This is a genomic window from Fulvimarina uroteuthidis (assembly GCF_034321785.1).
Lineage (GTDB): Bacteria > Pseudomonadota > Alphaproteobacteria > Rhizobiales > Rhizobiaceae > Fulvimarina > Fulvimarina uroteuthidis.
This window is the reverse complement of record NZ_JAXLPB010000003.1, coordinates 1-55,529: the sequence shown is the minus strand read 5'-3', so window position 1 is coordinate 55,529 and position 55,529 is coordinate 1. Positions and strand designations below refer to the sequence as shown.

Genomic DNA, 55,529 nt, shown 5'->3' with positions numbered 1-55,529 from the left:
CCGATGGCCGTCACGGCCGTGTCGCTGCTCGGCCTGCTCGTCGTCTGGTGGGTCGCGGCGGCGGTCGCCGACAGCCGCGTCCTGCCGACACCGGTCGCCGTCTTCGACGCGTTCTGGCGCGACGCCGCGACGGGCGAATTGTTCTTCCATCTCGGCATGACGCTGATGCGGGTGTTCTTCGCCTTCGCCGCCGCCATGCTGATCGGATCGGCGATCGGCATCGGGCTCGGCGTCAGCGCGAGCGCGAACCGCTTCTTCGATCCCTGGCTGATCCTCTTCCTCAACATTCCGGCGCTCGTCGTCATCGTCCTCGCCTATATCTGGTTCGGCCTCAACGAGGTCGCGGCGATCGGCGCGATCGCGGTGAACAAGATCCCCAACGTCGTCGTCACCATGCGCGAGGGCGCCCGCTCGCTCGACCGGCAGCTCACCGAAATGGCCGCCGTGTATCGCTTCGGGCCCGTCAAGCACCTGCGCCACATCATCCTGCCCCAGCTCCAGCCCTATTTCGCCGCATCCTCGCGCTCCGGCCTCGCGCTGATCTGGAAGATCGCCCTCGTCGTCGAGCTTCTCGGTCGCTCGAACGGCGTCGGTTTCCAGATCAATCTGTATTTCCAACTGTTCGACGTGGCCGGCATTCTCGCCTACACGCTCGCCTTCGTCGCCGTCATGCTGGTGATCGAACTGGTCGTCGTCCAGCCGCTCGAAGGGCGCGCGACGCGCTGGCGGACCTCCGCATGACGGCTGCATCGACGGGCACCGGGCCGCTCGAGGTGGACATCACCCGAAAGGTCTTTCGCGGCGCCGACGGCTCCCACACGCATGCGATCGAACGCATCGCCTTCGAGGCGCCGGCGGGCTCCTTCACCACGCTGATCGGGCCATCGGGCTGCGGCAAGACGACGACCCTCAGGATCGTTCTCGGCCTCGACGCGGCCTATGCGGGCTCCGTCTCCCGCCCCGATCCGGACGGGCGCATCGCCGTCGTGTTCCAGGAACCACGGCTCCTGCCGTGGCGGACGGTGGATCAGAACGTTCGCCTCGCCTTGCCCGCCGGCATGGAAAACGAGAACCTCGATGACCTTTTCGAGATCGTCGGCCTGTCGCAGATGCGCCAGCGGTTCCCGACCGAGCTGTCGCTGGGCCTTGCGCGCCGGGTCGCGCTGGCCCGCGCCTTCGCGATCCGGCCGAGCCTCCTGCTTCTCGACGAACCCTTCGTGTCGCTCGACGAGATGACGGCGACACGCCTGCGCCAGCTCCTGATCACGGTCTGGTCGGCAAGGCGCACGACGGCGCTGATGGTCACCCACAATCTGCGCGAGGCGGTGCAACTGTCCGATCGGATCGTCTTTCTCACCGAGCGTCCCGCGACGGTGCGCGGCATCATCGAGATCGAGACACCGCGAAAGGACCGCAGCGCGGACTGGCGCGAAGCTCAGGTGAAGGCGATCGATACGCGGTTCCCCGGCGTTCTGTAGCCGTTCGTTCCCCATGCCGAACCGGTGGACCGAACGCGATTTGGCGCCGGAACCGATTGCCTTTCGCTTTCGCTTTCGCCAAATTCGAAAGCGGAGGAGAACCATTACATGCTGTCGGAGCGCCAGACCGAAATATTGGAAAGCGCCAAGCGCGCAGGCCGCGTGACGGTCGAGGAACTAGCGGCGCGCTACGAGGTTTCCGTCCAGACGATCCGGAAAGATCTGAACGAGCTCTGCACCCAGCGGCTGCTGGCCCGGGTCCACGGCGGCGCGGTGCTGTCCTCCTCGATCGAGAATGTCGGCTACGACGCCAGACGGCTGATCGCCTCCGACGAAAAGGCCGCGATCGGACGGGCCATCGCCGATCTCATTCCCGACCATGCATCGCTTTTCGTCAATATCGGCACGACCACCGAGGCGGTCGCACAGGCTCTCCTGCATCGAAACGACCTGATGGTGATCACCAACAACATCAATGTCGCAAGCCTGATGCGCCCCTATCCCGAGATCGAGGTGGTGATTGCCGGCGGCGTCGTACGGCGCTCCGACGGCGGTGTGGTCGGCGAGACCGCGGTGGACTTCATCCGCCAGTTCAAGGTGGATTATGCGGTGATCGGCGCGTCCGCGATCGACCCGGACGGCTCGCTTCTCGACTACGACTATCGCGAGGTCCGGGTGACGCAGGCGATCATGGAAAATTCCCGCAACGTCATTCTGGGCGCAGACGCGTCGAAGTTCGATCGATCGGCGCCGGTGCGAATCGGCCACCTGTCGCAGGTCGACGTCTTCGTGACCGATTCTGCGACCGATCCGGTGAGGCGCGCCTGCGAAATCGGCGAGACGCGCCTGATCGAGACCGGCGCGGTGCCGCACCTCATGCCTTTGGTGGCGGAATAGGAAATTTCGCTTGACCTTCGTTTTGCTTTCGCTTTAACCTTCGGATTACCGCACCAGGCAGGGATCGATGGCGCTTCAAGCGTCAGGGTGCTTCGGTGCCCCGCCTTACCGGGGGTGCGTGTGCGGAATGCCGGCGGGACGAGGTCTTCGCTTTCGCGTCCGGTTTCGATGTGGTTGGGAGGCCCTCTTGGATTACGACGTCTTCATCGTCGGTGGCGGCATCAATGGCTGCGGAATTGCGCGCGATGCCGCAGGCCGCGGCTATTCGGTCGGCCTTGCCGAAATGAACGACCTCGCATCCGGCACCTCTTCCTGGTCGACCAAGCTGATCCATGGCGGCCTGCGCTATCTGGAACATTACGAGTTCAACCTGGTGCGGCATGCCCTGAAGGAGCGCGAGACGCTTTGGGCCATCGCGCCGCACATCATCCGCCCGCTCCGCTTCATCCTGCCCCATCACAAGGGCCTGCGCCCCGCCTTCATCCTGCGGATCGGACTGTTCCTCTACGACCATATCGGCGGGCGCAAGAAGCTCAAGAAGACGGTCAGTCTCGACCTGTCGTCGGGCCCGCTCGGGGCGCCGCTGAAGGACGATTTCTCCAAGGGCTTCGAATATTCCGACGCGCGGGTCGACGATGCACGGCTTGTCGTGCTGAACGCCCGCGACGCCAGCGGCCGCGGCGCCGACATCATGGTGCGCACCAAGGTGACCGAGGCGCGCCGCGAGAACGGCGTCTGGCACGTGACCCTCGAAGATCGCGACGCCGGGACCCGCAGGACGGTGACGGCCCGCAGCCTCGTCAACATGGGCGGTCCCTGGGTCGACGAGATCATTCGCGGCACGATGGGCCGCAACGAGGCGAACCACATCCGTCTCGTGCAGGGCTCGCATCTCGTCACGCGCAAACTCTACGACCACGACCGGGCCTACATCTTCCAGAACGCCGACGGGCGGATCATCTTCACGATCCCCTACGAGGACGATTTCACCCTGGTCGGCACCACGGACCAGGACTATGACGGCGATCCGGCCGATGTGAAGATCACCGAGAGCGAGACCGACTATCTCCTGGCCGCCGCCAGCGAATATCTGAAGACGACGCTGACCAGGGACGATATCGTCTGGACCTATTCCGGCGTTCGCCCCCTGTTCGACGACGGCGCCTCGAAGGCGCAGGAGACGACCCGCGACTACGTTCTGACGCTCGAGGGCAATCCGGACGAGGCTCCTCTCGTCAACGGCTTCGGCGGCAAGATCACGACGTACAGGGTCTTGTCCGAGGAGGTCGTCGAGATGATCGAGGCCAGAATCGGCGCGAAGGGACAGGCCTGGACGGACGAAAAGCCGCTGCCCGGCGGCGATTTCCCGGTGGACGGGGTGGCGGCGCTCGAGGCCGAGCTGCGCGCGTCGGCCCCCGAACTCGACGAGAAGACAGTTCGCCGGCTCGTCCGCTCCTACGGCACGGATGCCAAGCATTTCGCGAAAGCCGGAAAGATGGGTGAAAATTTCGGGCATGGCTTGTTCGCCGCCGAAATCGACTGGATGATCGACCGCGAATGGGCGCGCTCCGCAGAAGACGTGTTATGGCGGCGCTCCAAGCTTGGCCTGCGCTTCTCGGAGGAGGAGACGCGCGCGGTCGAGGACCATGTCAGCCACAAAACCGAAAGCATGACGGCGGCGGCCTGAGACACGCGCTCTGGGAGGAGAAACATTGCTGGAACTGAAGAACGTCAGCAAGGCTGTTGGCGGCGACAAGCACATTATCGACGTGTCGATCGCGATGACCCGTGGCAGCCTGAACGTGCTGCTCGGCCCGACCCTTGCCGGCAAGACCAGCCTGATGCGCCTGATGGCCGGGCTCGACGAACCGACCTCGGGCAAGATCATCATGGACGGCAAGGACGTGACCGGGGTGCCGGTGCGCCGGCGCAACGTCGCGATGGTGTACCAGCAATTCATCAACTATCCCGCCCTCACCGTCTACGAGAACATCGCCTCGCCGCTGCGCATCCAGAAGCAGCCGAAGGATGTGATCGACGCCAAGGTGAGGAAGGCCGCCAAGCTGATGAAGCTTTCGGACTTTCTCGACCGCACGCCGCTCAACCTGTCCGGCGGCCAGCAGCAGCGCACGGCGCTCGCCCGCGCCATCGTCAAGGACGCGGAACTCGTTCTTCTCGACGAGCCTCTGGCCAATCTCGACTACAAGCTGCGCGAGGAACTGCGCGAGGAACTGCCGCGGATCTTCGCCGAGACCGGCGCCATCTTCGTCTATGCGACGACCGAGCCGCACGAGGCGCTGCTTCTGGGCGGCAAGACGGCGACCGTCTCCAACGGCCGCATCACACAGTTCGACGACACCACCGAAATCTACCGCCGCCCGCACGATCTCATCACAGCTCGAACCTTTTCCGACCCGCCGCTCAACGTCCTGCCGGTGGAAAAGCGCGGTGACGGTTTCAAGGGCCGGGATGGCCTCGCCTTCGCGGCCGCCGGTTCCCAGCGTTCGCTCGCCGACGGCGCCTACCAGATCGGCATCCGGCCCCATCACCTGTCCCTGAAGCCGGCCGAGGGCGGCATGGCCAGCCTCGACGCCCGCATCGCGCTGTCGGAAGTGACCGGCTCCCAAAGCTTCATCCACGCCGATCGCGGTGAGAACCGCATCGTCGCACTCGTGCACGGCATTCACCGGGTCGAACCCGGCGAGATGATCCGTCTTTCGTTCGATCCGGCGAAGATCCTCGTCTTTTCGCAAGATGGCCGCGCAACCGCGCCGGCTCGATCCGACATGGCGGCATAGGAACATTCATGGCACGCATTCGCCTCGACCATATCCGCCACGCCTACAGCGCCGAGCTTGCGAAGGCCGGCACCTACGCGCTGCGCGAGATCGACCATGTCTTCGAGGACGGCGGCGCCTACGCGCTGCTCGGCCCGTCCGGCTGCGGAAAGACGACGCTTCTCAACATCATTTCCGGGCTTCTGACGCCGTCGGAGGGCCACCTCTACTTCGATCGGACCGACGTGACGATGCTGACGCCGGAGCAGCGCAACATCGCGCAGGTGTTCCAGTTCCCGGTGATCTACGACACGATGACGGTGGCCGAGAATCTCGCCTTCCCGCTCAAGAACCGGAAGGTTCCCGCCGGGGAGGTCAAGCGCCGGGTCGCCGACATGCTCGCCCGGATCGGGCTCGAGGAGAAGGCCAACCGGAAGGCGCGTGGCCTTACGGCGGACGAGAAGCAGAAGATCTCGCTCGGGCGCGGCCTCGTGCGCTCGGACGTCAACGCGATCCTCTTTGACGAGCCGCTGACGGTCATCGATCCGCATATGAAATGGCAGCTTCGCTCCGAGCTGAAGCAGCTTCACCGCGAGTTCGCGATGACCATGGTGTACGTGACCCACGACCAGACCGAAGCGCTGACCTTCGCCGACAAGGTGGTCGTCATGTATGATGGCGAGGTCGTCCAGATCGGAACGCCGGAGGAGCTGTTCGAGCGGCCCCAGCACACCTTCGTGGGCTATTTCATCGGCTCGCCGGGCATGAACGTCCTGCCCTGCACCGTCGACGGATCGGATGCGATCGTCTCGGGCGAGCGGATCGCCCTGCCGAACGGCGCCGGCTTCAAGCGCACCGGCAAGACCGAACTCGGCATTCGTCCCGAATTCGTCACGCTCGTCGAGCGCGGCGGCCCGAACGCCATGCCGGTGACGATCGACAAGGTGGAAGACATCGGCTCGGAGCGCATCGTGCGCGCCCGGCTCGGAGACCACCCGTTGAGCGCGATCATCGAGGAAGGGGCCTCGGTTCCGTCCCAGGCGGCCGTTACCTTCGCGCCACACGCCCTCAATCTCTACGCCGATTCGCGGCTCGTCGACCGCTCGGGAGGGACTGCCTGATGGAAAAGACCTGGAACAACAAGGCCTGGTTCTTCGTCCTGCCAGTGCTGATCCTCGTTGCGATCTCGGCGGTGATTCCGCTGATGACCGTCGTCAACTATTCGGTGCAGGACTCATTCGGCAACAACCAGTTCTTCTGGTACGGCGCCGACTGGTTCCGCGAGGTGCTGACGTCGGAGCGCTTCCACGACGCCCTGATGCGCAATCTCGCCTTTTCCGCGATGATCCTCGCCATCGAGATCCCGCTCGGCATTCTCGTGGCGCTCGCCATGCCGAAGAAGGGCATCTGGGTGCCGGTCTGCCTCGTCCTGATGGCCCTGCCGCTGCTCATTCCGTGGAACGTCGTCGGCACGATCTGGCAGGTGTTCGCGCGGACCGATATCGGGCTCCTCGGCGCGACGGTCGCCGGCCTCGGCTTCGATTACAATTATGTGCAGGATCCGTTCGACGCCTGGGTGACGGTGATCGTCATGGATGTCTGGCACTGGACGAGCCTCGTCGTCCTCCTGTGCTATGCCGGCCTCGTCTCGATCCCGGACGCCTACTATCAGGCCGCCAAGATCGACGGCGCGTCGCGCTGGGCCGTGTTCCGCTACATCCAGTTGCCGAAGATGGGGCGCGTTCTGCTGATCGCCGTCCTCCTGCGCTTCATGGACAGCTTCATGATCTACACCGAACCCTTCGTCGTCACCGGCGGTGGACCGGGCAATTCGACGACGTTCCTGTCGATCGATCTGGTGAAGCTCGCCATCGGTCAGTTCAATCTCGGCGAAGCGGCGGCGATGAGCCTGATCTACTTCCTGATCATCCTGCTGATGTCCTACATCTTCTACACCATCATGACGAATGTCGGCGTCGACAAGCCGTACAAGGGGGCCGACGAATGACCACCGCAGATGCCACCCGTGCCGATCATTCCTCGGCGAACCGGGACAAGGTGCGCTCCGAGGACGCGATCAAGGCGCGGACGCGCCGCGCAGGCGGCAGGTTCAAGCCCAAGGCGCTGATCCCGATCCTCTACATCGTCTTCCTGCTCCTGCCGATCTACTGGCTCGTCAATATGAGCTTCAAGACCAACCAGGAGATCCTGTCAGGCTTCACGCTCTTGCCGAACGATCCGACCCTGCGCAACTATGCGGTGATCTTCAACGATCCCTCCTGGTACATGGGCTACGTGAATTCGCTGATCTACGTTCTGCTCAACACGGCGATCGCGGTGTCTGTGGCATTGCCTGCGGCCTACGCCTTCTCGCGCTACAAGTTCCTCGGCGACAAGCATCTGTTCTTCTGGCTGCTGACGAACCGCATGGCGCCGCCCGCCGTGTTCGCCCTGCCCTTCTTCCAGCTCTATTCGGCGTTCGGGCTCATCGACACGCATATCGCGGTCGCGCTCGCCCACTGCCTGTTCAACGTGCCGCTGGCGGTCTGGATCCTGGAAGGCTTCATGTCGGGCGTGCCGAAGGAAATCGACGAGACGGCCTATATCGACGGCTATTCGTTTCCGAAGTTCTTCTTCAAGATCTTCATGCCGCTGATCGCGTCCGGCATCGGCGTCGCCGCCTTCTTCTGCTTCATGTTCTCATGGGTGGAACTGCTTCTCGCCCGCACGCTGACGGTGACGGACGCCAAGCCCATCTCCGCGATCATGACGCGGACGGTCTCGGCCTCCGGCATGGACTGGGGCGTCCTCGCCGCCGCCGGCGCGCTCACCATCATACCCGGCGCGATCGTCATCTGGTTCGTGCGCAACTACATCGCCAAGGGCTTTGCCCTGGGGAGAGTGTGATGAGCCTGTTCGGTCTCGCCCGCACTGCTGCGCCGTCCGTCGCGGTGTCGGCTTCGTTCTCGATTCTGTCCAGAGCTTCCGATATCGGTGAAGCACGACGGGCTCCTCGACTTCTATGGGTGAGCCGGAACCGCACCCATGGGCGGGCTTGGTCAGATCCTCGGGACAGGTCCGACGATGACGGCGCGTGGACGCATGAACATGCGCGCGGGAACAGGAGCGTTGCTCGTTCAGTCCGTAATATCCTCGATGCCGAGCTTCAACGCGCCAGCCAAAGCCTTCAGCGTCGACAGGCGCGGATCGATCTTGCGGGCCTCGATATCGGACACGCTGGCGGCGCGAATGCCGGCCTTCGCCGCAAGCTCCGCCTGCGTCCAGCCGACCGACTTGCGCCACGCGGCGAGCGGATGGAGCGTGCCGTTCCAGACCTCGCGCGCATACTCCGCATTCATGCCCGGCGCACGTTCGTCGGATTGCGACCTCGCATAGCTTGCGATCGCGCTATCTCCGATATCCTCGATCATCGCGTCATATTCGGCGCGGGTCATGACGACCATGGCGTCACCGTTCAAAGTCACAGCTTCGTTCATCGCTCAACCTCTTCGATAGACAACGCTTCGATGTGCAATGCGCAACACCAGCATGTCGTCTTCAATCACGAAAATCGCTCGCCAATGTCGATGGCGAAGACGGTATTCAGGTGTACCAACCATGCGGGTCACGTCGCCGGTCCCGGTCAAAGCATAACGCTCCAATTTAGCGTCGATCGCATCACGGTCCTTTGCAGGCATCTTCATAAGCGCCTTGAAAGCATCCGGCTCGTAGATAATCCGCATGGTATTGTCCGCTTTAGCGTACTAACAACATACGCCATACCGCAATATCGTTTGACGTGCAAATTACCCTCGGGAGATCTTTGATGATCGATCTGTCCTGGATGGCCTGGACCTGGCCGACCGCCATTTTCTTCATCGTGATCTTCGGCCTGATCGCGGCCATGGGCGTGTGGGAATACGCCTCGCCCGGCGGCGCGCCGAGGATCGGCATTCTCCGCTTCGAGACGACGCGGGGCGATCGCTTGTTCGTCTCGCTGCTCGGCTCGGCCTTCATCTGCCTCGGATGGCTCTACGTCACCGAGCTCTCGCTCTGGTACGCGCTGCTTGTATGCGCGGCCTTCTTCGTTCTCGTGTTCAAGACCGTCTGACGGCGCTTCTCACGCGAAAGACCGCCCCGTTCCGCCGCCGGTCGGAACGGGGCCACAGACGGACGAACCGGCTGACAGAAACCTCGGGAGGACTACCAATATGAAACATCTCTTCATGGGATCGGCCGCCGCCATGGCGATCGCCCTCGCCTCCGGACCCGCCTTTGCGGACATGGAAGCGGCCAAGACGTTCCTCGACAATGAGATCGGCGATCTGTCCGCGCTGTCGCGCGCCGAACAGGAAGCCGAACTGCAATGGTTCATCGATGCCGCCAAGCCCTTCGCCGGCATGGATATCAAGGTCGTTTCGGAAACGATCGCCACGCATGAGTACGAATCCAAGGTGCTGGCGAAAGCCTTTTCCGACATCACCGGCATCAATCTCACCCACGACCTCATCGGCGAAGGCGACGTCGTCGAGAAGCTGCAGACGCAGATGCAGTCGGGCGAGAACATCTACGACGCCTATGTCAACGATTCCGACCTCATCGGCACCCATTGGCGCTACCAGCAGGTCCGCAACCTGACCGACTGGATGGAGAACGAGGGCAAGGACGTCACCTCGCCGACGCTCGACATCGAGGACTATATCGGCACGTCCTTCACCACGGCGCCGGACGGCAAGCTCTACCAGCTGCCCGACCAGCAGTTCGCGAACCTCTACTGGTTCCGGTACGACTGGTTCAACGACGAGAAGAACAAGGCCGATTTCCAGAACGAGTATGGCTACGAGCTCGGCGTGCCGGTCAACTGGTCGGCATACGAGGACATCGCCGAATTCTTCACCGGCCGCGATCTGTCCCATATGGGCGTCGAAGGCCAGGTCTATGGCCATATGGACTACGGGAAGAAGGATCCCTCGCTCGGCTGGCGCTTCACCGATGCCTGGCTTTCCATGGCCGGCAACGGCGACAAGGGCCTGCCGAACGGCGTGCCGGTCGACGAATGGGGCATTCGCGTCAACGAACAGTCCCAGCCGACCGGATCGTGCGTGGCGCGCGGCGGCGACACCAACGGACCGGCATCGGTCTACGCGATCCAGAAATATCTCGACTGGCTGAAGGCCTACGCTCCGCCGGAAGCCCAGGGCATGACCTTCTCCGAATCCGGCCCAGTGCCGGCGCAGGGGCAGATCGCCCAGCAGATCTTCTGGTACACCGCCTTCACCGCCGATGCGGTCAAGGAAGGCCTGCCGGTCGTCAACGAGGACGGCACGCCGAAATGGCGCATGGCCCCCTCGCCGCACGGCGTCTACTGGGTCGACGGCATGAAGCTCGGCTATCAGGACGTCGGATCCTGGACGCTGATGAAGTCGACGCCGGAAGACCGCGCGAAGGCGGCCTGGCTCTACGCCCAGTTCGTCACGTCGAAGACCGTCGACGTGAAGAAGGCTCACGAAGGTCTGACCTTCATCCGCGAATCGACGATCCGCGACGAGTCCTTCACCGAGCGCGCGCCGGAACTGGGCGGTCTCGTCGAGTTCTATCGTTCGCCGGCCCGCGTCCAGTGGTCGCCGACGGGCACGAACGTGCCGGACTATCCCAAGCTCGCCCAGCTCTGGTGGCAGGCGGTCGGCGATGCGTCCTCGGGCGCGAAGACGGCCCAGGAGGCCATGGACGCCCTCTGCGCCGATCAGGAGCAGGTGATGGAGCGTCTCGAACGCGCCGGCATCCAGGGCGACATCGGACCCAAGCTCAACGAAGAGCAGGACATGGAGTACTGGGTCGAGCAGGCCAAGGCCAACGGCACCATCGCGCCGCAGCCGAAGAAGGAAAACGAAAAGGAAGAGCCGCAGACCGTCTCCTATGACGAGCTGGTCAAGAGCTGGGCCGATTCGAGCGCCTCGATGCCCGCCGACGGCGGCCAGACGCCCGTGACGGCGGAGCCGGCATCGGCCGACGCACCGGAGGGCGAAACGGCCAACTGAGGCCGCGCCGTCTTCGAACCATCCGCAAAGAGCCGGGCCAGCCCGGCTCTTTGCACGTGACGGACGGGCCGCCGATCGAGCGGCCCGTCCGAGGCGGATGAACCGGAACGTCCGGTCCGCCCGGAAGCGACCATATGCGAGGAACAACAATGTCCGGCTACGTACTTGCGATCGACCAGGGAACGACATCGTCGAGAGCCATCGTCTTCGACGATCATTTCCGCATCGTCGGCGTCGGCCAGAAGGAATTCGCCCAGCACTTCCCCCGCTCCGGCTGGGTCGAGCACGACCCCGAGGACATCTGGAATTCCGTCGTCGCGACGATCCGCAGCGCACTGGCGGATGCGTCGCTGTCGGCCACGGACATCGCCGCGATCGGCATCACCAACCAGCGCGAGACCGTTCTCGTCTGGGACCGGGCCACCGGCACGCCCATCCACAACGCCATCGTCTGGCAGGACAGGCGCACGACCGACATCTGCCGCGCCCTGCAGGCCGACGGCGCGGAGACGCTGATCACCGACAAGACCGGCCTTCTGATCGATCCCTATTTCTCCGGCACCAAGATCGCCTGGACTCTCGACCATGTGAGCGGGGCGCGCGAGAGGGCCGAGGCCGGCCACCTCGCCTTCGGCACCGTCGACAGCTTTCTCCTGTGGCGCCTCACCGGAGGCCGCGTCCACGCCACCGACACCACGAATGCATGCCGCACCCAGCTGTTCGACATCTCGGCGAACGCCTGGGACGACGAACTGCTGCGGCTCCTGCGGGTGCCCCGCGCGATCCTGCCCGAGGTCAGGGATTGCGATGCCGATTTCGGCGTCACCGATGGAGCGCTGTTCGGCGCCGCCATTCCCATTCGCGGGATCGCGGGCGACCAGCATGCCGCGACCCTCGGACAGGCCTGCTTCAAGCCCGGAATGGTCAAGAGCACCTATGGCACGGGCTGCTTCGCGGTTCTGAACACCGGCACCGAGCGCGTCCCCTCCACCAGCCGGCTCCTGACGACGGTCGCCTATCGCCTGTCGGGCGAGACGACGTTCGCGCTCGAAGGCTCGATCTTCGTCGCAGGCGCCGCCGTGCAGTGGCTGCGCGACGGGCTGGGTCTCGTCGCGAAGGCCGCGGAGACCGGCTCGATGGCGAGCGAGGCCGACGACGAGCAGGACGTCGTCATGGTGCCCGCCTTTACCGGGCTCGGCGCCCCCTGGTGGGATGCGGAGGCGCGCGGCGCGATCTACGGCCTCACCCGCAAGACCGGCCCCAACGAGTTCGCGCGCGCGGCCCTCGAAGCCACCTGCTTCCAGACCGCCGATCTCCTGAAGGCCATGCGCAAGGACTTCACGGGCGCCCGCGACACGGTCCTTCGCGTCGATGGCGGCATGGTGGCGAGCGATTGGACCATGCAGCGCCTCGCCGATCTTCTCGACGCGCCCGTCGATCGGCCCGTGGTGCTCGAAACGACCGCGCTCGGAGCGGCCTGGATCGCGGGGCACGCCGCCGGGGTCTGGCCCGACAAGGATGGTTTTGCAGCCAAATGGCGGCTGGAGCGTCAGTTCGAACCCCGGATGGGTGCGGTCGAGCGCGGCCGCAGGCTGACGCTTTGGGACAATGCCGTCAGACGGACGCTCGCTGCCTGAAACGGAAGGGGGTTCGCACCCGTCGGATCGCCCGCCGGACCAATCGCGGTGGATCGATTGCGAAGGGAGCGTTCGGCGGTGTCATGCGGATTACCCCCTTCGCGCGGCCCCTCTTGCAGGGTCCGACAGGGTCGTTTCATCATGTCCTTTTAATATCATTCCAATATATGATCGGGTTTGTTACGGAGCAGATCCTTCGGATCGATCGGACCGGACACGCGCGTTCCCGATTGCGTCCATCCGCGCGCCCTCGGCTATCGCGTCCCGGCTCGATCGAACAAATTTGGGTGTTTCAGCGTGCGCGACGAGAGCAACACGGCAGACCGGCCTTCGACATCCAGCCTTTCACCGGCGGCGGCCGCCCTTGCGCGGGCGATCGAATCGGCCCGCGCCGAGCGTGAGGATTATCGAGCGGGCCGTGTGGCGTTCCAATCGGGCCTCAGCGAAGCGGCGTGCACCCATCCGGGATCGTCGACCCGAAGCGAGATCTGGCGCCAGGGTTTCGACGACGCCCGCACCGCCGAGGAAACCAAGCGGGACCGGTTCCGCTGAGGATCGGCCGAGGCGTGGCGAAAGGCGTCGGCGCGATGGATAGAAGGGTGAGGCCAGCGTCGTGACCGGTTCTCGCTCCTCCCGGTCGGCGCAACCGAAGTCCGGCACGGATCGCCTCTCATCGCAACGCCGCGTGGCCATGAGCCGGTTGGCGGTCAGAGCGAGAATGTCGCCGTGACGGGCACGTGATCGGACGGGCGGTCCCAGCCGCGCACGGGCGTGTGCACGGTGACCGCGGTGAGCGCTTCGGCGATGCTCGACGATCCCCAGACATGATCCAGCCGGCGACCGCGGTTGGAGGCTTCCCAATCCTTCGCGCGGTAGCTCCACCAGGTGAAGATTTTCTCGTCCAGCGGGATGTGCCGCCGCATGAGATCGGTCCAGCGCCCTTCGGTCATCGCCGTCAGCAGGCCTTGGGTCTCGACGGGCGTGTGCGAGACGATCTTCAGGAGCTGCTTGTGGGACCAGACATCGTTTTCGTAAGGCGCGATGTTGAGATCGCCGCACAGGAGCGCCGACACGCCGGGCTCGCCATCGGCATCGGTCCGGCGCAGTTCATCGACGAATTGCAGCTTGTGCTTGAACTTCGGGTTGGTCTGCGGGTCCGGCTCATCGCCGCCGGCGGGGACATAGAGATTATGGACGCGGATCTTCCTGTCGCCCACGGCGAGGCGGACCGACAGGTGACGGGCATCGCCGACCGCGCAGAAATCCTGCCGGACGACGTCGTCGAACGGGATCCGCGAAAGCGTCGCCACGCCGTGATAGGCCTTCTGGCCGTTGAGCGCGACGTGATCGTAGCCCAGCCCCTCGAACGCGGCCAGGGGGAACTGTTCGTCCGTGCACTTGGTCTCCTGCAGGCACAGGACGTCGGGGCGCTCCTCGCGCAGAAAGCGGATCACCGCATCGGCGCGCAGCCGAACCGAATTGATGTTCCAGGTGGTCAGCGAAAAGGTCATGAAGGATCGCTTCTGTTGGGCAGTTCATCGACGGAGCGTGACGCCCCTCGCATACCAGCCCGACGAGCCATGACAAGCGGCAAGGCGCGCCGGCCGCCCGAAAGTCCGAAGCGGCAACCGCGCGTCGCCGCCTTGTCGCGCAGAAGGCGGCAGGCACGCGCGGAAGGAAGGAGCGGGCGGAACGAAGCCGATGCCTCCGGGCATTGGAAACGGCGGTCTTTGGTGATCGCCGGCGAATCGGATAGCGTCGCGGCCCAACAAGGAGATCCACCATGTCGACGATACAGTGCCCGATCTGCGAGGCGAACGCCCACGAGACCTTGCCGCGATCCGGCGACTTCCACGAGATCACTTGCCTCACCTGCGGCCATTTCCGCATCACGGAAGCGGCGGTCGCGCAATATGAGGACAGTCCGGTCGACGAGCGCAAGCGCCTTCTTTCCAAGGCGAAGGCGAATGCCAGCGGCGATGCCTTGCCGATCGTCGGGGCTCACTGAGCAGGGCTCGACACGACGGCGCGGCGCGACACGTCCGCGCCGCCTTCGATGACTGAAAGTCCCGGTGCACGCGCCGCCCGTTCGGGCTGTTCGATCACCCCTCGCCCGATATCGGATCCTCCCGTGCCTTGCGCGATCCCAGGCGATCGAGGGCGGCCGCGTTCTTCCGCGCCCAGTCGTAGAGCATCTCGACCGGCTCGACGAACCGGGACCCGAGCGGCGTCAGCCGATATTCGACCGCCGGGGGAACAGTGCCCTCCACATGGCGGGTGACGAGGCCGCTCGCCTCCATCTGCCGCAACGTCTGGGTCAGCATCTTCTTGGAAATGCCCGGCAGGCTGCGATGCAGAACCCCGTTGCGGGCCCGGCCGTCGTGGCGGGCGTGCAGGGTGTGAAGCACCATGCTGGTCCACTTGGTGGAAAACAGCTCCAGAATGCGCCGCGGTGCGCAGTCTTCACGCCATTCGGCCTCGTCCGTGCCCCGATCCATGCTGGTTACCCTTTGGTGCCTAAGTCCCATTTCGGTTCCGTCTAGCCAAGCTGGGCGGCGGTGCATAGGTCCGGTCTCGAACAAGGAGAAAGTTTGACATGACCAGAACCGCACTCGTCGTCGGCGCCACCGGCATCCAGGGGAGCGCTGCGGCAGACCGGCTCCTGGCCAGGGGCTACGATGTTTACGGCCTTGCCCGCAATCCGAAGGAGCAGCCGGGGGTGAAGCCGGTCGCAGCCGACCTGCTGGAGCCCGGATCGCTCGCCGAGGCGCTCGACGCTATCGCGCCGGATGTCGTCTTCGTCACCACCTGGCTGCGCCAGGACACGGAGAAGGAGAACATTCGCGTCAATGCGACCATGGTGAGAAATCTGCTCGACGCGCTGCGCCCGAAGTCATCCGTACGCCATGTCGGGCTCGTCACGGGTCTCAAGCATTATCTCGGCCCCTTCGAGGCCTATGGGAAGGGCGAACTGCCGAAGACGCCGTTCCGCGAGAATCAGGGCCGTCTCGATGTCGAGAACTTCTACTATGCACAGGAGGACGAGGTCTTCGCGGCGGCCGCCAGGGATGGCTTCACCTACAGCGTGCATCGCCCGCACACGATCATCGGCAAGGCCGTCGGCAATGCCATGAATATGGGCCAGACGCTCGCCGTTCATGCCGCGATCTGCAAGGAAACCGGCCGGCCCTTCGTCTTTCCGGGCTCGAAGGTGCAGTGGGAAAGCCTCACCGACATGACCGACGCCCATCAGCTTGCCGAGCAACTGATCTGGGCCGCCGAGACCCCGGCGGCCGCCAACGAGGACTTCAACATCGTCAATGGCGACGTCTTTCGCTGGAACTGGATGTGGCACCGCATCGCCGACTGGTTCGGCATCGAGGCCGTGGACTTCGACGGCACCGAGCGTCCGCTCGAAACGCAGATGAAGGACGACGCGGCGATCTGGAAAAGGCTTGCCACGCGCGAGGGACTGGCCGAGAGCGACATCACGCGCCTCGCCTCGCCCTGGCACACCGATGCCGATCTCGGCCGGCCGATCGAAGTGGTGACCGACATGTCGAAAAGCCGCCGGCTCGGCTTCACCGGCTATGTGGCAACGGACGCGGCCTTCTTCGACCTTTTCGAAAGGCTGCGCGCCGACCGGATCATTCCCGCCGGCTGACGCGCGACCGCTCTCCGCTCGAACGCGCCGCGACCGGCCGGCCGGCCAGCGGCGCATCTCGTGCGCGGCGTGAGATGGAATCGGCCGGGGCCGGCATGCGCCCGATGGACGATCCGCTTTCTGCGGCTATGATAAGGGTCATGGCCCAATGCTTCGCGGGAACGGCCGGCAATGCGCGCCCTCGTCGAAGGGGGCGCGCGCCGGAACGGCTCCGCTCTCATGGGGTGTTTTTAGGCACGTCAGAAAAGACCATGAGCACCCATCTCTACTTCGTGAGCATGAACACCGGTGTCGTCGAACGCATGGCAATGCCGGAGGCGAAGAACGTCGAGCCGGCCGCGCTCGATCTGCGTCAGGCCTTCTGGTCCGGCGCAGCTTCCATCGCCGCCCATCCCGGCTACAGCATCAAGGTCTCGGCATCGGGCCTCGGCCTGATCTCGACGATCCACCAGGACGCGGGCGACCAGCCTCTCGCAACGCTGGGCGTCCTCAACGTCCATGGCGATTCGCTGGAGCTCTGGCAGATTCTGCACGATCATTCGGAGGGCTACGATCTTGCGACGGCGCGCGACGTGCCCCCGCCCGCGCCGTGGTGCGCCGTGCGCATGGAGCCGGCCCTCTTCGAGGCGGACGGCGCCACGCTGGACTGGCTGCCGGCTTACGAACTCTGCCTTGCGACCGCCTGGATCCTCAAGAAGCACAACCCGACCTGACCCGGACGGATCGCGGGATCGACTTGGCACGCACAGGCTGTCGCCCATGGGTCGGTGTCGGACAGAAGAGGAATGGTGATCCCAGAAGGATTCGAACCTTCGACCTACGGCTTAGAAGGCCGTTGCTCTATCCAGCTGAGCTATGGGACCGGACCGTCGATGCGGGCGCATCGGAACGGTGGATACTTGGATGCATGCGGCCGGCACTAGTGGGTCCAGGGCTGGCGGCGATCATATTTGAAATTGTCGGAATAGGCCACGCGCACGCGCTTGGTTTCCTTGGGCTCTTCGACCCGATAGGGAATGTCGTTGCGCTCGGCGTACTCGACCGCCTGCTCGCGCGTCTCGAAGGACAGGCGCAGCTGGCCAAGCATGTCGCCGGACGAGGTGTAGCCCATCAGGGGATCGATCCGCTTGGGTTCCTGAGGCTCGTAGATCAGGAGCCATTCCTGGGTCTTCGCCTTGCCGGACTGCATGGCGGTGCGCGTCGGCTTGTAGATCCTTGCGACCATTGCGACCTCATTCGAGCGAAACGACAGGATCCGCGGAAACGAATGGTCGGAGCGGCAGGATTCGAACCTGCGACCCTCTGGTCCCAAACCAGATGCGCTACCAGGCTGCGCTACGCTCCGAGGCCGGTCGTCTTCAACGGCTGACTACGAGGGCTGATGTGAAGGGCGGACCACCGAAAGTCAAGACAGGCGGCGGCGCAAACTTGATCCGCGCCCGGTTCCGATCGAAAACACCGCTCGATGGCGTCGGTTCGCCTTGCGCCCGTCTTTCGAACGCAGACGAACCGGCCGAAACCGAAAGGACGCAGAGCATGCAGGACGCGACGAGAGACGTCGGACACGAGATCACGGTCGGCCGGGCCGACGAGGCCCGCCGGATCGCCTACCGCACCCTCGACGGCACCGGGCCGACGATCGTCTGGCTGGGCGGTTACCGCTCCGACATGCGCGGCACCAAGGCCGAGCATCTTCTCGCGATGGCCGGCGCGGCGGGCCGCGGCTTTCTGCGCCTCGACTATTCGGGACACGGAGAATCGGGCGGCCGTTTCGAGGACGGCACGATTTCGCGGTGGACGCAGGAAGCCAAGGCGGCGATCGAGGCCGCCGGCGCAGAAAGCGTCGTCCTGGTCGGATCGTCGATGGGCGCCTGGATCGCGCTTCGGCTCGTCGCCCTCGCCCGGCATGAAACCTGCAACTTCTCCGTCGAAGGCCTCATGCTGCTCGCCCCCGCACCCGATTTCACCGAAAGGCTGATGCGGCCGAAGCTGACCGACGCCGATCTCCAGGCGCTGCGGACGCACGGCTACATCACCGAGGCGTCCGATTACAGCGAGCAGCCGAACATCTATACGCGCGCCCTGTTCGAGGATGGCGCGAACAATCTCGTCATGGCGGAGACGATCGAGACCGGTTGCCCGATCGCCATTCTGCAAGGCATGGCCGATCCGGACGTTCCCTACACCCACGCCCTCGACCTGATGGAGCGGCTGCCTTCGGACAATGTCACGATGACCCTCGTGCGCGACGGCGACCACCGGCTGTCGCGCCCCCAGGATCTTGCGCTCATCGAACGACTTCTCACGGATTTGCTCTCGAATATTGACCAATCGCGAATTTCCGCGTCGACGCCGCAGTAATCATCCGCGGACGGACAATATTTCCAGTCTCGCTGCGAAATCGACCGGGCGCCCAAGCGGCGCCTATTAGGCGCGACTGCAAAAAATCCGGGCCGATGACAGGCATTGGGGCAAAAAATCGATTTTTAACGAGCGACTTAATATTATTCCGGACAAAACCGCGCTATGGTGACGCTACGGACACAGGCACTCGTCTTGGAGGATTGCGCGTGAGCATGGAAGACGATCGCGAGCTGATGGAACTGGTTTCGTCTGCGTTGAAGTCGCTCTCCGTGGCGCAGCCGCCGAAGATGCTGGTCGACTTCAAGACCGTAAGGCGGAGCGAAGCGTCGATCGCCCGGATGGTGTCCAGCCTGTCCGCTCACCGATCGGAATCCTCGTCGTCCGACGACAGGGACGGCCCGGGAATGACGTAATGGCCGCCGAGCCAGCGGTTCAGATCCACCGCCTTGCATCGTTCCGAGCAGAACGGAAAATGCTCGCGGGTCGAGTCCCGCCGGCATTCCGGACATTTGCGCTTGGGGCGCAGCGGTGTCACCGTCGACGACATGAGGATCAGCTCGCCGCGCGTGCGGTGTCGCGTTCGATGTCCGGCGAACCATCCGAGCCGGCGTCCTCGACGCCCGCCTCATCATCGCTGTCGAGCATGAGGCCGGTGCGCGAATCGATGTCGTATCCCTCCCCCGCCAGAAGGTTCACCGTCTCGTAGAGCGGCAGGCCGACGACGTTGGTATAGGAGCCGATGAGACGGAGGACGAACGCTCCGGCCCGGCCCTGGATCGCGTAGCCACCCGCCTTGCCCCGCCATTCGCCGGACCGTAGATACCGATCGATGTCCTCGCGCGACAGCCGCTTGAAGCGCACCTTCGTCTCGACGAGGCGCTGGCGCAGCGATCCGCGCGGGGTGATCAGGCTGACGCCGGTATAGACCCGGTGCGCGCGGCCGGAGAGCACCCGCAGATTGGCCAGCGCATCCTCCTGCAGCTCGGCCTTGGGCATGATATCGCGCCCGACACAGACCACCGTGTCCGCCGCCAGCACATAGGCATTGTCGTAATTGAGTTCGGCCACGCGCCGCGCCGTCGCCTCGGCCTTTTCGCGCGACAGGCGCTTGGCCAGCGAACGCGGATGCTCGCCCCTCGCCGGCGTCTCGTCGAGATCGGCGGGCATCAGGATGTCCGGCTCGATTCCCGCCTGCTGTAACAGGCCGAGGCGGCGCGGCGAGGCTGAGGCGAGTATCAGCATGGGACGATCAGGGCTTTCCGTGAACGTGCGAGCGGGACGAGCCGCTTACTTGAAGCGGTAGGTGATGCGGCCCTTGGTCAGATCGTAAGGCGTCATCTCGACCAGCACCTTGTCGCCCGTCAGCACGCGGATGCGGTTCTTGCGCATGCGACCGGCCGTGTGGGCAATGATCTCGTGTTCGTTCTCGAGCTTCACGCGGAACGTCGCATTCGGCAGGAGCTCAACGACTTCGCCTGGAAATTCCAGAACTTCTTCCTTGGCCATTCGGTTTCCTTGTTAGCCGTCCGCCCGGCGATCGGGAGGACATTGGATGCTTCGAAAGAGCTGCGATGGGCAGCTCCCGGCCCTTCGCGCGGTGTTCAGCGACCTCTTCGAAGACGAGTCGGGGAAGGACGGCGGAAGGCAATCGCCCCTAGATCGTAAGAAACGGGACAAAAAGCAAGTTCACGCCATTGCGGCAGGAACGATCCGGTGGATCGACACGCCGAGGCCGGGCATCCCTTTCGAGATGTCCGGCCCCGTTCAAACCGTCTCGGACCAGGCCGTGAGACCGCCCCTCGTCCGTTTCGTTTCGTTCCGGCGTCGGTTGCGCGACGCCCGTCACAGATCAACGCTGGGCGAGGCGCTCCTGCCCCTGCTTGACGATGACCTTGGCGTTGCGCGGCACGCGCTCGTAAACGTCGATCACGTCCTGGTTCATCATGCGGATGCAGCCCGACGAGGCCGCGGTGCCGATGGTCCACCATTCCGGCGTTCCGTGGATGCGGAACAGCGTGTCGCGGCCGCCCTGGAAGAGGTAGAGCGCGCGGGCGCCGAGCGGGTTGGTGAGGCCCGGCTCCATGCCGCCATTGCGATATTTCTCCAGCTCCGGCTTGCGGTCGATCATTTCGCCCGGCGGATGCCATTTGGGCCAGTGCTGCTTGGAATTGACGTAGGCATCGCCCGACCATGAGAAGCCTGCCGCGCCCACGCCGATGCCGTAGCGCATCGCCATGCCGCCCGGCTCGATGATATAGAGGAAGCGGTTCGGCGTATCGACGACGACGGTGCCGGGCTCGTACTGGCTGCCTTCGGGATACGAAACCTGCTGGCGCAGATATTTCGGATCGATCTTGTCGGACGGGATCGCCGGGAGCGCGTAACCATCATCGACGACACTGGCATAATCGGGATTGGACACCGCATTGACGCTGCCGGAGGTGAGGCTCGACGGTCCCGCATAGGCTGCGGCAACCTGCGCGCTCATGGGCGGAATGGCGGAAACCCGCGTCGATGAGCCCGTGGAACAGGCCTGCAGCAAGCCGGCGCCCGCGAGCACGATGCCGGCTTTGATAAGGTGGTCGATGTTCATCTTTTTCGTCCAGTCGAGAGACGTAAGGCCGCGTGTGAAACGGCGCGAGGGGGATCCGGTCATAAACGCTCAACCGGGCCGGACCCGATCTGCTGTCAGTCTTGGATAGGCTTGGGTTTGGTCGTAAGCAACGGCCAGAATGTGGCAGACCATGCTTAAGAATTCCTTGTTGCCAGCCTAACACAGTTGACCCTCCAGGCCCGCGCGACATTTCTTCCGGTGTGGATCGTAACATCCACCCTGACGGGAGAAGATGGAGCGTGTCATGAACATCGGAGAAGCGGCGAAACTGTGCGGCCTGCCGCCGAAAACGGTTCGTTATTACGAAGAGATCGGCCTGTTGAAACCGGCGCGTGCCGCCAACGGATACAGGGACTACCGCGATCGTGACGTGCATGTTCTCCAGTTCATCCAGCGCTCGCGTTCGCTGGGATTTTCCATCGATGATGCAAGGCGGTTACTCTCGCTCTACGACGACGCCGACCGCCATTCCAAGGATGTGAAGCGCCTGGCGAAGAAGCGAGTCGAGGAGATCGACCGCAAGATCGACGAGTTGCAGTCGCTGAAGCAGGTGCTCTCGGCGTTGACCGAGCGGTGCCATGGCGATGCCGACCCCGATTGCGCGATCCTCGACGAACTGGGAACATTGCCCTCGGCGCGTTCGAACGAGCAACCGGCACGCTGACCTTGCGGGAGCGCGTTCATTCCGTCCCCGCGTTCCCGTTTTGTCTTGCCATGCGGCGCGATCCGGGCGAAAGGTGGGCCCATGCCTCTGGTTTCACCCTTCTCCCGTGCCCCGCTCGTCGACGGACGCCAGTCCGAACGTGCCATGATGGTGCGGCGCGGCGTGCAGCGCCTGATGATAGCCCACCGCGTCTCCATCCTGCCGGAAATGCCCCTGAAATCGGGGCGGCGGGCCGATCTCGTCTGCCTGTCGGAAAAGGGTGAGTTCACGATCGTCGAGATCAAGACGTCGATCGAGGATTTCCGTGTCGATCAGAAATGGCCCGACTATCTCCAGCATTGCGACCGCCTGTTCTTCGCGACGCATCCGGGCGTGCCCATCGACATCTTTCCGGCCGATCAGGGGCTCATCGTCTCGGACGGCTATGCCGCGGAAATTCTGAGGGAGGCGCCCGAAACCAAGCTCGGCGCCGCGACGCGGCGGGCGATGACGGTGCGCTTCGCGCGCCTGTCCGCCGATCGTCTTCTGCAAGCAGAATGGGCCGCCAACCCGTTCATGACGGATTGACGGCCCAGGCGACGAACCGAAAAGACCGACGGCTCAGCGCGGCGCGCGCTTCGCCAGGATCCGCTGCAGCGTCCGCCTATGCATCGACAGCCGGCGCGCGGTCTCCGAAACATTGCGATCGCAGAGCTCGTAGATGCGCTGGATATGCTCCCATCGAACGCGATCGGCCGACATCGGATTTTCCGGTGGCTCCGGACGCTCGTCTGCACCGCGGGTCAATGCGGCGGTCACCTCGTCCGCATCCGCCGGCTTGGCCAGATAGTCGATGGCCCCGAGCTTGACGGCGGTGACGGCCGTCGCGATGTTGCCGTAACCCGTCAGCACCACCGCACGCGCATCCTCGCGCGCGCCGCGCAGCGCCTGCACGACGTCGAGGCCGTTGCCGTCTCCAAGCCGCATGTCGACGACGGCAAAGGCCGGAGCGCCGCGCCTGACGGCACTCATGCCCTCGCGGACGCTCTCGGCGGTGGTGACGGCGAACCCGCGCTGCTCGAGCGCGCGTCCGAGCCGCTGGAGAAACGGGCGGTCGTCATCGACGATGAGAAGCGAATTGTCTCCGGCCACTGGTACGAAGGCCTGGGCTTCCGCCTGGATGGAATCAAGCATGGTCATCTCCAAATCCCGGTATGTTCAAAACTTCACAGTCGCGATCATGACGGTCGCTCGATCATCCCGTTTTGCAAGAAGGCCGGGACTCAACGCTTCGACAGGACCGTTATCAAGGTGCCTCAACGATAGGATATAGATGGGGCAACCCATGTGATGGAACAACGAGACGTGCGGTAGCAAAGATGCATCAGACATGAGCGAATCGTTGCGGCCAACGGTCGCAAGACCCGGCTGCGATCGCCGGCGAAGGCGCCTTGCCGAATGGTTTCGAAAGTCAGCTCAGTCGGTCTGCCCCGTGCGCGCCAGCGAACCTCCGGTCTCGAGAACCTCGCGGTCCCACTCGACGGACACGATCGCTCCCGTGACGCCGCGCTCGGGAGAGTTCTCGAAGGAAATCGTCGCACCCGAGCGCTCGAGCAAAGTCTTGGCGATGAACACGCCGAGGCCGAGGCCGCCGCCGGCGCGGCGCTCGCCCTTGAACCGGTCGGCCATGTAGGGGTCGCCGATGCGGGCGAGAACGTCCGGGTTGAAGCCCGGGCCGTCATCGACGACGACGACCGAGACGCGGTTCTGGTCCCAGAAGACTTCGATCCGCACGGATGACGCGGCAAAATCCACCGCGTTCTCGACGATGTTCCCGAGGCCGTAGAGGATGCCGGCATTGCGCCGCGTCACGGGCTCGGCTCCTATGCCTTCGGTCTCCACGGAGACCGCGACGCCGAAATCCCTGTGCGGTTCTGCGACCTCGTCGATGAGCGACAGCAGCGGCAGCTTGGCCATGTGGCTTTCGGACGAGGACGAAAGGCTGGAAAGACGGCGCAGGATCTCGCGGCAGCGCTCGGACTGGTCGAGCAGGAGGTCGATGTCCTCGCGCAGCGGATTGTCGTGGGCGACGGTGCGGCTCATCTCCTTCGTCGCAAGCGCGATGGTCGCAAGCGGGGTGCCGAGTTCGTGGGCGGCGGCGGCGGCCAGTCCGTCGAGGGCCGAGATGTGCTGCTCGCGCTGGAGCACCAGTTCCGTCGCGCTCAGGGCATCGGCAAGTGCGCGCGACTCGGCTGCGACCCGGTAGACATAGATGGCCGAGAAGGCCAGCGTTCCGACGATCGCATACCACAGACCGGCCAGATAGACCGGCGGGAGCTGGAAGACCTCCCCGTCGGGCCAGGGCAGCGGCAGATGGAACAGCGCGAGGAAACTTGCCGCAAGCGCCGCGAGAAGACCGAGGCCGAACGTCGTGGCGGGCGGCTGCGTCGCCGAGGCGATCAGAGTCGGGACGATCAGGAACACCGAGAACGGGTTGTTGAGGCCTCCGGTCAGGAACAGGAGCCCGGTCGGCTGGAGAATGTCGAAGATCAGAACGCCCGCCGCCGCGCCCGGCGACAGTCGGCGGCTCGCGGGATATTGCGCCGAAAGATAGATGTTCAGGGCCACCGACAGGGCGATCAGTCCGAGGCAGGACCAGGCCGGAAACGGCCACCACACGCCCCAGGCCACGAAGACGACGGTGCCGATCTGGCCGGCGACCGACAGCCAGCGCAGCCGCACGAGGGTGGCGAGGCGCAGGCGCTGGCTCTCCCGCATCGTGGTCACGAAGGCCGGAAGGCGGAGAGTGAAACTTTGGCGCGAAATTGTATCCATGACCACCTCTCTAGCGCCGATCGTGCGACGGCTGCCATAGGACGAGATCGCGCAGCTCCTGATTTCTGCAAGGCTGGATGCTTCGGGGCGTGAATCCGGCCCGCATCGCGTTCGATCCTGTGCCCGCCGCGTCCGCTGAAACCCGGCCTTCCCTGCCCCGTCGTTCCGCCTCGGCATGGCGTCCCTGCGACGCTTCGGCGCCGCGGAACGAGGCGCCCGGCTTGGAACCATTCGCCCCGCGCCGCGCTAACCCGGCACGACATCCAACGAAAGGATCATGACAATGGCGATCAACAATCTCAAGGACATCTATATCGATCAGGCGCAGGACATCTACAGTGCCTGCAATCAGTCCGAGAAGGTGACGCGCGAACTCGCGGACGCGGCCCATGACGAGAGCCTGAAGAATGCGCTTCTCGCGGGCGTCGACGGGATCCGGGACGGCAAGGACGCGCTCGCGAAGATCATCAAGGGCCATGACGCGGACCCGACCGGCGAGTTCTGCAAGGGCATGGAAGGTCTCGTGAAGGAAGCCCGCTCGCATGCCCTGGAGGAGGAGATCACCGATCCCAGCGCCCGCGACGCCATGATCATCACCCAGTACCAGCGCATGGCCCATTACGCGATCGCCGGTTATGGTTGCCTCGTCGCCTTCGCCCAGCGTCTCGACCTGAAGGACGATGCGAAGATCCTGCAGGACTGCCTGTCGCACACCGCCGAAGGCGACCGCACCATGACGGATCTTGCGACCGGCGGGATCAACAAGGCCGCGGTCTGAGGTCGGATCGCTCGAAGGCCGAATGTCTGAAACACGGCATTCGGCCGGCGGTATGTGGCACGGTTTGGCCTCCGCCCGCAGATCGGGATCGTTTTTCAAAAAGCCCGCTGCGAAGCGTTGACACGACAGTTGGACCATCGATCCCGGCGAGATCCCGTATCGCGCCGGGATTTTCGTGTCGGCACTCCGGCGTCGGCCTCGCGGTCCAGGATCTGCCTGCGCGACGGTCCGATCAGCGCCAGGAACGCCCACCCCGGGACATGCGATCCTCGCGGATCGCGGCCTGCGCGGCGGCAAGCCGCGCGATCGGCACGCGGAACGGCGAACAGGAGACATAGTCGAGCCCGGCTTCGGCGAAGAAGGCGATCGAGGCCGGATCGCCGCCCTGCTCGCCGCACACGCCGAGCTCGATATGGGGCTTGGTGCGCCGGGCCTTCTCGACGGCGATCTGGATCAGTTCGCCGACTCCCTCGACATCGACCGACTGGAACGGATCGCGCTCGATGATCCCTTCGCGCACATAGGTCGACAGGAACGTTCCCGCATCGTCGCGGGAAATGCCGAACACGGTCTGCGTCAGATCGTTCGTTCCGAAGGAGAAAAAGTCGGCGACTTCCGCGATCGTATCGGCACGCACCGCCGCGCGCGGCAGTTCGATCATCGTCCCGACCCGGTAATCGATCTTGGTTCCGGTCTCCTTCATCACCTCGGTCGCCACCGCATCGATGCGCGCCTTGACGAAGTCCAGTTCGCGCCTGAGGCTGACGAGCGGCACCATGATTTCCGGTGTCACCGCCGCGCCGGTCTTGCGGCCCGCCTCGACGGCCGCTTCGAAGATCGCCCGGGACTGCACCTCGGCGATCTCCGGATAGGAGATGGCGAGGCGGCAGCCGCGATGGCCGAGCATCGGGTTGAACTCCTCGAGCGCCTCCACCCTCTGGCGCACGCTGGCCGCATCGATGCCGAGAAACTGCGCGGTCTCTTCGATGTCGTGGTCGGCCTGGGGCAGGAATTCGTGAAGCGGCGGATCGAGCAACCGGATCGTCACCGGCAGCCCGGCCATGATCTCGAACAGTTCGACGAAATCGGCGCGCTGCATGGGAAGCAGCTTCTCGAGCGCGGCCCTGCGGCCCTTTTCGTCGGATGCCAGGATCATCTCTCGCATGGCGCGAACCCGGTCGCCCTCGAAGAACATGTGTTCGGTTCGGGTAAGGCCGATGCCCTCGGCGCCGAAATCGCGCGCCGCGCGTGCCTCGGCGGGCGTTTCGGCATTGGTGCGGACCTTCATGCGCCGGGCGCGATCGGCGAACTCCATCAGGGTCGCGAAATCTCCGTCGAGCAAGGGCCTCACCAGCGTGACCGGCCCGTCGATGACCTCGCCGGACGCCCCGTCGATGGTGATCGCGTCGCCTTCCTTCAGGACGGTGCGACCGGCGTGCAGTTCACCGGTCTGGGCGTTGAGCCGCAGCATGCCCGCCCCCGTCACGCAAGGTTTGCCGATACCGCGCGCGACGACCGCCGCGTGGCTCGTCGTGCCGCCCCGGATGGTCAGCACGCCTTCGCAGACATGCATGCCGTGAATGTCTTCGGGGTAGGTCTCGTGGCGCACGAGAATGACCTTGCGCCCCTCGGACGCGGCAGCCTGCGCCCGGTCCGAGGTGAAGACGATCTCGCCGGTCGCCGCGCCCGGCGACGCCGGCATGCCCTTGGCGATCACGGTGAAATGTTCGTCGCGCCGGATCGAGGGATGAAGCAGCTGGTCGAGCGATGTCGCATCGATCCGCAGCAAGGCCTCGGCCTCGTCGATCAGGCCATCGCGCACGAATTCCACCGCGAGGCGCACGGCCTCGCCGGCGCTGCGGCGGCCGACGCGCGACTGGAGCAGGAACAGCTGGCCGTCGCCGACCATGAATTCGACCTCCGCCAGATCGCCGAGATAGGATTCGACCGCGCGCACGTGATCGTCGAGCTGCTCGATGTCGGCGGGAAATCCCTCGCCGCCATTCTTCAGCGCCACGGTCAGGTCGATCTTCTCGCGGGCGTCCTCGCGCCCGTCGCGCCCGCCCGAGCCGAGCAGGAATTCGCCGGACAGGAGCGGCCGCCCGGTCTTCATGTCGCGCGACACCGCCCGGCCACGCCCCGACTGGGCGTTGCGTTCGTTGAAGATCATCGAATGCACCATGACGGCGAGACCGGTGTTTTCCGGAATGCCGTGCAGGGCCCGGTGGGCCTGGGCGGGGGCGCTGCGCCAGCTCTTGAACATGGCGCCAACGACCTCGACGAGCTGCTCGAACGGGGTTTGCGGCACAACCGCGCCAAGTTCGTCGGCCAGATAGGCATTGACGCGGGCAACGAGCGCCCGCCAGTCGTCGATGGTCGCGGGTTCGCCGCTCCAGCCCTTCTCTTCGGCCTCCTCGTCGGCGATCTCCTCGAAATCGGTCGGATCGGCGTCGAAGACGAGCTGTGCGTAACTTTCGATCAGGCGACGATAGCTTCGGAAGGCGAACGTCGCATCGTCGAGTTCGCCGGCCAGGATCTCGACGGTCCGACCGTTGAGGCCGATATCGAGAACGCTTTCGGCAAGGCCCGGCATCGCGGTCTTCGCGCTTGCCCGCACGGCCAGAAGCAGCGGCCTGCGATCGCCGTCGAACCGGCGTCCGGTCACGGTCTCGAGTGCGGCGATCTGATCGCGCAGATCCGACCTCAGGCCGACCGGCATGTCTTCCCGCCCGCCCTTGGCCTCGCGCCAGGCATAGGTGGAAATGGTGAAACCGGGAGGCACCGGCAGATTCAGCGAGGCGAGCAGCGAAAGATCGGCGCCCTTGAGCCCCAGCGACTCGACAGGGTCCGCCGGCCGCTCGGCGTGCCCCTTCTGAAATGGAAATATGCGTTGTGGCATCGTACCGCCGGGTTAAGGCCTGCTGTTCACGTCCTCCCAGCGTTTAGCGCGGCACGTGCGCAACACCAAGGGCACCCGTCCGAATATTCCGGACGGGCGCTTCGAGCATTGAACCCGTCCGGGCGGACAGGTCGCAGGGACGTTTCCGCGATCTGAGGATCGCGTCAGTTCGCCGGCGTCGCCGCCTCGATCGCGGCGGCCATGTTCTGCGGGGTCATCGAGCCGGAATATTTCTGGCCGTTGATGAAGAAGGTCGGGGTCGCCTGGACGCCGAACTCGTCCTGACCGGTCTTCTGGACGTCAACGATCTGCTGCTGCAGTTCCTTGTTGTTGAGACAGGCGACGAATTCGTCCTGGCCCATGCCGGCCATCCGCGCGATCTTCAGCAGGGCCTCCGACGGGCTTTCCGCGCTCGCCCAGCTTCGCTGCTGGTCAAACAGGACATCGATCATCGCCGTGCGCTGCGCATCCTCGCCGGCGCAGCGCGCCAGCATGAAGGCGGCCAGCGACACGGGATCGAACGGGAACTCGCGCAGGATCAGTTTGGCCTTGCCGGTATCGAGATAGGCTTTCCTGATGGCCGGATAGCTGTTCTCGTGGAAATCGGCGCAGTGGCCGCAGGTCATCGAGGCATATTCGACGATGGTGACGGGCGCGTCGGGATCGCCCTGGACGATATCGGGCAGGGCCTGCTCGGCCATCAGCGCGGCGACATCGACGCTGCCGGCCGGCTCCGGCGCTTCGTCCGCCGGGACCAGCGTGCTCTGCTGCGCGTCCTCGCCCGGCGCGGCATCCGAAGAGGCGGCCGGTGTCGCCGCGTTGGTCGCGGCCGTGTCGGTCGCGGCGGAGCCTGCGGCCGGCGAAGCCTCGCTCTGGCCGGCGTCGGGCTGCACGATGGCGTTGGCCGAGGAGTCTTCGTCGCTGCATGCGGCAAGCGTCAGAAGGCTCGCACCGGCGAGCGCCAGCGCGCCCATCTTGAGCGAAGCGGAAAAAGAACGGGTCACGGGGTTCAAACTCTCCATCTTGAAGTGCGTGGTCTCGTTCAGCTTCGAACGAAAGGTCGGAGTTGTTTCTATCATGGCGGCATGCATCGTCGTCGTTACAATTCCGTCATGACCGGATCCAGGCCTTTGGACGCCGGGTTTTTTGTCGGTCGAGCGATCAGTCGCGGCTTCGATCGCCCCGACTCAGCATTGCCTCGGCAAGGCCCTTGAGCGAGGCCTTCAACGTCTCGTCCTCGATGTGACCGACCATCTCCTCCACCTTGCGGCGGTCGGCTGCTGTCAGGGCCCGCAAGGGCGGCTTGTTGTTGCGCTGGGGTTCCATGATCGGCATCTGCGTGATCTTGATCTTCGCGATGGCCGGGAAGCCATAGAGGCGGTTGATCCGCGCGATCAGTTCCGACGTCTGGTGCTGGAGCCGGAGCGCGGCCATCGGCTCGGCCCCGACCACGAGGGTGGCGGGCTGGAACGGATCGTCCTCGGAGCGCTTCGGCGGCCATCGGAATTCGAGCGGCCGCGTCTGCCCGGCAAGCCTTGGACCGGCGATCTGGGGCCAGGCGACGGCGAGCTCGGCGGTCATCCCGGCCTTCTTCTGCAGCACCGGATCGACGAGGCGCGCCGCTATGTCCGAGAGGGAGCGGACCGGGGGCCGGCGAACGGGCCTGAGATAAGGGTTCACGGTCGCTCCCTTCCACTGCCGGCCGTCCCGGCCGTTCGTTCGGTATCGGCCATCAGGGTTCCGGCGATCGTCCAGACCGACAGCGCCCAGACCGCATCGAGAATATCATGGAAGAACATGATGTTCGTAAGACCCGGAATGAGAAAGGCCGTGACGAGAACGAGCGAGACGGCAAGCCGCGTCGCGCCCGCCTCCTCATCGCGGCGGCGCCACGCGCAGACCACCGGGGACAGCAGGGCGGCGCAAAGCGCGGCGATGCCGACCAGCCCGGCCTGCACGCCCACCGTCAGGAACCCGTTGTGCAGATGGGTGAAGAAGAACCCGCCGCCGTAGAGCGATCCGAGAAACGGCGAGACCGCGCCCGGCAACCCGTCCTGCCCCCAGCCGAACAGGGGGCGCTGCCAGAAGGCCTGCATGCCGGCCTGATACATCTCGGCACGAAGGCTCACCGTCGTGGCGACGTCGGCGCTCGCGAACAGAACCTCGAAGTCGCGGGCCAGAAGCAGCGAGCGATCGACGATGTAGTCGCCGCCTAGAACAACGCCCAAGGCCGCCAGCGCGGCGAGGCCGAGAACCGCGACCGTCTTCTGCATCCGTGCGATGCCGGACCACACGATTGCGATGTCGGAGCGGCGGTGCCAGAGCGCGATGGCGAGCACCGGCAAGAGCGCGGGCCAGGCGCCGCGCATGCCAGTCATCACCACCGTCAGCCCGGCACCGAAGGCGCCGAGGCAGGCCAGCGCGTTCCAGGCGGTGGATTGCGTCGCCCGCAGGCCGAGAAGCGCCAGGCCCGTCGTCAGCAGACAGACGATGGAGAGCGGTCCGGGGTTGCCGGCAAAGCCCTGCGCACGGATCTCGCCGGTAACGGCGATCACCGCGATCGCGACGAAGGGAACGATGACCCCGCCGATCGCCGCGCCGCGAAACACGGCGTCGAAGACCGCGCTCGGTCGCGTCAGGGCGACGCGGTGGACGGCGAGAACCGGCATGAGGAAAAAGAGCCGGAGAAAGCTGTCCCGCGCCGCGATCAACGGATCGCCATTGATGAAATCGCCTGCCGCCAGCGCCAGGAAGAAGGCGACCTGGCTCCACACGAGCGGAGCGGCGGCCCCGAGCGGGCGCCAAGCGAGCCGCCCGACCACGAGGCTGATGCCGGCCCAGATCCACAGCAGCACGATGCAGAGGCTCGTGAGAGATCCGGCCAGCGGGACCATGGCATAGGTGATCGCGATCGCGGTCCGGTTGCGTTCGCCCATCCCGTCCGACGGAGGATTGCAGAGGCGCGCCAACGCATCGAAACCGGACTTTCGGCCGTCACTGTCTTGCACCATACCGCCTTCAGCCGTTCGAAACTTGACCCCGCGCCCCCATGACGGCACGGACGGGCCGCCGATCGCGTCGCCTGCCGGACGCAGGGACCGCATCGAGGATGGCATTATCAGATCGCACCGCCGGACTCCAACGCACCGCGCCGAAGGCGACATGCGTCCGCATGTCCGGCCGTGCGGATTGAACCGGGCGACGAAACTCGCCACTGGAGAAACGAGCGCCGTAGCGTGGGCGGTTCACCCATGGGCGATGGCGCTGGGTTCCCGCAGGCGCACCGTCCGTTCTGCACCTTCGCCGTTCCATCGCCAGGAAAGCACCGAAATGTCGTTCGAACATCATCAGATCCCCGCCGATCTTCTGGCCTGGTACGATCTGAGTGCCCGTGACCTGCCGTGGCGCATCGGTCCCGCCGCCCGCAAGGCCGGCATCCGTCCGGATGCATACCGTGTCTGGCTGTCGGAAATCATGCTGCAGCAGACGACGGTCGCGGCCGTGAAACCCTATTTCGAGCGGTTCGTCGCGCGATGGCGAAGCGTCGAGGATCTGGCCGATGCCGAAACGGACGATGTCATGGCTGAATGGGCCGGCCTCGGCTATTACAGCCGGGCACGCAACCTCCATGCCTGCGCGAAGATCGTCGCGCACGGGCACGGCGGCCGCTTTCCGCCGACGGCCGCCTTGTTGAAAGCCCTTCCGGGCATCGGCGACTATACGTCCGCGGCCATCGCTTCGATCGCCTTCGACGAACCCGCGCCGGTCGTCGACGGCAATATCGAACGCGTCGTCACCCGTCTCTATCGGATAAAGGCGCCGCTGCCGGCCGCCAAAACCGCGATCAGACGGACCGTCGCCGCCATCACGCCGACGGAACGGCCCGGCGATTTCGCCCAGGCGATGATGGATCTCGGGGCGACGATCTGCGTGCCGCGAACGCCAAGCTGCCTGATCTGCCCGATCGCGGCCCATTGCGCCGCGCGATCTGCGGGCGATCAGGCCCTCTATCCGGTCAAACCGCCCAAGCGCGCCGTCCCGTCCCGTGTCGGCGCGGCCTTCGTCGCCCTGCGCCGTGCGGACGGCGCGGTCTGGCTCCGGCGCCGGCCCGCCCCCAGCATGCTGGGCGGCATGGCGGAAGCCCCGTCGACGGACTGGTCGGCCCGGGCGGACGGCGAAACCCACGCCGCGTCGGCGCCGTTCACGGCCGGTTGGGTCCATGCCGGAACGGTCGAGCACGGCTTCACCCATTTCAAGCTGGCACTCGAGGTCTACCGCGCCGAGGTCGAGACCGTGACGGGCGTCGAAGGCTGGTGGGCGCCGCCGGACCGGATCGCGGAGCAGGGCCTGCCGACGCTGATGCGCAAGGTCGTCGCCCGCGCCATCGCCGCCGAGCCGGCGCTCGCAAAGGAGAAGCGGCCCGCGCGCAAGCAACGGACCGCTTCGATACGGCTGGAGGCCGAACCGGAAGGATCATTCAGTCTGGTGGACGACGCGGCGGCGGGGACAAGGCGCCCGCCCCGCCCCCGGCGGCGCACGAGACGGACGTCCGCGCGCTGGTCGAAAGGGTAGCCGGCGGTCCCGCTCAGGCGGTTGCGGCGACCGTCATGCGTTGACGGGCGAGCGTGCGAAGCTCGTCGATCGGCATCAGGTTCTGGCCGCGGCTGACATGCCAGAACGTCCAGCCATTGCAGGCGTCCAGCCCCTGGACCCGCGCGCCGATCCGGTGGATCGAGGCCGCGTCGTCGCCCACGGCGATGGTGCCGTCGGCGCGCACGCGGGCGCGGTAGCGGCGCTTGGAATCGGTCAGCACGGTGCCCGGGGCAACAAGGCCCGCCTCGACGAGGCTGGCGAAAGGAACGCGTGGCTCGGCGCGCTTGCCGCCCATGATCTTCAGTTCGTCGTCGGCCAGGGGCTCGACATCATCGATCCGGTCCCGTGCGATCCGGACATATTCGTCCTCGCGCTCGATGCCGACGAAATCGCGCCCGAGGCGCTTGGCGACGGCGCCCGTCGTGCCGGTTCCGAAGAACGGATCGAGGATCACGTCGCCGGGCTTGGTCGACGCCATGATGATGCGGGCAAGCAGCGCCTCGGGCTTCTGGGTCGGATGGGCCTTCACGCCGTCCTCGTCCTTCAGGCGCTCTCCGCCCGAGCAGATCGGAAAGAGCCAGTCCGAACGCATCTGCACGTCGTCGTTCGAGGCCTTGAGGGCATCATAGTTGAAGGTGTAGTTCTTGGCGTCCTGGTCGCGGGACGCCCAGATCAGGGTCTCGTGGGCGTTCTGGAACCGCTTGCCGCGGAAGTTGGGCATCGGGTTCGTCTTGCGCCACACCACGTCGTTGAGGATCCAGTAGCCGAGGTCCTGAAGGCTCGCGCCGACCCGGAAGATGTTGTGATAGGATCCGATCACCCAGAGCGTGCCGTTGGGCTTCAGCACCCGGCGGGCGGCCAGAAGCCAGGCGCGGGTGAAGGCGTCGTAGGCCTGGAAGCTCTCGAACTGGTCCCACGCATCGTCCACCGCGTCGACCTTGGAATGGTCGGGCCGCATCAGGTCGCCGCCGAGCTGCAGATTGTAGGGCGGATCGGCGAAGATCGCATCGACCGAACCGGCCGGCAGACGCTCCATCTCGGTGACGCAGTGCCCCTGCAGGATCTGGTTGCGCCAACGCGCATCCGGGGACGCCTGACTGTGGACGAGAACGGGTCCGCTACGCTTCATACTCAACACCGCCGGTTAGCTGGTTTTCAACAGAACTTTCGATGCACAGGGTTACCGAACGGGGTAAACAACCGGTGAAGGACGCTGGAAATTTTCACGGCCAGCATCGTCCGACCGGACGCTTTGCGGTGGCAGGTCCGCCATGATAGGGCAGCGCCAAACGTGAAGCCGCGCCGAGGAACCCGTCCCATGCCCATGCCTCCACTGATGATCTTCGATTGCGACGGCGTGCTCGTCGACAGCGAGATCATCGCCGCCGACGTCGAGGCGAAGCTGATCGCCGAATACGGGATCGAGATGACGGCGGAGGAACTCGCCATCCGCTTCGCGGGCCTGACATTTCCCGTGATTCTGGACAGGATCAGCGAAGAATCCGGGCAGCCTCTGTCGGCCAGCCTCATCGACCGCGCCGATGCCGAGATCGACCGCCGGCTCGGCGAGGAGGTGGAGGAACTGGCCGGGGCGCGCGAAGCGATCGAGACGTTCGCCGAGCGCGGCGTTCCCACCTGCATCTGCTCGAACTCGACCTCAGGCCGCCTCGAAATCGAACTCGAACATGTGGGCCTGTGGGACTATTTCACCGGTCACGTGTTTCCGGCACGCGAGGTCGGCACGAAGAAGGCCAAGCCCGCCCCCGACGTGTTCCTGCACGCCTGCAAGACCTTCGGCGTCGCGCCGGCCGAGGCGTTCGTGATCGAGGATTCGGTGCACGGCGTTGCGGCCGCCAGCGCCGCCGGCTGCCGCGTCATCGGCTTCACCGGCGCAAGTCACAGCTATCCGGGACACGCCGACGCGCTGACCGAAGCCGGCGCGACCACCGTCATCAAGCGGTTGCGCGACCTGCCGGCGACCGTCGAGGCGCTTGCCGAATTCGGCGAGATCTGATCGCCGCGCTCACGCGTCGCGCGAGAGGCCCTTCTCGTCCAGCTCCGTGAGGTAGGCGGCCCATTTCTGGTCCTCGTCCCGGCCAAGCTCGGCGAGATAGGTCCAGGAGAAGAGCCCGGTATCGTGGCCGTCGGAAAAGCTGATCTTGATCGCATAATTGCCGACCGGCTGGATGTCGGTGATCGAAACGTCCCGCTTGCCGAATTGCGTCTTGCGGCCGGCCTCGTTGTGCCCGCGCACCTCGGCCGACGGGGAATGGACGCGCAGATATTCCGCCGAAAGCGCGATGCTCTCCTGCTGCGGCCAGGCGAGCGTGAGCATGCGCCGGTCCTTCGAAACGCGGATTTCGCTCGGGGGTGTCTGGCGCGCGATCATGGGCGTGTCCTTGCAATGAACGGTCGGGCGCTGCGACCATCGCGGTCCGATGCAGCCTGTCCCTCTTCTCGACGAATGGACGCAGCCGGCCACGACGGCAAGCCCGCAGGCTTATTTTCACGTCCTGAAACACGCCCGCCGGAGCTGCTGCCGGTTGAACGGAGCGCCGGGCCGTCCACATGTGGGAAGACCGGAAACCCCAGCGGGGACTGCGGCGGCAACTCGGGATTACTCGAAGCGGCCCAGTCTGTTATAAGCGATCCATGACCAAGACAACGCTCTTCAAACAGGATGGTGTCCCGTCCTTCAGACCGGCGGCAGACGCGATCGAGGTGCGGCCTGGCGGCGCAAGGACCGATCTTGCCGGCTTCGGATCGTCCGAACGCGGCGAGATGATCGATCCGTTCGGCCGGCACGTCACCTATCTGCGGGTCTCGGTCACGGATCGCTGCGATTTTCGCTGCGTCTACTGCATGGCCGAGGACATGGAGTTCCTGCCCAAGCGCGATCTCCTGACACTCGAAGAACTCGACCGCCTGTCCTCGACCTTCATCGCCAAGGGCGTGAGGAAGCTGCGGCTGACCGGTGGCGAACCGCTGGTGCGCAAGAACATCATGTATCTCATCCGCTCCCTGTCGCGGCATCTGGAAACGGGTGCGCTCGAGGAACTGACGCTGACGACCAACGGATCGCAGCTGAAGCGTTTCGCCGGCGATCTCGCTGCGGCGGGCGTCAGGCGCATCAACGTCTCGGTCGACACGCTCGACGCCGACAAGTTCCGCTCGATCACCCGCTGGGGCGAATTGAAGAAGGTTCTCGAAGGCATCGACGCCGCTCAGGACGCCGGCCTCAAGGTCAAGCTTAACGCCGTCGCCCTCAAGGGCTTCAACGATGCCGAGATCCCGTCCATGATCACGTGGGCGCATGGCCGCGGCATGGACATGACGCTGATCGAGACGATGCCGATGGGCGAGATCGACGAGGACCGGACCGACCAATACCTGCCGCTCAGCCAGGTCCGCGCAGATCTCTCGCAGCGCTGGACGCTCAACGATATTCCCTACAAGACCGGCGGCCCCGCCCGCTACGTGGAAGTGGCCGAGACCGGCGGCCGGCTCGGCTTCATCACGCCGATGACCCACAATTTCTGCGAAAGCTGCAACCGGGTGCGGGTCACGTGTACGGGAACGCTGTTCATGTGCCTCGGCCAGGACGATGCGGTGGATCTGCGCGCGCCCTTGCGCGCCTCGGAAGGCAATGAAGGCCTGGCGCAGGCGATCGATGACGCGATTTCGCGAAAGCCGAAGGGGCACGATTTCGTCATCGACCGCAAGACGCGTACGCCGGCCGTGTCGCGCCATATGAGCGTCACCGGCGGATAGACCTGTTCAGCGCGGGTTAATCGCCGCTTTGCGATGGGGGGACAGGATCACAGTCAGGAGGCCCCGATCAATGTTAGGCAACAAGACCATGATGGCCGCGGCCCTGTTCGTCGGCTTGAGTGCGAGCGCGGAGGCGGGCGCGGCCGATCTCACCTACGAGAACGAGCGATACGGCACGAGCGCGACGTTCCCGTCCGAACTGTTCCCCGATCCCCTGCCCGCGCCCCAGAGCGGCGACGGGCTGGGATGGAGCGCGCCCAACGGAGCGGAAATCTTCGTCTATGCGAGGGCGAACGCCGGCGGCGAGACGGCCCGGTCCATCATCGCGAGCAGAGCCGCTACGGACGACGTGACCTACGAGGCCTCCGGCAAGCGCTGGGCCGTGGTGTCCGGCTATCGCGACGGCCGGATCTTCTACGAGCGCTACATCCTGCGCGGCGATCTCGTCCATTCGGTCTCGATCCGCTATCCCGAAGAGGTTCGCGAGACCTACGATCCGATCGTCGGGGACATCACCAACAGCCTTCGCGGCCCCTCGCGGTCCGTCGAGGGATAGAACGGGGCGTCTCGCCCGGCACCGGTCGAGACGCCGGACACGATCGCGATGCGGCGGCATCCGCGCGATCGCCATGGATCGACAAGCATGGGACCGGTGCACGAACGCGTGTTCGCCGGGCCGGTTGCGCGGACGTGATTTAGCTGAAAAAGACGCGGCTGAACCCGAACGAAGCGCCACACCGGAGCCGTCTTGACCCCCGCGGACACATTTGGAACGGACGACCGCATCGCCAGGAAGCCGATGCTGGTCACGCTGATGGTCGCCTCGTCCATCTCGCCGCTCGCCATCAACATCTTCATTCCATCCATGGCGACCATCGCCGATGCGCTGGGAACGGACGGTCCGACGGTCGGCCTCGGGCTCTCGCTCTACCTCGTCGCCGTCGCCGTCCTGCAGATCGTCGCCGGCCCCCTCTCCGATCGCTTCGGACGGCGCCCGGTCATCATCGGCGGCATGGTGCTGTTTCTTGCCGGCACCGCGCTCTGCCTGTTCGCCGAGACGATCGGCTGGTTCCTCGCCGGCCGGATCATCCAGGCGGCGTCGGCGACCGGCATCGCCTTGTCGCGCGCCATCGTGCGCGACGTCTATTCGCGCCAGCGTTCGGCGGCGATGATCGGTTACGTGACGATGGGCCTTGCGGTCGCGCCGATGATCGGCCCGGCCATCGGCGGCTTCATGGACACGCTGCTCGGCTGGCGCAGCGTCTTCTGGCTCCTGATGGCTCTCGGCATCGTCACGCTCGCCTTCGTCATCGTCGACCTCAACGAGACGAACCCGAACCTCGGCGCACCCTTCACGCGGCAATTGTCGGGCTATGGCAAGCTCCTGTCGGAGCCGAGCTTCTGGATCTATGCCGGCGCGGGGTCGTTCATCACGGCGTCCTTCTTCGGCTTCCTGGGCGGCGCGACCTTCGTGTCCGTCGAACTGCTCGGCCTGTCGCCGGCCGAATACGGCATCTGGTTCATCCTCTGCCCGCTCGGTTACGCGATCGGCAACTTCGTGACGGGACGCATCTCCGAACGCGTCGGCATCAAGCGGATGATGGTGATGGGTTCGAGCCTGACGCTCGTCTCGACGCTGATCGTCCTCGTGCCGATCCTGTTCGGCTACCTCTCCGCCCTGACGCTCTTCGGACCCATGATCCTCCTCGGCATCGGCAACGGCATGACGCTCCCCTCGGCGACGGCCGGCGGCGTCAGCGTCAGGACGGAGGCCGCGGGCGCTGCGGCCGGACTGCTCGGATCGAGCCAGATCGGTCTCGGGGCCGTCGCCTCCTCGATCGCCGCCGCGTTCGCGGTCGGTCCCCATGCGGCGACGAGCCTTGCCTTGGTGATGCTGGTCCCGGCCGGAATCGCCCTGGTCTTCTCGCTTGTTGCGCCCCGCGTGAGCGAAGAATGAGCGCTGGAGGATTGATCGTGAAGGGCACGCTCGCGGTACGCGCGCAGCCGACGGCCGCGCGAATCGGCGCCATCATATTGGCCGGCGGGCGCGGATCGCGGATGGGCGGGGACATTCCCAAGCCGCTGCGGATGCTCGCCGGACGCCCGTTGATCGCCCATGTCCTGGACAGGCTCGCCGATCTCGATCCCGTCGTGATCAACGCCCAGGACGACGGGACGTTCGACGCCTTCGGCGATGGGGTCGCGCCCGATCTGCGCCCCGGTTTCGAGGGACCGCTCGCCGGCATCGAAGCCGGTCTTGCCTGGCACGCCCACGACGCGGAAGAGGATGCGGCGTCCCATGTGATCGTCGTGCCGTCGGATACGCCGTTTCTGCCGCAGACCCTCAAGGACCGGCTTCTCGCCGAAGCGACGCCCACCGAGATCGTCGTCGCGCGCCATGGCGGGCGGCTCCATCCCACCGTCGCGCTCTGGCCGGTCGCGCTTCTGTCGACCTTGTCGCAATGGCTCGACGACGAACGGCCGCGTGCCCTGCGCGCGTTTCTCGATCATGCCGGCTACCGCACCGTGCCTTTCGGCGACGGGACGGACGCAGCGCCGGACGACCCGTTCTTCAACATCAACACGCTGGACGATCTTTCGCGCGCCGAAGATCGCTTCGGGTGACTGTATGCGCGACAGGGAATCGATTGTGTTCGTCCCGATTTCCATGCCACCATTGCCACAATCCGCGCCATGCCTTCCAAAGAGGCGGTGCCGCGCGAATCGTCTATGCGGCGGCAACGCCGAACCCTTCAAATCCGAGACCCAAGAGGCCTTCATGCTGAAACTCCTGACATCCGCCCTCGTGACAGCGACTCTCCTGACCGCCGCACCCGCCCTTGCCCAGGACGGTGACGCCGGCAAGGACTGGTCGACGATCGTCGTGGGAACCGAAGGCGCCTACCCGCCCTTCAACTTCCTCGATGCGTCCGGCGAATTGCAGGGCTTCGACGTGGATATCGCGAAGGCGCTGTGCGCCGAGATGAAGGCCGAGTGCACCTTCGTCACGCAGGAATGGGACGGCATGATTCCGGCGCTCCAGAACGGCAATTTCGACGCTTTGATCGCCTCCATGTCGATCACGCCCGAGCGCGAGGAACAGATCGCCTTCTCGAACAAATATTACAGCACGCCGCCGGCCCTTGCCGTGCCGAAGGATTCCGACATTGCCGGCACATCGCCGGACGATCTCGCCGGCAAGACGATCGGCGCCCAGGTCTCCACCACCCACGCCCGCGCGGCGCAGGAATATTTCCCCGACGCCGAGGTGCGCCAGTACCCCTCCGCCGAGGAATACAAGCTCGATATCGAGAGCGGCCGCGTCGATGCGGTGCTCGACGACATCATCGTTCTCGACGAATGGCTGAAGAGCGATGCCGGCGCCTGCTGCAAGCTCCTCGACACGCTGAAGGCCGATCCCGCCATCTACGGCCAGGGCATCGGCGTCGGTCTTCGCAAGGGCGACGACAAGCTCAAGGGCATGATCGACGACGCGATCGCCGCGATTCGCGAGGACGGCACCTACAAGACGATCCAGGACAAGTATTTCGACTTCGACGTCTACGGCGAATAGGGCCCATGCCGGCGTTTCCGGCTTTGTCAGGCATGAAGAGGCCGGCGTGGAACGCTCCACGCCGGCTCTCTGACGTTCGCGCCGCGCCGTCGGTCCGCGGACTTGTCGATCACGTGATCTCAACGCGCGGGAGCGCAGCGATGGCCGCTTTCCCTGGCGGCAAGGTCGGACAGGTGGCCCGGACGCAGGTGCCCGTCGCCATCGAGGCTCGGGTCGGAGGCGCCGCGTGGACATGTTGAGCCATCTCGCCTTCGGCGACACGGGCTGGGGCGACGAACTCGCCACCGGCGTCTTCGTCACGGCGTCGCTGGCGCTCTGCACCCTGCCGATCGGACTGTTCGCCGGCTTTCTCCTGTCGCTCGCCAAGCAGTCCGGCGACCGGCTGCTCTTCGTGTCGGCCAACGTCTACACGACGATCTTCCGCGGGCTCCCCGAACTCCTGACGCTGTTCCTGGTCTATTTCGGCGTCAACAGCGCGCTGAAGAGCATGAGCGATGCGACGGGCCTGCCCGATATCGCGCTGTCGAGTTTCGTCTCCGGCATGGTCGCGCTCGGCTTCGTCTTCGCCGCCTTCGCATCGGAGGTGTTCCTGTCCGCCTTCAGGGCCATTCCGAAAGGCCAGTACGAGGGGGCGAGCGCGCTGGGGCTCGGCTACGCCACGACGATGCGTCTCGTCATCTTTCCCCAGCTCATCCGCATCGCCCTGCCCGGCCTTGCCAATCTGTGGATGAACCTTCTCAAGGACACGGCCCTCGTCTCCGTCATCGGCCTTGCCGATATCCTGCGCCAGGCGCAGATCGCCGCGCGCGTCACGCGCGAACCCTTCCTGTTCTTCGGAACGGCGATCGGGCTGTACCTTGCCCTCACCCTGATCTCCTCGATCGCCATTGGCGGCATCGATCGCTGGTCGAAGCGCGGCGAGGCCGCACGATGACCGATGTCTTCGTCTCGTCCTCCGCCCCGGATACCGGGACGCGAAGGCGCATCGGCCCCGCCGGCATCGTGTTCGCCTCTGTCTGGGCCATCGTCGCGGTCGGCATCGTTCTCTACATCCTTCGCAACTGGAATCCCGACCTCTTTTCACGATATGGCCTGCCTTATCTAGAAGGCCTCTGGGTCACCGTCACGCTCGTCCTTGCCAGCTTTGCCTGCGGGGCCGTGGTGTCGCTCCCGGTGGCGCTGGCGCGCATGGCGGACACGCGATTCGTGCGCGTACCGGCTTTCGTCTTCGTCTACTTCTTTCGCGGCTCGCCGCTGATCGCGCAGATCTTTCTCGTCTATTACGGCTTCGGCGAATTTCGCGCCTTCTTCGAAACCATCGGATTGTGGTGGTTCTTCCGGGAAGCCTGGTTCTGCGCCCTGTTCTCGCTGGCGCTGAATTCGGCCGCCTATCAGGCCGAGATCCTGCGCGGGGCGATCGAGAGCGTGCCGAAGGGCCAGTGGGAAGGCGGACGCTCCCTCGGGCTTTCGCGCACCGTGATCTTCTTCAAGGTGGTGTTGCCCCAGGCGATGATCGTCGCGCTTCGCCCCTACGCCAACGAGATCATCCTGATGATCAAGGCGTCGGCGATCGTCGCCATCATCACGGTCTACGACCTCTTCGGCATCACGCGGCAGGCCTATTCGCGGACCTTCGACATCCAGACCTATGTCTGGGCGGCCGTGCTCTACCTCGTGCTGGTGGAGGTGTTGCGGCGCCTGACCAACCTTGCCGAGGCGCGCCTGACCCGGCACCTGAAACGATAGATCGCAAGCGCGACGCCGAACCAACCCCTCGCCCCCTCTCCAGGTGGGCGTAACGCGATCCATGCGTGCAACGCTGGACTTTCCCACGCTTTCGCTCCCGCGCCCGGTCCGCTAAGGACGGTGTCAAAACAACAGCAAGGAGCGAGACAGCATGGCTAGAACCGCATTCATCGGCATGGGCGTCATGGGCTATCCCATGGCTGGGCACCTGAAGAACAAGGGCGGCCACGACGTCACCGTCTGGAATCGTTCGAGCGCCAAGGCCGAGAAATGGGCCGGCGAACACGGGGGATCTCATGCCGCGACACCGCGGGAGGCGGCGAGCGGCGCGCAGTTCGTCTTCATGTGCGTCGGCAACGACGACGACGTGCGGTCGGTCGTCTACGGCGACGACGGGGTTCTGGCCGGCATGGAGAGCGGCGCCACGCTGATCGACAACACCACCGCCTCGGCCGAGCTTGCGCGGGAACTGGCCGACGCCTGCGGGAAAAAGGGCGTGAAGTTCATCGACGCGCCGGTGTCCGGCGGCCAGGCGGGCGCCGAGAACGGCCAGCTCACCGTGATGTGCGGCGGCAAGCAGGACGATTTCGATGCGGCGCGCCCCGTGATCGAAAGCTATGCCAAGATGGTCGGCCTCATGGGCGATGTCGGCTCCGGCCAGATCACCAAGATGATGAACCAGATCTGCATCGCCGGTCTCGTCCAGGGCCTGTCGGAAGCGATCGCCTTCGGCCAGAACGCCGGGATGGACATCGAGAAGGTGGTCGGCGTCATCTCCAAGGGCGCGGCCGGCTCCTGGCAGATGGAAAACCGCTACAAGACCATGAATGCCGGCCAATACGAGCACGGCTTCGCCATCGAATGGATGCGCAAGGATCTCGGAATGTGCCTTGCCGAGGCCAGACGGAACGGCTCGCAGCTCCCGGTGACGGCGCTCGTCGATCAGTTCTATGCGGAGGTGGAAGCCATGGGCGGCAAGCGCTGGGACACGTCGGCACTTCTGGCACGGCTGAAAAAGCCGGACTGAACCGGTTCGAGTGCCCGGGCGGCGCAGGAAACGCTCGGGTTCCTCGGGCCTTGCGCCGCCTTTCCGCCTTTCCGCCTTTCCGTCCGATGGCCATCAGGAAGTGGTGCGAAGCCGGCGGCCTAGAACGGTCAGGCCGCCAGTTCCGCACTGCGGGTGTGGACGGCGATGGTGTCGCGAAATCCGTCCGCGTCGAACGGTTTCAGCAAGATGCCGTTCGCGCCCGCGCGGCGATACCGCATCAAAGGTCCGATCGCCCGATCGATGACGGAGACGAGAATAACCGGCCGCTTGCCGCCGAGACGATCGCGCACGGACCTGATCAGTTCGCCGATCCCGGTGGCGCTGCCGGTTCCCGACAGGATCATCAGATCGGCACATCCATTCGTCTCGATATGACGGGCGACCTCGTCGATCGTCCCGACGGTCGTCACCTCGTACCCGGCCTGGGTCAGGAGACGCTCGCCGATCTTGAGGATCACGGGCATATCGTCGAACATCAAACAGGTCGGCATGACGCTTTCAAATCCCAAACTACTGCGAAACCGCAGGATGACCGACGATCGCCGATCATCCTCGCCGCCATCCTAGACGCGCGATGCTTGCCAAACCGTATCGATGACCGCGGACGCGCCAGGCCGGTCTCGCTCGCGCGGGACCGGTGCTATCCGATCGTGAACTTCACGACGCCCTCGCCGATCTCGTGGCTGACGGTGAGCCCCGCCTCGTTGGCCAGGAACAGCATGTAATAGGGCTGGATCGTCTGCGCGGTGATCGCCTCGCCCTGGAAGCTGCCGTCGATCAGGGCGACGACGTCGGGCTGCAGCCGGATACGCTGGCCGGTGGCGGTGACGCTCGCACGGCAGGGATCGGCGGATTCGATCTCCACCTTCACCTCGCCGCCACGGCTGATGCTGGAACTGGCCAGGACCACCAGATTGAGGATCGCCTTGACGAAGTTCTTCGGGACGTATCCCGGCTTGCCCGACCAGACGAGATCCGGCTTCTCGTGCGCCATGTAACCGTCGGCGACGGTCCTGGCATCGTTGAGATCGATGGTCGCGGCCTGCGATCCGGACGCGCCGTAGGCCATGCGGGCGAATTGCAGCTTGCCGACCGCCGCCTTGCAGGAATTGCGCACGAGACCCATGGATTCGGCATCGTCCGGCATGTCGTCGAGAAGCTCGAGGCCGCTCTGGATACCGAAGACCGGAGAAATGATGTCGTGGCAGATCTTGCTGGACAAGAGGGCTGCGAGATCGGCTGAAGACAGGTCAGGTATCGTGTTCATCGCGCGTTCCTCGACGTTTCGCTAGAGCATGATGCCGAAAAGTTGCATGACTTTTCGGACAACATCATGCGGAAAAACAAATAGTTAGAGCGAAATGTCGATCCAGACTTATCGCATTTCGCACTAGGGGATCACCCGCACGCGCGGGCGCCTGTCCGTGTAACGTTTCATGGTCCGACGCGCGATCTCCGGCGACGGCGCCATATCCGCCCACATTTCCGTCTGTCCTAGCGCGGCAGGGTTAACCCTTCCTTGCGTCGCGGCCAGGACAGGGTCGAAGGTCCGCTCGTCCGGCATCGCCGGGAGCGGCGTCGCAGCGTGCGGCCCGCTTCCACCGCGGCGGTTCGCGGCGTCGAGCCTCGCTCGGCCGGCGGGCACCGTCCGTCCGTTAAAGGTTTTGCAACCTTAACAATTTCATATGGACGCAGAAGGCACACGGCCGCGCGGTGAAGCTGCGCCTCGCCGGCAACGGGGATCCACTGTCCATGTTCAAGGCAACCAGTCATCTCGCCGCCATCGCTCTCGGCCTGACCGCGGCCGCACTCGCCTACCAGCCCGATCGCGCGAAGGCCCAGTATGCGAACAATTCGCAATATGGCGCACCGCAGGCGGCGCCCCAACAAAGTGGCGGAGATTATTCGTTCGACGAGGTCGTAAGGTCCGGCCATCAGTTCTTCGGTGCGACATCCGGCGGCCTCGCCCAGCTCATGCAGCAGGCGATCCAGAGCTACGGCCTGCCCAACGGCTACATTCTCGGCGAGGAAGGTTCGGGCGCCTTCATCGGCGGCGTTCGCTTCGGCGAGGGCGTCCTCTACACCAAGAACGCCGGCAAGCACCGGGTGTTCTGGCAGGGCCCCTCCATCGGCCTGGACGTCGGCGGAGACGGCGCACGCACCATGATGCTGGTCTACGACCTGCCGTCCGTCGAAGCCCTGTTCGGCCGCTATGGCGGCATCACCGGCACCGCCTATCTGGTGGGCGGCTTCGGCATGACCGGCCTCAAGCGGGAGAACGTGATGATCGTTCCGATCAAGACCGGCCTCGGCGCCCGCCTCGGCGTCAATATCGGCTATCTCAAGCTGACGCCGGCGCCGACCTGGAACCCGTTCTGATCACGGTTCGGAACGGTACGGCGCCGTCTCGTCGAGCGGCGATCCGGCATCCGATCTGCCACATGGCGGCAATTCGACATGACGGGCTCCGATCGCAAAAAAGCGCAATCTCGCAACAGGTTGAGATGTTTCGTTGACCAGTTCGCCGTTTGGGGGAAGATAAATCGACACGGGCGTCCTATCTTGAGGCATTCGGTTTAGGAAGCGGCCCACCCATGATCACCGCAGCGCTCACCTTCGCTTTCGGGTTTCTGCTCGCCCTACTCGCAGCGCTTCTCACGGCGCCGCTGGTCTGGAAACGCGCGCGCACGATCGCCCGGCAGGAATTCGAGGCGACCATTCCGGTCAGTGCCCGGGAGATCCAGGGTACCTACGATCATCTTCGGGCCCAGACCGCCTTCGAAGCGCGGCGGCGTGAAATCGCATCGGAAGAACGCGAACAGCGCGCCGCCCTCGAACGGGCCGATGCGGGCCGCGTGACGCGCGAGAACGCCGAGCTGAAGGCGCGCACCAAGGCCCTGACCAAGCAGGTCGCCCAGCAGATGGGCGAGCTCGAAGAGCTGAACATGACCCTGTCGAAGCGGGAATCGGAAGCCGATGCGGTCGATGGCGAACTGCGCGAGGTCCATCACGACCTGCGCATCCGGATCGAGGAATTCGAGGATCTCGGACGGCGGTTCGAGGACATGACGGACATCGCCAACGAGCGGAAGGTCCAGATCATTTCGCTCGAGACGCGCAACGACGAGCTGTCGGACGAGCTGCGCAATCTGGAACGCCGCTCGCGCGAGAATGCGAACCAGGCCGATCGCCTCTCGCACGAGGTCGAGGGGCTTCGCGCCCAACTGGCGAAGGAGCGGGCGACCAACCAGCGCCTCGATGACAAGGTCACCCGTCTGACGGGCCTTCTTGCGGACCGGGACGACCAGATCGAGCGGATGTTTGGACGCTCAGGCCGAGCGCGCTCGCCCGCCGAAGCCTCCGGACCCGGCGAGGACGAGCGACCCGGATTGGAAACCCGCGACGTGGCGCCGGACGACGAACCGCTTCCTGCGGCCCTCGTCGCGGCGGCGATCCCGATGGACACCGGGCGCGACCGGGCCGTGCGACACGATCTTGCCGACAACAGGGCGCTCGAAGCCATTCGGGATCCAGCCGCCCTGCGCGAGGAGATCGCCAATATCGCCGCCGAAGTCATCGACATGGCCGCACGGCGGGAAGGCGCGTCCTCGCCCATCGAAGCGATGCTGGCGTCGAGCGCCTCCGACGCCTCGGACGATCGCAGTCTCGCGGGCCGCGTCCATGCCCTGCGCCGCCGCCAGCGCGACAGCGAAGCCGCGGAATAGGCGAGAGCGACGGGCGAAAAAGTCAAATCCGGTTTTTCGATCGACCCGGCGCGTCAAACGATAAACTTACAGGCTCAGGCGATGCTGATTCATCGCCAGAGCCTGTCGGGCCCGCGCCGCTCGAACCCATCCGCATGCCGGCCATCGGCTCCCGACGCCGCCCGTCATGGTCGACATGGAGAGGCAGGCGGCGACGCCTTGCGGATCGTCCACCCCGGGGCCACCGGTCCTTGCGCTCAGCCCGCCAGTGCGGTGCGGACGATCGAAGCGAGCTCCGGCTCGTTATAGGGTTTCCCGATATAGAAGTTGATGACGCTTTCCGCATTGTCCGGAAGCTGATCGCGCGGGATCGCCGTGGTGACGACGCACGGCACCATCACGCCCTCGTCGCGAAGCGTCTGGATCATGACGATGCCGTTCATCTCGGGCATCATGTAATCGGTGATGATGACGTCCGGCTTTTGCTCGCGGGCGATCCGCAGCCCCTCGCGTCCGTTGGCCGCGACATGGACGTGGTAGCCCTCGTCCTCGAGCGCCATGGACGCGAACAGCAGCAGCATCGATTCGTCCTCGACGATCAGAACGCACTTGTTGCTCATGATCCGGCGCCCTGGCCGGAGGCCGGCTGCCCGCCGCCGGCGGTCTCGCCTCCACGGTTCATGCGCCCGGCTCCAAGGCTGAGATCGATCGTCATGCCGCCGCTCGAAATCTGGAACGGCAGGGAGCGGTGATCGAAATCGCTGTCGCGAACCTTCAGGATGCCGATGCGCTGGCCGATCGCACCGTCGCTCAATTCGTAGTGCAGCAGGATCGTATTATCGATCAGGCCGGACAGATCGTCGTTGGACAGGACGCTGGGAAAGAAGAGCTGCGGGACCTCCCGCGTGTAGACGATCGTCGCCCCGGCGGCCGCGATCAGCTGGTTGAGCGCCCGCAGGAAGCCATGCAGCCGCGCCTTCTCGTTCAACGGACGCTGCAGGGCGTTGAGACCGTCGATGACGACACGCTTGGCGCCGTGTTCGACGACCGCCTCGACGATCTGGCGTCCCAGATCGTCGAGGATGTTGTCGAAGGGCGGCTGCCAGATCATCTTGACGACGCCGCTGTCGACGAGCGGCCGGAGCTTCACGCCGATCTTATCGGCCCGTTTGCAGATCCGGTCCGGCGATTCGTAGAAGCCGAAGAACAGCCCCTTTTCATCCGGCGTCGAAGCCGCGAGATATTGCATGCCGATGGTGGTCTTGCCGCTGCCGGTGGGTCCCACCAGGGCGGTCGCGGACTCGGCAGGAAAACCACCGCAGAGCATGGTGTCGAGACTGTCGATCCCGGTGGACAGCGCCCCCTCGGACGTCTTCCGGTTGGGGGTTCGCGGTGCCAGCGTCTCCAGCTTGGGATAGACGGTGAAGCCGGTGTCCGAGATCCGGTAGTCGTGCTGGCCGCGCAGGATCGGCCCGCCGCGGTGCTTGTGGACGCAAAGAAAGCGGCGTGGCGATTCGGCCTCCAGATCGTCGGACAGCTCAATCCAGCCGTCGACCATCGTATATTCGGGTGACGAAGGCTTTCGCGACGAATTGGTCAGGAGAAGCAGGGTGACGCCGCTCTGGGAGGTGAGCGCCGTCAAATCGTTGAGGAACCGGCGAAAATCATGCGTGGCATTCGGATCGACCTTCAGCTCGTCCAGAATGAACACGCCGTCGATCACGATCATGGTCGGCGAATGGGTGCGGATTTCGCGATGGATCAGCTTGAGCAGGCTTGCGAACCCTTCCTCCCGGACGGTCGTGAAGACGCTGGAATACCAGATGCGCCTGGAGACCTCGGACATGTCGAAGAACGCGATCGACTGCAGGAAACCGAACATCTGGGTGAAGCTCTCGGACAGCAGCGTCATGTAGAGCGTCTTGTCGCCCCTGCGCGCCAGAGCGAAGGCGAGCTGGTTGGCGAGGATGGTCTTTCCTGTCCCCGGATCGCCCTGGACGATATAGCTCGAGCCCTCGACAAGGCCGCCGCACAGAATGTCGTCGAAACCGGGTACGAAACTCGGAAGACGTTTCAGCGGACGAAGGCCACCATTCGATTCCCGCTTCGCGTTGAAATCGTTTGTTTCGTCATCTGTCACGCCGTTCGAGCCCCGCCCCTGTTCCGTCCCCGCCGCCGGTCTTCTGCATCGCAGCGGCGGCCAGCCTCCGTGGCCTCGTGTCTATGTGGCGCATGAGTTTGAAACGGCCACCGAATTTCCATTGCTTGAATCCGGCGCGAACCGCTACATCTCGGCCCTCGAGCCGCATTGCTCCTTACGTCTACACCCTCCACGAACCACGACGGCCATTGACCCCCATGTCGGACAAAGACGCGCTTTCAGACTCTGTCCGCCTTGCCGCCCTGCATGCATCGGGTCTGATGGACTCCGAGCGGGAGCCGATATTCGACCGTGCGACGCGGCTTGCGAGCAGCCTACTGCAAACCGACGTCAACCTGTTCTCGCTCGTCGACAACCGGCGCCAGTTCTTCAAGGCGGAACTCGGACTGCCCGACGACGTGTCGGACGCGCGCGAGACACCGCTGTCCCATTCGTTCTGTCAACATGTCGTGACGTCGGGTCAAGAACTGGTCATTGCGGATGCAAGACAGGACGCGCGTGTCAGGGACAATCCCTCGATCCAAGATCTCGGCGTCATCGCCTATCTCGGCATGCCGATCGGCGATGCGGACGGGAACATTCTCGGCTCGTTCTGCGCGATCGAGACGAAGCCGCGCCAATGGACCGAAACCGAGATCGCGACGCTGCGCGACATCGCGGCCGGCGTCCAGAGCGAGATCCGGCTGCGCATCGAGATGGATCGGAGCCGACAGGCCGAGGATCAGGCGCGAAGCAGCCGGGATCTCCTCTCGATGATCCTCGAAAGCACCAGCGACGGCGTGATGATGCTCGACGGCGACTGGACCGTGCTCTACACCAACGAGAACGCCCGCAAGCTCCTGATGCTCGAAGTGCCGATGGAAGGCCGGGTCCTGTGGGACGTCTTCGACGATGCGGAAGGCGATCCCTTCCGGATCAGCTATCTCGACGCCATCGGCAGCGGGCAGCCGCAGCTGGTCGAGGCCCACTATCCGCGATTGAACCGATGGTTCGAGGCGCGTTCCTATCCGCGGGAGGGAATGCTGACCGTGTTCTTCCGCGACGTGACCGCCGAGCGCAGGATCACGGATGCCCGCCAGGTCCTCGTGCGCGAGCTCGATCATCGCATCAAGAACATTTTCAGCGTCTTCGGCGCCATGACGTCGATGACCGCGCGCAACTCGCAGACGCCGCGGGAGATGGCGATCGCGATGCAAGGGCGGCTTCGCTCGCTCGCGGCGGCGCACAACCTCATCCGGCACGCAATCAGACTGGAGACGGACACCGCGCAGATCGGCGAGATCTCGTTCCGGGACCTGCTCGCCACGCTTCTCGGCCCGCACATCGCTGAAGGCTCGAGCGACCAGCTCGTTCTGTCCGGCGCTTATGTTCCGCTTGGCCCGAACGCGGCCACGCAGTTTTCGCTCGTTCTCCACGAGCTGGCCACGAACGCCAGCAAGTACGGCTGCTTTTCCACGGCGAACGGCCGCCTGGCGATCGGCTGGAGGATTAAGGGGGACAGGCTGCTCCTGACCTGGCGCGAGAGCGGCGGGCCGGCCATCGAGGCGGCGCCCGTCGGCAAGGGGTTCGGCTCGCAGCTGGTCCGCATGACCTTGAACGCACAGATGCGCGGCAAGGTCACCTTTGACTGGAACCCTGGCGGCGTTCACATCGACTTCGAGATCCCCATCGAAAGCCTGTCGCACTGACCGTGTGCGAAGCTGAAAACGTGGGACGCACTCATCTCGGATCGCCAAGCCGCCGGTCCGTGCCGGCGCGCCGACGTCCTCCGAGCGCCGCCGGCTTCCGTCGACCGGCGACATCGCCGTCAGCGACCCGCGTCGTCAGCCGCGCAATTCGCGGCGCAGCACCTTGCCGACATTCGTCTTGGGAAGCTCGTCGCGGAACTCGACGATGCGGGGACGCTTGTAACCGGTCAGGTGTTCGCGGCAATAAGCCTTGACCGCCGCCTCGTCGACCGAGGGATCGTCGCGCACGAGAACGAGCTTCACGGCCTCGCCGGAGCTTTCGTCCGGCGTCGAGACGGCGGCCGCCTCGACGATTCCGGGCATGCACGAGACCACGTCCTCGATCTCGTTCGGATAGACGTTGAAGCCCGAGACGTTGATCATGTCCTTCTTGCGATCGACGATCTTGAACCAGCCGTTCTCGTCCATCAGGCCGATATCGCCGGTCTTGAAGAAACCGTCCGGCGTCATGACCTTGCGCGTCTCGTCCGGTCTCTGCCAGTAGCCCGCCATGACCTGCGGACCCTTGATGGCGATCTCGCCGATTTCGCCCTGGGGCAGTTTGTCGCCATCTTCAGACAGGATCGCCATCTGCGTTCCGGGCAGCGGCAAGCCTACGGTCCCGGTGTATTTCGTGTCTCGCGTATGATTGGCGGACGCGACGGGAGCGGTCTCGGAGAGGCCGTAACCCTCGCAGATCGAGGTGCCCGTCAGCGCCTCCCACATCTCCGCTGTCTTCTTCTGGACCGCCATGCCGCCGCCGACGGACAGGACGAGCGGTGACCAGTCCACCGTGCGGCTGTCCGGATGCCGCGCGATCGCGCCGAACAGCGTGTTGACGCCCGGAAATGCGTGGAACGTCTGGCCCTTGAGGGTTTTCAAAAGCGCCGGCAGGTCGCGCGGATTGGGGATCAGGATGTTCGACCCGCCCATGCGCATGCACAGCATCATGTTCACCGAGAAGCCGAAGATGTGGTAGAGCGGCAGGGCGCAGACCATGGTCAGGGTCTCCCCCGGCTTGATCTTCGACAGCGCCGGGCCGAACCAGAGTTCGACCTGCAGCACGTTCGAGATGATGTTGCCGTGGGTGAGCGCGGCGCCCTTCGAGACGCCCGTCGTGCCGCCCGTATATTGCAGAACGGCGACTTCCTCGAGGCTCTGGCGCACCGGCTTGAACGGGACCGTCCGCCCTTTCTTCAAGGCGTCCATGAACGACACCGCATCCGGCAGGGAATAGGCGGGAACCATCTTCTTGATCTTGCGCACGACCAGATTGGTCACGAAGCGCTTCACCGTCCCCTGCAGATCGCCGATCGCGGTGACGATGACATGGTCGAGGGAGGTGTTCGGCCGGGCGCTCTCGACGGTCTTCGCCATGTTTTCGAGGACGACGATCGCCTTCGCGCCCGAATCCTTCATCTGGTGGATCAGTTCGGGCACGGTGTAGAGCGGATTGGTGTTGACCACGACGAGCCCGGCCCGCAAGGCGCCGGCGACGGCCACCGGATAGGCGAGCACGTTCGGCATCATCAGCGCGATCCGGTCTCCCTTCTTCAGGCCGATCGACTGGAGATAGGCGGCGAAGGCACGGGATGTTTCGTCGAGGGTGGCAAAATCCATCGTCGCGCCCATCAGCGTATAGGCGTTCTTCCCGCCGTGCCGCTCGAAGGCTTCGTCGAGAAGATCGGTCAACGAGCCGTAGGGGTGCTCGGGCATTTCATGGGGGACACCATCTTGGTACTGGTGAAGCCACGGCGCGGTCATGTGTGTTTCCTCTTGTGTTTTCGATCAGCCTAGCCGACCCATGACGCGAAGCAAGGCGCGCGCGAACCAAACCGGAAGAAAGATTGCAAGATGATCGCCGACGACGAGAACGAACGCTCCCAAACGGCGGCCGCAAGGGGTGAGGTTCATGTCTACGAGCGGGACGGCCTGACCCTTGCCATGCGGGTCCATGGCGCTTTGGATGGCGCGAAGATCCCCCTCGTCTGCCTGCCTGGCCTCACACGCAACAGCCGGGATTTCGATGGTTTCGCGCAGGCGATGCGCGCGCGCGATCCCGGTCGCTGCCTGATCGCATTCGATTATCGCGGACGCGGCCTGTCCGATGCCGCACCGGCGCCGGCGGCCTACAATGCGGCCGAGGAAGCCAGGGACGTCCTTGCCGGACTTGATCATCTGAACATCGAACGCGTCGATCTCATCGGCACGTCCCGCGGGGTCATCGTCACCCATCTGATCGGCGCGATGGCGGGGCCCCGGATCGGCAGGATCGTGTTCAACGATGCGGGACCCCGGATCGAAAGCGCCGGTCTTCTCGAGATTCGCGACTATCTGCGCGCCGCACAAGACCATCCGGACTGGACGAGCGCGACCGACGCCGTCGAAGCCCTGTTCGCACCCAGCTTTCCCGCGCTCGAACGGGCCGATTTCGAACGGCAGGCACGCGCGCTCTTCATCGAGCGGGACGGCGTTCTCGTGTCCGACTACGATCCCACGCTGCTCGAGACGCTCGACGGTCTCTCGCCGGATCTGCCGCTGCCCGAACTCTGGGATCTGTTCGATCACCTTCTGGACAAGCCCCTCCTGGTTCTGCGGGGAGAGCATTCCGGCATTCTGTCGAAGAGCACCGTCGAGGAGATGGCCCGGCGCCATCCCGATCTGACGGCCCACACCGTCCCGGGCCAGGGCCACGCACCCTTCCTCGAAACCTCGGGGCTGCCCGATCGGATCTCGGATTTTCTCGATGCCGACCGTCCGTAGAAGGGCCGCTTGTCCGCTGCCGTCTCGAAGTCGGCGACGCGGGGATCGTCCGGTCCATTCGGGGGCGTGCGATTTGGAAGGGCGGCGGTCACGAAGGGCCGGTCCCGCTTCGCCGCATCGGACGGCCCGTGTGTGTCGGACCATGCCGGCAGCCATGATGTCGGCCCGGCAGGAACGGGTTGCGTCAGATGGGCGCGACCGCCGCGCATGCCGGACGGCTTGCGGGCGATCCCGGTCCTTCGCTTTGATCTTCCCGCCGTCAGACGGACCACCATCCGCTTTCGACCGCGAAACGGCGCGGGCGATCGCGGCCGTTCCTGGCGCAGGTCCCGCACCGGCGGCTGATCACGGTGCGAGCGGCGGTCCCGAAGGAGCGTCTGCGCGCAGATTTCCATGATCATGGATCCCTGGTTCTATGTCGCCGCGGTTCCCGCCGTCTTTCTCGTCGGCATGTCGAAAGGCGGGTTCGGCGGCACGCTGGCGCTGCTCGGGGTGCCCCTGATGGCGCTGGCCATCTCGCCGGTCGCCGCGGCCGGGATCCTTCTGCCGATCATGATCGTCATGGATGCGATCGCGTTGCTTGCATGGCGCGGCACGGTCTCGCGCGCCGTCCTTCTCCAGATGCTGCCGGCCTCGATGGTCGGGATCGCCCTCGGCTATGCGACGTCCGCCGTCTTTCCCCCGGACGCCATCCGCGTCGTCATCGGCCTTCTGTCGCTCTGGTTCGTCGCGAACTGGTGGTTCCGCTTGCGCGGAGCGGAGACCGAAGCACCCCAGCATCGTGGCCGCGCGGCCTTCTGGGGCGCGTGTGCCGGCTATGGCAGCTTCGTCGCGCATGCAGGAGGACCGCCGTTTCAGGTCTATGTCGCGCCGCTCCGGCTTCCTCCGGCGCATTATGCCGGAACCGCGGTCGTCTTCTTCGCTGCCACCAACGCCGTCAAGCTGGTGCCCTATTATCTGCTGGGCCAGTTCTCCGACGAAAATCTCGCCACATCCCTGATGCTCCTGCCGCTCGCACCCGTCGCCACCTTGTTTGGGGTCTGGATCGCGAGACGGCTGAAACCGGAGCTGTTCTACCGGATCGTCTATGCGTTCCTGGTGCCGGTCGGCATCAAACTCGTCCACGACGGCACCTGGGGTCTGATCTCGCCGTGAACAGGGTCCCGTCGGAACGCCGATTGCGTCGGGCAGATCGCGTCGGACTGCAATGACGGCGGGATCTGCACGCGGAAGATCCGGGTCGAGCACCGTCCCGCAAGCCTTCACTGTCGCGGCCTCGTCGGGTCCCGGTCTTCCGCCCCGCATGCGACCATCCTTGCCCGTCCTCAGGCCGGCCCCTCTCCCTTGGACGCGCACGCGCCGCGCGCTCGCCATCGTGTTGCGCTGTGGGTGGGGAGCGGGCCGTGCATGTGCGTCGGGCTCGAAGGTCGCTCTGCCTTCGGACCCATGGTGGCCTGGACGTCGTTCGGGCTTGTCGGTTTCGCAAGGCTGGCCGAAGCGTCGGGCCTGGCTTACCCCCCGCGCGTTCTTGGCGCCTGTCCCCTTCCCCTTCCCCGGTCTTGTAATGGGGTGTGCTGTTGGCTTGTTGTCCGTCTGGATGGGCAGCGGCGGTTTTTGTGGGCGGGGCTTGTTTTGGTGAGCGAGGCGGGGCGCCTTGGTGTCCTGGGATTGTGTGTCCTGGGCTTTGCGCCGGGTACGCCCGCGTCATGCCCGCAGACAGACGCATACGCACGCACGCCCTCATACGCACGCACGCGTACAGACGCACGCGTGCGCCCGCGGGCGTGTTTTGTGGGCGCGCATGCGTGGGTGTGTGTG

Annotated in this window: 57 protein-coding genes and 2 tRNA genes; 35 read left to right on the top strand and 24 right to left on the bottom strand. The window is 65.1% G+C overall.

The genetic code is table 11. The annotated features are described in order from the left end of the window. Window positions 1-3 precede the first annotated feature (3 nt). From U0C82_RS09945 to U0C82_RS09910, 8 genes are all read left to right on the top strand, one after another. Entirely contained in the window at window positions 4-741 is a 738-nt protein-coding gene (locus tag U0C82_RS09945; protein WP_322187410.1) for an ABC transporter permease, read from the top strand. Further along, window positions 738-1,478 (top strand): ABC transporter ATP-binding protein, encoded by a 741-nt coding sequence (locus U0C82_RS09940; protein ID WP_322186958.1) that lies wholly within the window; start codon window positions 738-740, stop codon window positions 1,476-1,478. Before U0C82_RS09945 ends, U0C82_RS09940 begins: the two co-directional genes overlap by 4 nt. Window positions 1,479-1,586: 108 nt before the next feature. After that, on the top strand, window positions 1,587-2,375 hold the full coding sequence (locus U0C82_RS09935) for a DeoR/GlpR family DNA-binding transcription regulator (RefSeq protein ID WP_322186957.1): 789 nt from the start codon (window positions 1,587-1,589) through the stop codon (window positions 2,373-2,375). Between the two features lie 127 nt (window positions 2,376-2,502). Further along, window positions 2,503-4,062, top strand: coding sequence for a glycerol-3-phosphate dehydrogenase (gene glpD / locus U0C82_RS09930; RefSeq protein ID WP_322186956.1), 1,560 nt, complete (start codon window positions 2,503-2,505; stop codon window positions 4,060-4,062). A 25-nt stretch (window positions 4,063-4,087) separates the two neighbouring features. After that, window positions 4,088-5,173 (top strand): ABC transporter ATP-binding protein, encoded by a 1,086-nt coding sequence (locus U0C82_RS09925; protein WP_322186955.1) that lies wholly within the window; start codon window positions 4,088-4,090, stop codon window positions 5,171-5,173. 8 nt (window positions 5,174-5,181) lie between these two features. Then, entirely contained in the window at window positions 5,182-6,273 is a 1,092-nt protein-coding gene (locus U0C82_RS09920; RefSeq protein ID WP_322186954.1) for an ABC transporter ATP-binding protein, read from the top strand. Next, window positions 6,273-7,160, top strand: a complete 888-nt coding sequence (locus U0C82_RS09915) for a carbohydrate ABC transporter permease (RefSeq protein ID WP_322186953.1) — start codon at window positions 6,273-6,275, stop codon at window positions 7,158-7,160. Before U0C82_RS09920 ends, U0C82_RS09915 begins: the two co-directional genes overlap by 1 nt. Further along, entirely contained in the window at window positions 7,157-8,059 is a 903-nt protein-coding gene (locus U0C82_RS09910) for a carbohydrate ABC transporter permease (protein WP_322186952.1), read from the top strand. The genes U0C82_RS09915 and U0C82_RS09910 overlap by 4 nt, the downstream gene beginning before the upstream one ends. A gap of 230 nt (window positions 8,060-8,289) precedes the next feature. Here U0C82_RS09910 and U0C82_RS09905 read toward each other — a convergent pair whose 3' ends face one another. Beyond that, window positions 8,290-8,649 (bottom strand): helix-turn-helix transcriptional regulator, encoded by a 360-nt coding sequence (locus U0C82_RS09905; protein WP_322186951.1) that lies wholly within the window; start codon window positions 8,647-8,649, stop codon window positions 8,290-8,292. Between the two features lie 3 nt (window positions 8,650-8,652). After that, a complete protein-coding gene (locus tag U0C82_RS09900; protein WP_322186950.1) occupies window positions 8,653-8,895 on the bottom strand; it encodes a type II toxin-antitoxin system RelE family toxin in 243 nt (80 codons plus the stop codon). A gap of 83 nt (window positions 8,896-8,978) precedes the next feature. Between U0C82_RS09900 and U0C82_RS09895 the strand changes: the two genes are divergently transcribed. The 4 genes from U0C82_RS09895 (at window position 8,979) to U0C82_RS09880 (ending at window position 13,379) form a co-directional block, all read left to right on the top strand. Beyond that, window positions 8,979-9,263 carry a DUF2160 domain-containing protein gene (locus U0C82_RS09895; RefSeq protein WP_322186949.1) on the top strand — a complete coding sequence of 95 codons (285 nt, stop codon included), beginning with the start codon at window positions 8,979-8,981 and terminating at the stop codon, window positions 9,261-9,263. 100 nt (window positions 9,264-9,363) lie between these two features. After that, entirely contained in the window at window positions 9,364-11,190 is a 1,827-nt protein-coding gene (locus U0C82_RS09890; RefSeq protein ID WP_322186948.1) for an ABC transporter substrate-binding protein, read from the top strand. Between the two features lie 149 nt (window positions 11,191-11,339). After that, complete coding sequence (glpK, locus tag U0C82_RS09885) at window positions 11,340-12,827, top strand: glycerol kinase GlpK (RefSeq protein WP_322186947.1); 1,488 nt, start codon at window positions 11,340-11,342, stop codon at window positions 12,825-12,827. Window positions 12,828-13,124: 297 nt separating this feature from the next. After that, complete coding sequence (locus U0C82_RS09880; RefSeq protein ID WP_322186946.1) at window positions 13,125-13,379, top strand: hypothetical protein; 255 nt, start codon at window positions 13,125-13,127, stop codon at window positions 13,377-13,379. A gap of 155 nt (window positions 13,380-13,534) precedes the next feature. On the opposite strand, the gene U0C82_RS09875 is transcribed toward U0C82_RS09880, so the two are convergent. Next, window positions 13,535-14,338 carry an exodeoxyribonuclease III gene (locus tag U0C82_RS09875; protein WP_322186945.1) on the bottom strand — a complete coding sequence of 268 codons (804 nt, stop codon included), beginning with the start codon at window positions 14,336-14,338 and terminating at the stop codon, window positions 13,535-13,537. A gap of 272 nt (window positions 14,339-14,610) precedes the next feature. Between U0C82_RS09875 and U0C82_RS09870 the strand changes: the two genes are divergently transcribed. Then, window positions 14,611-14,835, top strand: a complete 225-nt coding sequence (locus U0C82_RS09870) for a hypothetical protein (protein ID WP_322186944.1) — start codon at window positions 14,611-14,613, stop codon at window positions 14,833-14,835. A gap of 94 nt (window positions 14,836-14,929) precedes the next feature. Here the strand turns inward: U0C82_RS09870 and U0C82_RS09865 are convergent, their stop codons facing one another. Further along, window positions 14,930-15,325 (bottom strand): winged helix-turn-helix transcriptional regulator, encoded by a 396-nt coding sequence (locus U0C82_RS09865; RefSeq protein ID WP_322186943.1) that lies wholly within the window; start codon window positions 15,323-15,325, stop codon window positions 14,930-14,932. 98 nt (window positions 15,326-15,423) lie between these two features. Here U0C82_RS09865 and U0C82_RS09860 point away from each other — a divergent pair, with 98 nt between their 5' ends. Further along, window positions 15,424-16,491, top strand: coding sequence for an SDR family oxidoreductase (locus U0C82_RS09860; RefSeq protein WP_322186942.1), 1,068 nt, complete (start codon window positions 15,424-15,426; stop codon window positions 16,489-16,491). Between the two features lie 251 nt (window positions 16,492-16,742). Then, window positions 16,743-17,204 (top strand): hypothetical protein, encoded by a 462-nt coding sequence (locus tag U0C82_RS09855; RefSeq protein WP_322186941.1) that lies wholly within the window; start codon window positions 16,743-16,745, stop codon window positions 17,202-17,204. A 73-nt stretch (window positions 17,205-17,277) separates the two neighbouring features. Here the strand turns inward: U0C82_RS09855 and U0C82_RS09850 are convergent. The 3 genes from U0C82_RS09850 to U0C82_RS09840 all read right to left on the bottom strand — a co-directional run bounded on the left by U0C82_RS09850 (window position 17,278) and on the right by U0C82_RS09840 (window position 17,836). Continuing rightward, window positions 17,278-17,354: transfer RNA gene (locus tag U0C82_RS09850), tRNA-Arg, on the bottom strand. Between the two features lie 56 nt (window positions 17,355-17,410). Further along, window positions 17,411-17,716: an ETC complex I subunit gene (locus U0C82_RS09845; protein WP_322186940.1), complete on the bottom strand. Its 306-nt coding sequence runs from the start codon at window positions 17,714-17,716 to the stop codon at window positions 17,411-17,413. Between the two features lie 43 nt (window positions 17,717-17,759). Continuing rightward, a tRNA-Pro gene (locus U0C82_RS09840) sits at window positions 17,760-17,836 on the bottom strand. A gap of 191 nt (window positions 17,837-18,027) precedes the next feature. On the opposite strand from U0C82_RS09840, the gene U0C82_RS09835 reads away from it, so the two are divergent. Both U0C82_RS09835 and U0C82_RS09830 read left to right on the top strand, forming a co-directional pair. Continuing rightward, window positions 18,028-18,852 carry an alpha/beta hydrolase gene (locus U0C82_RS09835; RefSeq protein ID WP_322186939.1) on the top strand — a complete coding sequence of 275 codons (825 nt, stop codon included), beginning with the start codon at window positions 18,028-18,030 and terminating at the stop codon, window positions 18,850-18,852. Window positions 18,853-19,061: 209 nt separating this feature from the next. Continuing rightward, window positions 19,062-19,268 carry a hypothetical protein gene (locus U0C82_RS09830; protein WP_322187445.1) on the top strand — a complete coding sequence of 69 codons (207 nt, stop codon included), beginning with the start codon at window positions 19,062-19,064 and terminating at the stop codon, window positions 19,266-19,268. Here the strand turns inward: U0C82_RS09830 and yacG are convergent. The 4 genes from yacG to U0C82_RS09810 form a co-directional block, all read right to left on the bottom strand. Next, on the bottom strand, window positions 19,214-19,402 hold the full coding sequence (gene yacG / locus U0C82_RS09825; RefSeq protein WP_322186938.1) for a DNA gyrase inhibitor YacG: 189 nt from the start codon (window positions 19,400-19,402) through the stop codon (window positions 19,214-19,216). The genes U0C82_RS09830 and yacG overlap by 55 nt on opposite strands. 5 nt (window positions 19,403-19,407) lie before the next feature. Continuing rightward, the gene (locus U0C82_RS09820) at window positions 19,408-20,097 is read right to left on the bottom strand and encodes a Maf-like protein (RefSeq protein WP_322186937.1); all 690 of its coding nucleotides are present in this window, start codon (window positions 20,095-20,097) and stop codon (window positions 19,408-19,410) included. A 45-nt stretch (window positions 20,098-20,142) separates the two neighbouring features. After that, window positions 20,143-20,361 carry a translation initiation factor IF-1 gene (infA, locus tag U0C82_RS09815; protein WP_007065640.1) on the bottom strand — a complete coding sequence of 73 codons (219 nt, stop codon included), beginning with the start codon at window positions 20,359-20,361 and terminating at the stop codon, window positions 20,143-20,145. 343 nt (window positions 20,362-20,704) lie between these two features. Beyond that, entirely contained in the window at window positions 20,705-21,448 is a 744-nt protein-coding gene (locus U0C82_RS09810) for a L,D-transpeptidase (RefSeq protein ID WP_322186935.1), read from the bottom strand. 265 nt (window positions 21,449-21,713) lie between these two features. On the opposite strand from U0C82_RS09810, the gene cueR reads away from it, so the two are divergent. Continuing rightward, complete coding sequence (gene cueR / locus U0C82_RS09805; RefSeq protein ID WP_322186934.1) at window positions 21,714-22,133, top strand: Cu(I)-responsive transcriptional regulator; 420 nt, start codon at window positions 21,714-21,716, stop codon at window positions 22,131-22,133. A gap of 81 nt (window positions 22,134-22,214) precedes the next feature. Next, window positions 22,215-22,700, top strand: coding sequence for an MmcB family DNA repair protein (locus tag U0C82_RS09800; RefSeq protein ID WP_322186932.1), 486 nt, complete (start codon window positions 22,215-22,217; stop codon window positions 22,698-22,700). Window positions 22,701-22,733: 33 nt separating this feature from the next. Here U0C82_RS09800 and U0C82_RS09795 read toward each other — a convergent pair whose 3' ends face one another. Continuing rightward, window positions 22,734-23,306 carry an ActR/PrrA/RegA family redox response regulator transcription factor gene (locus U0C82_RS09795; protein ID WP_322186931.1) on the bottom strand — a complete coding sequence of 191 codons (573 nt, stop codon included), beginning with the start codon at window positions 23,304-23,306 and terminating at the stop codon, window positions 22,734-22,736. A 282-nt stretch (window positions 23,307-23,588) separates the two neighbouring features. Continuing rightward, window positions 23,589-24,947, bottom strand: a complete 1,359-nt coding sequence (locus U0C82_RS09790) for an ActS/PrrB/RegB family redox-sensitive histidine kinase (protein ID WP_322186930.1) — start codon at window positions 24,945-24,947, stop codon at window positions 23,589-23,591. Between the two features lie 283 nt (window positions 24,948-25,230). On the opposite strand from U0C82_RS09790, the gene U0C82_RS09785 reads away from it, so the two are divergent. Further along, window positions 25,231-25,725, top strand: coding sequence for a DUF892 family protein (locus tag U0C82_RS09785; protein ID WP_322186929.1), 495 nt, complete (start codon window positions 25,231-25,233; stop codon window positions 25,723-25,725). 232 nt (window positions 25,726-25,957) lie between these two features. Here the strand turns inward: U0C82_RS09785 and ppdK are convergent, their stop codons facing one another. From ppdK to U0C82_RS09765, 4 genes are all read right to left on the bottom strand, one after another. Next, window positions 25,958-28,624: a pyruvate, phosphate dikinase gene (gene ppdK, locus U0C82_RS09780; RefSeq protein ID WP_322186928.1), complete on the bottom strand. Its 2,667-nt coding sequence runs from the start codon at window positions 28,622-28,624 to the stop codon at window positions 25,958-25,960. Between the two features lie 164 nt (window positions 28,625-28,788). Next, window positions 28,789-29,703 (bottom strand): DsbA family protein, encoded by a 915-nt coding sequence (locus U0C82_RS09775; protein ID WP_322186927.1) that lies wholly within the window; start codon window positions 29,701-29,703, stop codon window positions 28,789-28,791. A gap of 82 nt (window positions 29,704-29,785) precedes the next feature. After that, window positions 29,786-30,304: a DUF721 domain-containing protein gene (locus U0C82_RS09770; protein ID WP_322186926.1), complete on the bottom strand. Its 519-nt coding sequence runs from the start codon at window positions 30,302-30,304 to the stop codon at window positions 29,786-29,788. Beyond that, window positions 30,301-31,560 (bottom strand): O-antigen ligase family protein, encoded by a 1,260-nt coding sequence (locus U0C82_RS09765; protein WP_322186925.1) that lies wholly within the window; start codon window positions 31,558-31,560, stop codon window positions 30,301-30,303. The genes U0C82_RS09770 and U0C82_RS09765 overlap by 4 nt, the downstream gene beginning before the upstream one ends. A gap of 394 nt (window positions 31,561-31,954) precedes the next feature. On the opposite strand from U0C82_RS09765, the gene mutY reads away from it, so the two are divergent. Further along, window positions 31,955-33,196, top strand: coding sequence for an A/G-specific adenine glycosylase (mutY, locus tag U0C82_RS09760; protein WP_322186924.1), 1,242 nt, complete (start codon window positions 31,955-31,957; stop codon window positions 33,194-33,196). A 13-nt stretch (window positions 33,197-33,209) separates the two neighbouring features. On the opposite strand, the gene U0C82_RS09755 is transcribed toward mutY, so the two are convergent. Beyond that, window positions 33,210-34,346 carry a site-specific DNA-methyltransferase gene (locus U0C82_RS09755; protein WP_322186922.1) on the bottom strand — a complete coding sequence of 379 codons (1,137 nt, stop codon included), beginning with the start codon at window positions 34,344-34,346 and terminating at the stop codon, window positions 33,210-33,212. Between the two features lie 189 nt (window positions 34,347-34,535). Between U0C82_RS09755 and U0C82_RS09750 the strand changes: the two genes are divergently transcribed. Beyond that, on the top strand, window positions 34,536-35,231 hold the full coding sequence (locus tag U0C82_RS09750) for an HAD family hydrolase (protein ID WP_322186921.1): 696 nt from the start codon (window positions 34,536-34,538) through the stop codon (window positions 35,229-35,231). A 9-nt stretch (window positions 35,232-35,240) separates the two neighbouring features. Here the strand turns inward: U0C82_RS09750 and U0C82_RS09745 are convergent, their stop codons facing one another. Continuing rightward, window positions 35,241-35,606 (bottom strand): gamma-butyrobetaine hydroxylase family protein, encoded by a 366-nt coding sequence (locus U0C82_RS09745; RefSeq protein ID WP_322186920.1) that lies wholly within the window; start codon window positions 35,604-35,606, stop codon window positions 35,241-35,243. A gap of 392 nt (window positions 35,607-35,998) precedes the next feature. Between U0C82_RS09745 and moaA the strand changes: the two genes are divergently transcribed. The 8 genes from moaA to U0C82_RS09705 all read left to right on the top strand — a co-directional run bounded on the left by moaA (window position 35,999) and on the right by U0C82_RS09705 (window position 43,335). Continuing rightward, window positions 35,999-36,988, top strand: a complete 990-nt coding sequence (gene moaA / locus U0C82_RS09740; protein ID WP_322187409.1) for a GTP 3',8-cyclase MoaA — start codon at window positions 35,999-36,001, stop codon at window positions 36,986-36,988. A 70-nt stretch (window positions 36,989-37,058) separates the two neighbouring features. Next, the gene (locus tag U0C82_RS09735; protein ID WP_322186919.1) at window positions 37,059-37,544 is read left to right on the top strand and encodes a hypothetical protein; all 486 of its coding nucleotides are present in this window, start codon (window positions 37,059-37,061) and stop codon (window positions 37,542-37,544) included. A gap of 192 nt (window positions 37,545-37,736) precedes the next feature. Continuing rightward, window positions 37,737-38,945, top strand: a complete 1,209-nt coding sequence (locus U0C82_RS09730) for a multidrug effflux MFS transporter (protein ID WP_322186918.1) — start codon at window positions 37,737-37,739, stop codon at window positions 38,943-38,945. Beyond that, window positions 38,942-39,613, top strand: coding sequence for a molybdenum cofactor guanylyltransferase MobA (mobA, locus tag U0C82_RS09725; protein ID WP_322186917.1), 672 nt, complete (start codon window positions 38,942-38,944; stop codon window positions 39,611-39,613). Before U0C82_RS09730 ends, mobA begins: the two co-directional genes overlap by 4 nt. A gap of 154 nt (window positions 39,614-39,767) precedes the next feature. Then, window positions 39,768-40,562, top strand: a complete 795-nt coding sequence (locus U0C82_RS09720) for an ABC transporter substrate-binding protein (protein WP_322186916.1) — start codon at window positions 39,768-39,770, stop codon at window positions 40,560-40,562. A 232-nt stretch (window positions 40,563-40,794) separates the two neighbouring features. After that, a complete protein-coding gene (locus U0C82_RS09715) occupies window positions 40,795-41,496 on the top strand; it encodes an ABC transporter permease (RefSeq protein WP_322186915.1) in 702 nt (233 codons plus the stop codon). Then, entirely contained in the window at window positions 41,493-42,308 is an 816-nt protein-coding gene (locus U0C82_RS09710) for an ABC transporter permease (protein WP_322186914.1), read from the top strand. Before U0C82_RS09715 ends, U0C82_RS09710 begins: the two co-directional genes overlap by 4 nt. 151 nt (window positions 42,309-42,459) lie before the next feature. Beyond that, entirely contained in the window at window positions 42,460-43,335 is an 876-nt protein-coding gene (locus tag U0C82_RS09705; RefSeq protein ID WP_322186913.1) for an NAD(P)-dependent oxidoreductase, read from the top strand. Window positions 43,336-43,463: 128 nt separating this feature from the next. Here the strand turns inward: U0C82_RS09705 and U0C82_RS09700 are convergent, their stop codons facing one another. Both U0C82_RS09700 and U0C82_RS09695 read right to left on the bottom strand, forming a co-directional pair. Beyond that, window positions 43,464-43,832, bottom strand: a complete 369-nt coding sequence (locus U0C82_RS09700; RefSeq protein ID WP_322186912.1) for a response regulator — start codon at window positions 43,830-43,832, stop codon at window positions 43,464-43,466. Between the two features lie 164 nt (window positions 43,833-43,996). Next, on the bottom strand, window positions 43,997-44,623 hold the full coding sequence (locus tag U0C82_RS09695) for a histidine phosphotransferase family protein (protein WP_322186911.1): 627 nt from the start codon (window positions 44,621-44,623) through the stop codon (window positions 43,997-43,999). Window positions 44,624-45,108: 485 nt separating this feature from the next. On the opposite strand from U0C82_RS09695, the gene U0C82_RS09690 reads away from it, so the two are divergent. Beyond that, window positions 45,109-45,735, top strand: a complete 627-nt coding sequence (locus tag U0C82_RS09690; RefSeq protein WP_322186910.1) for a DUF1134 domain-containing protein — start codon at window positions 45,109-45,111, stop codon at window positions 45,733-45,735. A gap of 215 nt (window positions 45,736-45,950) precedes the next feature. Next, complete coding sequence (locus U0C82_RS09685; RefSeq protein ID WP_322186909.1) at window positions 45,951-47,081, top strand: hypothetical protein; 1,131 nt, start codon at window positions 45,951-45,953, stop codon at window positions 47,079-47,081. Window positions 47,082-47,317: 236 nt separating this feature from the next. Here the strand turns inward: U0C82_RS09685 and U0C82_RS09680 are convergent, their stop codons facing one another. Beyond that, window positions 47,318-47,680, bottom strand: a complete 363-nt coding sequence (locus U0C82_RS09680) for a response regulator (RefSeq protein ID WP_322186908.1) — start codon at window positions 47,678-47,680, stop codon at window positions 47,318-47,320. Next, a complete protein-coding gene (locus U0C82_RS09675) occupies window positions 47,677-49,200 on the bottom strand; it encodes an RAD55 family ATPase (protein WP_322186907.1) in 1,524 nt (507 codons plus the stop codon). Before U0C82_RS09675 ends, U0C82_RS09680 begins: the two co-directional genes overlap by 4 nt. A 218-nt stretch (window positions 49,201-49,418) precedes the next feature. On the opposite strand from U0C82_RS09675, the gene U0C82_RS09670 reads away from it, so the two are divergent. Further along, window positions 49,419-50,909, top strand: a complete 1,491-nt coding sequence (locus tag U0C82_RS09670; RefSeq protein ID WP_322186905.1) for a sensor histidine kinase — start codon at window positions 49,419-49,421, stop codon at window positions 50,907-50,909. A gap of 135 nt (window positions 50,910-51,044) precedes the next feature. On the opposite strand, the gene U0C82_RS09665 is transcribed toward U0C82_RS09670, so the two are convergent. Further along, window positions 51,045-52,712: an AMP-binding protein gene (locus U0C82_RS09665; RefSeq protein ID WP_322186904.1), complete on the bottom strand. Its 1,668-nt coding sequence runs from the start codon at window positions 52,710-52,712 to the stop codon at window positions 51,045-51,047. Between the two features lie 90 nt (window positions 52,713-52,802). Here U0C82_RS09665 and U0C82_RS09660 point away from each other — a divergent pair, with 90 nt between their 5' ends. Next, window positions 52,803-53,711, top strand: a complete 909-nt coding sequence (locus U0C82_RS09660; RefSeq protein ID WP_322186903.1) for an alpha/beta fold hydrolase — start codon at window positions 52,803-52,805, stop codon at window positions 53,709-53,711. A gap of 393 nt (window positions 53,712-54,104) precedes the next feature. After that, a complete protein-coding gene (locus tag U0C82_RS09655) occupies window positions 54,105-54,866 on the top strand; it encodes a sulfite exporter TauE/SafE family protein (protein ID WP_322186902.1) in 762 nt (253 codons plus the stop codon). Window positions 54,867-55,529 lie beyond the last annotated feature (663 nt).

Coding starts and splice junctions, on each gene's coding strand:
- U0C82_RS09945 (WP_322187410.1), top strand. CDS start 4: ATGGCCGTCACGGCCGTGTCGCTGCTCGGCCTGCTCGTCGTCTGGTGG.
- U0C82_RS09940 (WP_322186958.1), top strand. CDS start 738: ATGACGGCTGCATCGACGGGCACCGGGCCGCTCGAGGTGGACATCACC.
- U0C82_RS09935 (WP_322186957.1), top strand. CDS start 1,587: ATGCTGTCGGAGCGCCAGACCGAAATATTGGAAAGCGCCAAGCGCGCA.
- glpD (WP_322186956.1), top strand. CDS start 2,503: ATGCCGGCGGGACGAGGTCTTCGCTTTCGCGTCCGGTTTCGATGTGGT.
- U0C82_RS09920 (WP_322186954.1), top strand. CDS start 5,182: ATGGCACGCATTCGCCTCGACCATATCCGCCACGCCTACAGCGCCGAG.
- U0C82_RS09915 (WP_322186953.1), top strand. CDS start 6,273: ATGGAAAAGACCTGGAACAACAAGGCCTGGTTCTTCGTCCTGCCAGTG.
- U0C82_RS09910 (WP_322186952.1), top strand. CDS start 7,157: ATGACCACCGCAGATGCCACCCGTGCCGATCATTCCTCGGCGAACCGG.
- U0C82_RS09905 (WP_322186951.1), bottom strand. CDS start 8,649: ATGAACGAAGCTGTGACTTTGAACGGTGACGCCATGGTCGTCATGACC.
- U0C82_RS09900 (WP_322186950.1), bottom strand. CDS start 8,895: ATGCGGATTATCTACGAGCCGGATGCTTTCAAGGCGCTTATGAAGATG.
- U0C82_RS09895 (WP_322186949.1), top strand. CDS start 8,979: ATGATCGATCTGTCCTGGATGGCCTGGACCTGGCCGACCGCCATTTTC.
- U0C82_RS09890 (WP_322186948.1), top strand. CDS start 9,364: ATGAAACATCTCTTCATGGGATCGGCCGCCGCCATGGCGATCGCCCTC.
- glpK (WP_322186947.1), top strand. CDS start 11,340: ATGTCCGGCTACGTACTTGCGATCGACCAGGGAACGACATCGTCGAGA.
- U0C82_RS09875 (WP_322186945.1), bottom strand. CDS start 14,338: ATGACCTTTTCGCTGACCACCTGGAACATCAATTCGGTTCGGCTGCGC.
- U0C82_RS09870 (WP_322186944.1), top strand. CDS start 14,611: ATGTCGACGATACAGTGCCCGATCTGCGAGGCGAACGCCCACGAGACC.
- U0C82_RS09865 (WP_322186943.1), bottom strand. CDS start 15,325: ATGGATCGGGGCACGGACGAGGCCGAATGGCGTGAAGACTGCGCACCG.
- U0C82_RS09860 (WP_322186942.1), top strand. CDS start 15,424: ATGACCAGAACCGCACTCGTCGTCGGCGCCACCGGCATCCAGGGGAGC.
- U0C82_RS09855 (WP_322186941.1), top strand. CDS start 16,743: ATGAGCACCCATCTCTACTTCGTGAGCATGAACACCGGTGTCGTCGAA.
- U0C82_RS09845 (WP_322186940.1), bottom strand. CDS start 17,716: ATGGTCGCAAGGATCTACAAGCCGACGCGCACCGCCATGCAGTCCGGC.
- U0C82_RS09835 (WP_322186939.1), top strand. CDS start 18,028: ATGCAGGACGCGACGAGAGACGTCGGACACGAGATCACGGTCGGCCGG.
- yacG (WP_322186938.1), bottom strand. CDS start 19,402: ATGTCGTCGACGGTGACACCGCTGCGCCCCAAGCGCAAATGTCCGGAA.
- U0C82_RS09820 (WP_322186937.1), bottom strand. CDS start 20,097: ATGCTGATACTCGCCTCAGCCTCGCCGCGCCGCCTCGGCCTGTTACAG.
- infA (WP_007065640.1), bottom strand. CDS start 20,361: ATGGCCAAGGAAGAAGTTCTGGAATTTCCAGGCGAAGTCGTTGAGCTC.
- U0C82_RS09810 (WP_322186935.1), bottom strand. CDS start 21,448: ATGAACATCGACCACCTTATCAAAGCCGGCATCGTGCTCGCGGGCGCC.
- cueR (WP_322186934.1), top strand. CDS start 21,714: ATGAACATCGGAGAAGCGGCGAAACTGTGCGGCCTGCCGCCGAAAACG.
- U0C82_RS09800 (WP_322186932.1), top strand. CDS start 22,215: ATGCCTCTGGTTTCACCCTTCTCCCGTGCCCCGCTCGTCGACGGACGC.
- U0C82_RS09795 (WP_322186931.1), bottom strand. CDS start 23,306: ATGCTTGATTCCATCCAGGCGGAAGCCCAGGCCTTCGTACCAGTGGCC.
- U0C82_RS09790 (WP_322186930.1), bottom strand. CDS start 24,947: ATGGATACAATTTCGCGCCAAAGTTTCACTCTCCGCCTTCCGGCCTTC.
- U0C82_RS09785 (WP_322186929.1), top strand. CDS start 25,231: ATGGCGATCAACAATCTCAAGGACATCTATATCGATCAGGCGCAGGAC.
- ppdK (WP_322186928.1), bottom strand. CDS start 28,624: ATGCCACAACGCATATTTCCATTTCAGAAGGGGCACGCCGAGCGGCCG.
- U0C82_RS09775 (WP_322186927.1), bottom strand. CDS start 29,703: ATGATAGAAACAACTCCGACCTTTCGTTCGAAGCTGAACGAGACCACG.
- U0C82_RS09765 (WP_322186925.1), bottom strand. CDS start 31,560: ATGGGCGAACGCAACCGGACCGCGATCGCGATCACCTATGCCATGGTC.
- mutY (WP_322186924.1), top strand. CDS start 31,955: ATGTCGTTCGAACATCATCAGATCCCCGCCGATCTTCTGGCCTGGTAC.
- U0C82_RS09755 (WP_322186922.1), bottom strand. CDS start 34,346: ATGAAGCGTAGCGGACCCGTTCTCGTCCACAGTCAGGCGTCCCCGGAT.
- U0C82_RS09750 (WP_322186921.1), top strand. CDS start 34,536: ATGCCCATGCCTCCACTGATGATCTTCGATTGCGACGGCGTGCTCGTC.
- U0C82_RS09745 (WP_322186920.1), bottom strand. CDS start 35,606: ATGATCGCGCGCCAGACACCCCCGAGCGAAATCCGCGTTTCGAAGGAC.
- moaA (WP_322187409.1), top strand. CDS start 35,999: ATGATCGATCCGTTCGGCCGGCACGTCACCTATCTGCGGGTCTCGGTC.
- U0C82_RS09735 (WP_322186919.1), top strand. CDS start 37,059: ATGTTAGGCAACAAGACCATGATGGCCGCGGCCCTGTTCGTCGGCTTG.
- mobA (WP_322186917.1), top strand. CDS start 38,942: ATGAGCGCTGGAGGATTGATCGTGAAGGGCACGCTCGCGGTACGCGCG.
- U0C82_RS09720 (WP_322186916.1), top strand. CDS start 39,768: ATGCTGAAACTCCTGACATCCGCCCTCGTGACAGCGACTCTCCTGACC.
- U0C82_RS09715 (WP_322186915.1), top strand. CDS start 40,795: ATGTTGAGCCATCTCGCCTTCGGCGACACGGGCTGGGGCGACGAACTC.
- U0C82_RS09710 (WP_322186914.1), top strand. CDS start 41,493: ATGACCGATGTCTTCGTCTCGTCCTCCGCCCCGGATACCGGGACGCGA.
- U0C82_RS09705 (WP_322186913.1), top strand. CDS start 42,460: ATGGCTAGAACCGCATTCATCGGCATGGGCGTCATGGGCTATCCCATG.
- U0C82_RS09700 (WP_322186912.1), bottom strand. CDS start 43,832: ATGTTCGACGATATGCCCGTGATCCTCAAGATCGGCGAGCGTCTCCTG.
- U0C82_RS09695 (WP_322186911.1), bottom strand. CDS start 44,623: ATGAACACGATACCTGACCTGTCTTCAGCCGATCTCGCAGCCCTCTTG.
- U0C82_RS09690 (WP_322186910.1), top strand. CDS start 45,109: ATGTTCAAGGCAACCAGTCATCTCGCCGCCATCGCTCTCGGCCTGACC.
- U0C82_RS09685 (WP_322186909.1), top strand. CDS start 45,951: ATGATCACCGCAGCGCTCACCTTCGCTTTCGGGTTTCTGCTCGCCCTA.
- U0C82_RS09680 (WP_322186908.1), bottom strand. CDS start 47,680: ATGAGCAACAAGTGCGTTCTGATCGTCGAGGACGAATCGATGCTGCTG.
- U0C82_RS09670 (WP_322186905.1), top strand. CDS start 49,419: ATGTCGGACAAAGACGCGCTTTCAGACTCTGTCCGCCTTGCCGCCCTG.
- U0C82_RS09665 (WP_322186904.1), bottom strand. CDS start 52,712: ATGACCGCGCCGTGGCTTCACCAGTACCAAGATGGTGTCCCCCATGAA.
- U0C82_RS09660 (WP_322186903.1), top strand. CDS start 52,803: ATGATCGCCGACGACGAGAACGAACGCTCCCAAACGGCGGCCGCAAGG.
- U0C82_RS09655 (WP_322186902.1), top strand. CDS start 54,105: ATGATCATGGATCCCTGGTTCTATGTCGCCGCGGTTCCCGCCGTCTTT.